This window comes from Pseudomonas sp. GW823-FHT02C02, from assembly GCF_058797635.1.
Window position 1 is genome coordinate 53339 of the sequence record NZ_JBXAJV010000019.1, and the last position, 56043, is coordinate 109381.

Here is a 56043-nt window from a genome sequence, read left to right on the forward strand (position 1 = left end):
GATCTGCTGACCGAGGTTCAACGCCTCGCCCAGGTCCATGCCGTTGATGCCGGCCGAAACCACTGCCGCCACCGCCGCCGCACTGGAAATTCCCAGCGTGGTGTTGTGGGTGACCTGGCAGGCCTGCACGACGGCGCTTATAAAACGTTCAGGCTGGGCGACATCCGTGGCGATACCGACCGGCGTGATGCGCATCGCCGCGCCGTTGGTGGTGCCGTAGCGCCCCGCTTCTTCCGGCGAGTGGCCGGCGAGGATCATTTCGATTGCGCGCTTGGTCGAAGGGCCGAGTAAGTCTTGCGAACCCTTGGCCTGCATTCCGGCCTCCCATTCGATCAGCCGCTGAGCGAGCACGGCCGGTTCGATCCGGCCCTCACCGGCCACCAACAATTGACCGACCAGAATCGCCTGTTCGGTGTCGTCGGTAATCGAGCCCTTGGGCATGTTCGCAGCAATCGGTTGATCAGGACCGGCGTCTTGCAGATCGGTGATCGCACCGAAGCGCGCCGTGATCTCGGCGCGGCTCAGGGATTGCGTCGGCATGCCCAGCGCATCGCCCAGGGCCAGTCCGTAGAACGCGCCGAGCGCACGGTCGAGCGCGGTCATTTCGACTCTCCAAACTGCAGGTGAAGACGAAAATGTACCGGGTCGAGCAAGCTTTCGACCTGTTCCATGAAACGGTTTTGCCGGTCGTAGGTGGTGCGCAAGGCTTTGAGGAAGACGGTGCCGACCGGACGACCGAGCAACGCGGCGTCTTCGGCGTTCAAGGGTTCTGCGCCGATCCATTGATCGCCGCGTTCACCGATGTAGCCGTAGGCGGCCAGGGTGATGGTCAGGGAATTGTCGATGAGGCCGACCCGCGGCAGGCTTTCCAGGCCTCCCGTGGCGGGCATCAATGAGCGTTCGAGAGACACCAGCTTGCCATCGGTGGAGCGACGGCGCCGGTCGAGGGTGATGAATTGGTCGGTGCCGAAGCGCGGCAGCAAATCAGGCCGCGTGACGGCCTCCAGCCGCAGCACTTCGGTATTGATCAGCGCCCCGCTGTCGGCGAGCGCTTGCGCCCAGCCGCTGCGTTGATCGAGCACCACACCGTCGAAGGTGACGATGGAGCCGACGCCGCTTTGGGTCGCGATGTAGTTGCGTCGTTTCAACTCGGCAAGGGCCTCACGCAGCGTGCCGCGGCTGACTTTGAATTCTTGAGCCAATTGATGCTCGCCCGGCAACAGAAAGCCGTCCTCCATGAGGCCGCTTTCAATCCGCCGGATGAGTTCGTCGACCACCCGTTGTTTCTTGTCAAATCGTACCTGTCTAATCATGTACAAAGTGATAACCGAAACGCGATGGTGCGGGCAAGGACTATTTAAGGGAGGTGACGGAAGGAGTAATCACTGTGGCGGGGAGCTTGCTCCCGCTCGAGTGCGCAGCACTCGCAAAATCCTGAATCAAAACAGTGATTTTGGGGCCGCTGCGCAGCCCAGCGGGAGCAAGCTCCCTCGCCACAAAGCGAAGTTAACGTTGTTTGAGACGATCAATCACGACGGCCAACAGCAAGATCGAACCGCGAATCACGTACTGATAGAACGTGTCGATGTTCTTCAGGTTCATCGCATTCTCAATGATCGCCAGAATCAACACCCCGGCAATCACATGCCGGATCATGCCGATCCCGCCGCTCAACGACACCCCGCCCAGCACGCACGCCGAGATCACCGTCAACTCAAACCCTTGGCCAATCATCGGCTGCCCGGAGGTCATCCGCGACGCCAGAATCACCCCGGCCAACGCGCCAATCACACCGTGCACGGCAAAGATGATGATCTTGGTCCGGTCAACGTTCACCCCGGCCAGCAACGCCGCTTCCTGGTTGCCGCCGATGGCCATGGTATTGCGCCCGTAGGTGGTGTAATTCAACAGCCAGCCGAAAAACAGGAAGCACACGATGGTGATCAGGATCGGCACCGGCACGCCAAACAACTGGCCGTTACCAAAGACGAAGAACGACTCCTGCGACACGCCGACCGCTTTGCCATTGGCAAAAATGTAAGCCAGGCCACGAACGATCTGCATGGTCGCCAGGGTGGTGATCAACGCGTTGACCCGCAGCTTGGCGATGACGATGCCGTTGATCAGCCCGACAATCAGCCCCATCACCAGCGCCGCACTCACGCCGAGAAACACACTGTCGGTGTCGCGCATCACCACCGCCGCGACCACGCCGGCACAGGCAATCACCGAGCCCACCGACAAATCGAAATGCCCGGACGCCAGGCAATACAGCATGGTGCAGGCCGCGATGCCCGTTGTCGAAATCGCCAGGCCCAGGCCGCGCATGTTCAGCGGCGACAGGAAGTTGTCGATCAGCAGCGTGCACAGCACGAAGATCCCGACCGCCGCCAGCAGCATCACCCAGTCGTCGAGAAAGCGCCGCAGGTCCAGAGGTTTGCGTGCAGTGGGCAGAGCGTTGTTTTGGATGGTCATAGTCACCTCTCAGTTCGCCACGCCGTCAGCACGTTGGCGCGGCAAAGCCAGTTGCAGCAGGTTGGATTCATTGGCCTCTGCGCGAGACAACTCGCCGCGCATCGCGCCTTCGCAGAGCACCAGGATGCGGTCGGAAATACCCATCACTTCCATCAGGTCGCTGGACACCACGATCACCGCGATGCCGCTGGCAGCCAGGTTATGGATGATCTGGTAGATCTCGGCTTTCGCGCCGATATCGATGCCGCGCGTCGGTTCATCGAGCAACAGGACTTTCATCGGCATCGACAGCCAGCGGCCGAGAATGGCCTTCTGCTGATTGCCGCCGGACAGGTACATGATTTTCTGCTCGGCGCTGGGCGTCTTCACTTTCAGTGCCTTGATCTGCTTGTCGGCGTTGCCCTTTTCCCACAAGCCGCGCAACAGGCAACCGAACGTGGAATGGGCGCCGCGCGCGCTGATGTTGATGTTCTCGGCGACGCTGGCGAGCGGCAGGATGCCCTCCTTCTTGCGATCTTCGGGACACAGCAGAATCCCGGCCGCGATGGCATCACGGGGGGAACGCAGTTTCACCTCATGACCACGAAGCTCCAGGCGTCCGGCGGTGTTGCGCGTCAGCCCGCTGAGTATCCGGAACAGCTCGGTACGCCCCGCGCCCACCAGGCCGAACAGCCCGAGAATCTCGCCCTTGTGCACCTCGAAACTCACCGGTTCACGCAGTCCCGGCCCGAGCAAACCGTCAACCTTGAGCGCCACGGCGCCCCGCTGGCGGCTGCGGTAATCGTAGATATCCTGAATGTCGCGCCCGACCATGCACGTCACCAACTGGTCGTGGGTCAGTTCGCTCATGTCCTCGAACGTGCGCACGTAGCGGCCGTCCTTGAACACCGTCACCGCGTTGCAGATGCGGAACACTTCTTCCATGCGATGGGACACGTAAAGCACCACTTTGCCTTCGTCGCGCAGACGCCCGATGATCGCCATCAAGCGATCGATTTCCCGCGCCGACAGGCTGCTGGTGGGTTCGTCGAAGGCAATCACATGCGCGCCACGGGACAACGCCTTCGCAATCTCCACCAGCTGTCGCTGACCGAGGGACAGGCGCCCGACTTTCTCTTGCGGGTCGATTTCATCGGCCAGGCCTTTGAGGCAGGCCAACGCTTGCTGGCGCAGTGCGCCTCGATTGATCAGGCCGAAACTGGCCGGCAGATGACCGAGGAACAGGTTCTCCGCCACGGTCATTTCCGGGACCAGATGCAGCTCTTGGTGGATCACCGCCACCCGACTGGCGATGCTGTCGGCGGTGGACTTGAAGACCATCGTCTGCTCGCCGATCTGCAGGTCGCCGCTGCTCGGCGTGTAAGCACCGCCGAGGATTTTCAGCAGGGTCGATTTGCCGGCGCCGTTCTCGCCCATCAAGGCATGAACCTGCCCCGGATGAGCGACGAAACTGATGCCATCCAGCGCCTTCACCCCGGGAAACGTCTTGCCGATCCCGTTGAAGCGCAGGCTGCCGCCGACGCTGTGCTCATGTGTCTGTACTTGCGCGTGCATAAAACCACCTCATCACACAGATCAGGCGGCCCCGTCGCCAGGGCCGCCGATGAAATCAACCAGCCCTCAGTTCCACAGGCCGATCTTTTCCAGTTCCTGCTTGAAGTTCTCGCGAGTGATCAGCGTCACGTCGTCCATCGCGGTGTACTTCGGTGGTTCTTTGCCGGTGGTGACCCACTCGAACATCATGCTCGCGGTGTTGTAGCCCTCGATGTGCGGGCTTGGCAGCATCGAACCGAAGAAACCACTGTTGGCTTTCTTCAGCTCGCCGATAGCATCGGTGCCGTTGATGCCGATGCCGATCACGTTGGCTGCGGCAAACCCGGCGCTTTCGGTGGCGCGCACGCCGCCCAGTACGGTGTTGTCGTTCATGCCGCCGATGATCAGGTTTTTCGCCGCGCCCGGCAGTTTCACCAGGGCTGAGTTGGTGGCGTCCATGCTGCCCGGTACGTCGAGGGTTTTCAGCGCCGAGAACAGGATGTGGTCTTTCGGCATTCCGGCATCTTCCAGCGCTTTGACCGAACCGTCGGTGCGCTTCTTGCCGGTGTCGAGTTCATTGAAAGTGTTGATCACCGCATAGGTTTCTTTCCAGTCCCAGCCGCGTTTTTTCGCTTCGGTGGCCATTGCCGCGCCCTGCTTCTGGCCGACTTCGAATGCGGCCATGCCGAGGTAAGGAACGTCTTCCATGAACTTGCCATTGGCATCGACGAAACGGTCATCGACAGCGATGACTTTCATACCATTGAGCTTGGCCTTGGCCATGATGGCCGGACCAAGGGAGACGTCCGGCGGGCAGATCACGAAGCCTTTGGCACCATTGGCTGCAAGGCTATCGATGGCCGAGAGGGTTTTCTCGCCGTCAGGCACGGCGATCTTGATGACAGTGAAGCCCTTGTCTTTCCCGGCCTTTTCGGCGAATGCCCATTCGGTCTGGAACCAGGGCTCTTCCGCCTGCTTGACCAGGAAGCCGATTTTCACTTCCTCGGCCGCCAGCAGCGTGCTGCTCAAGCTGACCGCAGTGACCGCCAAAGCGGCACAGCACAGGGAACGGATCCCACGACGACGATTCATAGCTGACTCCTTGTTATTTTTTTTGAGCGTTATTTTGAAAGCCGGTACTGCAAATAGTCATATCGTATGATGATTGGATTTCAGACGGAACTCCGCGTCTGAAAGCCGTTTTGCTCAGTCGTGATACATGACCGAGCGTCCACCATCGATGGTGATGCATGAAGCATTGATGAACGGTGCTTCATCGCTGGCCAGGAAGACGGCCGTCATGGCCACTTCCATCGGTTGCCCGATACGACGCGGCGGATGCAGGTCGAATGCCCTCTGACGTTCGGCCTGGGGGTCGGCAAAACCGTTCCAGTAATCGACGTTCAATTGGGTTTCGATATAGCCCGGCGCAATCGCATTCACGCGAATGCCCTTTGGCGCGTATTCGATGCCCAGCGCGCGGGTCAGCCCGAGCAAGCCGTGCTTGGCCACCGGGTACGGAAAGCAGCCCGGGATGATGTGGGTGGAATGGGTCGAAGCGATGTTGATGATGCTGCCGATGCCCTGCTCGATCATTTGCGGCAGCACGGCTTTGCAGCCATACCACGCGCCGTCGAGGTCGATGGCGAAGCAGCGATGCCAGTCTTCTTCGGTCATTTCCAGTGGATCGCGGAATACGTTGACCCCAGCGCAGTTGACCAATACGTCGATCCGGCCGTGACGCTCGACGGCCAACCTGGCCATCGCGTGCAGATCTTGCTGCCGGGAGACGTCGGCCTTGATGGCCTGGACATCGAAGCCTTTGTCCCGCCAGTGCGCCGCGACTTTCTCGACTTTTTCGGCCTGAATATCACTGATGATCAGTTTGGCCTGCTGCGACGCGAACGTGGCGACGATGGCCTCGCCGATGCCCTGCGCAGCGCCGGTCAGCAGCACGACCTTGTTTTTCAGGCGCTCGCCTTTGGGCGGTTCGGGCACGGCTGGCAAGGAAAGAGGCTCAGCCATGGATCAAGCCCCCTTTTTTCAGGGACGACAAAAGCCGGGCATCTGTCGATGTCCGGTCAAAAGTCCTTTTGGAAAATCGCTGCATCACTTCACCTGTTTTGTTTTTTTAAGTGTGAGTGCGTGTAACTGATGGCCGACTATAAACCCGACCACCAAATAATCTCAATATATAATTTTACATCCCATATTTTGGGATTTTATCCAGCAAAGCGGGTGCAGGTTTTTCCGGGCACATCGACGCGAATCGACAGCAGCGCGCCGTCCAGCGGGTGGTTGAGCGGACTCGCGGCGCTTGTGACGTAAAGGGTTTTCAAGTCTTCGCCGCCGAACACGCAACTGGTGGGGCGGCTGACCGGCAATTCGATCACGCGGTCGACATAGCCATCCGGGGTTAGCCTGATCAGGCAGCTACCGTCCCAGCGGGCGTTCCAGATGAAACCCTCCGCATCCATCGCCGAGCCATCGGGGCCGCCCCGATCGTGGGGACCGAACCAGACATACGCGGTGTCCAGGTTGCCATCGGTGTGGACGAAATGGCGGTACAAGGTTTTGTCCATGCTGTCGGCGAAAAACAGCGTGGTCTCGTCCTCGCTCCACAGCAACGTGTTGGGAATGCCCAGCCCGCGAAGCAGCGGCGTGACCCGGGCGTCGCGGTCGATGCGAAACAGGCCGCCGGAGCGACGCACAATGGGCAGGTCTTCGCCATTTTCACCGATGTTGTTCTGCATGGTGCCAAGCCAGAGCCGACCCTGTGCATCGCAGCGGGCTTCGTTGGCGCGGTTGCCGGGTTGCGGGTCGGCGACGCAGAGCAAGGTCAGGCGCGGCTCAAGCCCCGGCGAATCAAGGTCCAGCCGATAGACGCCGCTGCTCAACGTCACGAGCGCATCGCCGCTTTCACAGGGGATGAACGCGGACACATGTTCCGGCATTTTCCAGATTTGCACGTTGGCGCCGATCAGCCGCAGGGCTTGCTTGCCGGCGATGTCCACCCAATACAGCGCCTGGGTCGGCACATCCCAGAACGGACCTTCACCGAGTTGTGCACGGTGTCCGGTAACCGCATTCCACGTCATGAAACCTCCTGTTGTTTTTGTATGTGGCGCAAGCCTCTCAGCCGGCTTTTTTGTCGGCCATGACTTTTGGATAAAAGCGTTTGATCGCCAGGTCCGCGTTATCGATCAGGGTCATGCAGGCCCAGACACCCCGCGCGGCATCCCGTGCGGCGATGGCGTCGGCCATGTCTTTGTGAATCGGCAGCGTGCGGCGCAATTCGTCCGGGTCGGCGGCGGACACTTCGAACGACACAGCCAACAACGCGCCAAGGGCCGGGACCATTTGTTCGATGAACTGGTTGTGGCTGGCGGCGAGTATGCACTCGTGGAAGACCTGGTCGGCGCGGTTGTAATCGACGCCGCTGTCCACCGCCCGTTCCAACGCGTTATAGGCCTGCTGGATCGCCTGGACCTGTTCGACCGTCGCGCGCTCACAGGCCCAGCGCACGGCCATCGGTTCGATGGTGCGGCGCAGATCGAGCAAGTCGTCGACGAAGTTTTCCGGCAAGCCGCTGCGCGAAAGCCAACCCACGACTTGCGGGTCGAAGAGGTTCCAGCGTCGCACCGGTAGCACCCGTGTACCGACTTTCGGCCCGACTTCGAGCATGCCTTTGGCGACCAGGGTTTTGATGGCTTCGCGGATGACCGTGCGACTGACACCCAACTGCTCACCCAGGTCGGCTTCGACCTTGATGGTTTCACCCGGCTTGACCTGGCCGGCGGTTATCCAGCAACCCAGCCAATCGACGGTCGACGCATGAAAACTGCTGGACATGGACACCTCGATGCAGGAGCGGCACAAAGCCATTCGCGATGGGTGTCCACGCTAATCATCATACGATTGGGTGTCAATTTGATTTTTTGGATGACTCACACATCCAATGTGGGAGCGAGCCTGCTCGCGATGGCGGCGTAACAGGTCACATCTAGGTTGATGTTATGGCCTCATCGCGAGCAAGCCCGCCCCCACAGTGCTATGCGTTAAGGCTCAAGGCCGATGGGGAAGAATTCACCGCCGCTCCATACACCCAGCCAACGTTGCCCGTCGATCTCACGTGTCACGGCCAACTCCACCAGTTGGTAAAACACATTGCGATGGATCAGGGCTTCGAGGTTGGTGCGTACATGCACGTAGGGTGCTGGCTCTTGCGTGACCGGGTCGATCACCACGCGAATCGGGTGTTCGGTGCCGGCGTCCGTGGTCTCGTCGACGTTGGTGGTGAAGCGCAGAAGCTGGGCTTCGCCCTCGCCTTCCACGTCCACGGCAATCGCCACAAACGGCGCATCATCGACCTTGATGCCCACTTTCTCGACCGGAGTGATCAGAAAATAGTCATCGCCATCGCGGCGAATGATGGTGGAAAACAATTTGACCATCGGCTTGCGCCCGATCGGCGTCCCCAGGTAATACCAGGTGCCGTCGCGGGCGATGCGCATGTCGATGTCGCCACAGAAATCAGGGTTCCACAGGTGGACCGGCGGCAAGCCTTTGGTTTTGGGGATTTGCCCCAACAAGTCGTTGGCTTTTTGCGGGCCACTCATGGCGTTCTCCTTGGATTACTGGTCGCTGAGACCAATCAGGCTGCGCGCGTATTGCTCAAGCGGCGGGCCAATCAGGTCTTGTGGCTTGTTATCGTGGAACGTCAGTAAACCGCCACGACTCTTGATACGTGCAGTATCAATCAAATACTGGGTGCTGGTCTCGATCAACATGATCTGAATCACGCCGCTGTCGATGCCCAGGCGATCCACGTATTCCTGATCGAGCCATTCGTCCGAGTTACCGATTCTGTCATCCGCCTTGGCGAACCGTGTGTAAAGCAGGTAATGGGCACCGGCGGCGCGGGCTTCACCCATGGCCTGGTCGAGACCTTCGGGCGCGCGCGCTCGGCGGACCATCGGGAAATATTCGATAAAGCCGTTGAAGGCTTCTTCAGCGACCACGTTAGGTCGCGGATAAGCACTGCCCGGCGGCGCGAAGGCACCTTGGGCGATGTAGATGAATGAGTCCGGCTGAATGCGCAGGTTATTCACCCGACGACTGTCGCTGTGATCCAGCAGCCCTGCATCGCTCATGTGGTAGCGAGTTCCTTCAGCCATATCGCTGACATTCATGCAGCCACCAAGCGCCAAAACGGCCAGCAGCAAAACCAGGCTACGCATCCTACCCTCCAGAGGCCGGTGACGGAAAACCGGCGAATGGCCATTGGATGCAGCTTCCGCGCCAGCTCAAGGATGTTGTGGCCTTATAGATAGCAATCGCGAGCAGGCTCGGAGCGGCGTTCGTACAATGAGGCCCGATCAGCCGCCAATAATCTTCATGATGGTCGCCCCCCCCGAGAACGCCACTTCCTGCTTGTCCCCCAAGGCTTTCACCAGAAGTCGCTGCAACGCTGGCAATGCCTGATGGCGCGGCTTGTCGAGCAGATCGCCGACATAGTGGCGATTGCTCGACGATAAACAGCCATGCAGCCAGCCGGTGGACGACAGACGCAGGCGTGAACAAGTCCGGCAGAAGGGAACGCTTTCATTGGCGATCACGCCGAAGTGCCCCAGCCCCGGTATTTGGTAACGCACGGCAGTGGCGTCTACGGGTGCATCGGCCTGCAAATACTCGTAACGCTCGCCAATCAGGCTCAGCAACTGCTGAAGGCTGACGAACTGTTGCAGGAAAGCGTTGTTGTCGCTGGCCAGATGACCCATGCGCATCAGCTCGATGAAGCGCAATTCATAGCCACGCTCCAGGCAGTAATCGAGCAGAGGCATCACTTGATCAAGGTTCTGGCCGCGCAGGGGCACCATGTTGACCTTGATTTTAAGGCCGGCGGCCTTGGCCTGATCCATCCCGTCGAGCACCGTCGCCAGGTCGCCGCCACGGGCAATGCTGCGGAACGCGCTGGCATCCAGGGTATCGAGGGAAACGTTGATGCGACGGATGCCGGCGTCTACCAGCAACGGCAGCTTTTTCGCCAGCAGCTGACCATTGGTAGTCAGGCTGATGTCTTCCAGGCCCATCTTGCCGACGGCCGTCATGAAGGCTTCGAGCTTGGGGCTGACCAGCGGCTCGCCACCGGTGATGCGCAAGCGCTCGATGCCCGCCGCTTCGATCAGGTACGCCACGCCGCGCGCCATGGCGTCGGCCGACAATTCGTCCTGTGCAGCCACCAGCCGCTTGCCGTTGGGCACGCAGTAGGTACACGCGTAATTGCAGGCTGAGGTCAGGCTGATCCGCAGATTGCGGAAACGCCTGCCTTGACGGTCAACGATCATGGAGCACTCCGGCGAAAGGAATTTGAACGCGTAAAACTTGACTAACAAATCAAGTTTTAGCAAGTCCCATGCCTGAGTATATTCCTGAGGTACTGCGCCATATAGAGAAATCATGGCGCAATAAGGCAACTGAATGGTTCAGCTACTCGGAGTGTCGGTATCGCGCTTGCGCTTGTTGCCCATACGCACGCCGATATCCATCAGGAACTGGAAGAAACCTTCCTGATCTTCCAGCACATTGCTCCAGAACGGCGAGTGATACAGCGCCACGGCACCGTGCACCAGCGCCCAGGACGCGCAGTAATGGAAGTAAGGCGGCACGTCTTCAAGCTTGCCTTCGCTGATCCGGCCCTTGATCAGCAAGGTCAGGCGTTCGAAGTTCGAGGCGCGGATCTTGTGCAGTTCCTCGACCATCTCCGGCACCTGGTTGCCCTTGACCACCTTCTCTTCCAGCCGATCGAACAAGCGATAGCGTTGCGGATCGCGCATGCGGAATTCGAAGTAGGCCCGGGACAGGGCTTCCTTGTCCTTGTCGACATCAGCCGAATGCAACAGCTCGTTCAGATCACGCTCGTAGTCGAGCATCAGGCGCAGATAGATCTCCGCCTTGGATTTGAAATGCTTGTAGATCGTGCCTTTGCCGATACCGACGGCATCAGCAATCATCTCGACGGTGACACTGTCTTCACCTTGGTCGAGGAACAGCTTGAGCGCGGTATCGAGAATTTCTTGCTCGCGGCGACGAAACTCACGGACCTTACGAGGTTCTTTATGCATAAGAAAAGGTCTGTAGGGGTCAAAATTCGAAGCCGCGTATTATGCCTAACTTGCGCCAAAATGCACGGATCATCCGACCATATCTGTGTTTCTTGATGATTTCACACAGGGTCGCCTGTTGATGAGAACACTTCCGAAGCGCCCGTATTCCAAAATTGTTTAAAAACCGGGACCGGTAAACTGGACTCGGCGCAATACTGATCAATACTTGAACTGTCGGCGGGGCATCTCCCCCAAGTGTCGCGTCGATATAGGTACCAACGGACCGCGTGCCTTTGTTTTACTCCTAATGGTCTTAACCCGGATTCACCCCCCAGAACCCGGGTTTTTTTTGCCTGCGATTCAGCCCTTCACATGCGCCAGCGGAAACAGACGCTTGAAGTTTTCAGTGGTCTGCTCGGCAAATCGCTCGTAAGCCTCACCCCGCAACATTGCCAGAAACTCCGCCACCTCGCGCACGTACTGCGGCAGGTTGGGTTTGCCGCGATAAGGGATCGGAGCCAGGTACGGCGAGTCGGTTTCTACCAGCAATCGATCAGCTGGCACTTTGCTGGCGACGTCACGCAGCGCATCGGCATTGCGAAAAGTGACAATGCCAGACAGGGAAATGTAATAGCCCATGTCCAGCGCAGCCTTGGCCATGTCCCAGTCTTCCGTGAAGCAATGCAACACGCCCGCCTGAGGCAACGCAGCCTCGCGCAGCAAACTCAACGTATCGGCACGGGCGCCACGGGTGTGGATGATCACCGGTTTGCCTGTTTGCTGAGCGGCCTGCAGGTGCAAGCGAAACGATGCCTGCTGCAACTCTGCCGCTTCCGGCTCGTAGTGATAATCCAGGCCGGTTTCACCGATGGCCACGACACGGGGGTGATTGAGCTCACGCAACAACCAATCCAGCGCCGGAGCGGCACCCGGCTGTACATCCAGAGGATGCACGCCCACTGAACAGTCGACGTCGCCATAACGTTCGGCCAGGGCTTTGACATCCGCGGCATTTTCAACGCTGACGCCGATACATAAAAAGTGCCCTACCCCGCGCTGCCGGGCCGCATCAAGCGCGGCATCCAGGGAGCCGTCGTGGGCGGCGAGGTCAAGACGATCGAGGTGACAATGGGAATCTACGAGCATAAAAGGGCTGCAACTTACATCGTATGAGTGGGACGGTCGGACTTCAGGGCTCCGGCCAGATGGGTTTCGATTCGACTGCGCGCGGTGTTGTCGCCGTCGTTGAATTGTACGCCGACCCCGGCAGCCCGATTGCCCTGCGCACCGTTGGGCGTAATCCAGGCAACCTTGCCGGCTACCGGGATCTTATCGATCTCATCCATCAGGTTCAGCAGCATGAACACCTCGTCGCCCAACTTGTAGCTCTTGTTGGTCGGGATAAACAGGCCACCGTTCTTGATGAACGGCATGTAGGCCGCGTAAAGCACGGACTTGTCCTTGATGGTCAGGGACAAAATGCCGTTGCGCGGCCCCGGATTGACGGCTTCATTCATGCTGACCTCCATTGCTGATGATCAGAGTCTAGGCACAGACGATCACTTCTGGGTAGGCAAGGATGCCCATTGCACCAGCAGTGCCTCCAGCAACAAGGCCGGATTGAGGTTAGCTTTGCTCATGACCTTCTGACGCTGGGCGAGAATCCAGTCCTGGATATTCAAGACTTTATCCTGAGCGGTTTTCTGCGCCAGGTATTGAATGACCTTGCGCATGTCCGCCAACCCCAGCCCCTGCTCATCCTGGGTCAATTGATAGCGCAGGATCAGACTCGACCAGTCGCAGAACCAGTCGAACAACAGCAACTGCGGGACGGTTTTCCATTCTTCGGCCAATTGCGTCGGCGATTGCTGCTGCTTGAGCAGCTTCTTCACGCCTTCGACCACCAGAGCTCGCTGTTCGCGCACGCCTTGGGCCTGCAACTTGACCGCCGCCAGCGGGGAGCCGGCCGCCAGGGTCAGCAGTTCGATACGCTCTTCTTCCGAGCTGTCCGGCAGGGCCTTGGCCAGCCAGGCAAGACTCATCGCTTCGCTCGGCAGCGGACAAGCCTGCTGTACGCAGCGGCTCTTGATGGTTGGCAGCAGACGACTGGTCTGGTGGCTGACCAACAGCAAAACGGTGTCGCCGGACGGTTCCTCAAGACTTTTGAGCAAGGCGTTCGCGGCGTTGATGTTCATCGACTCGACCGGCTCGATCAACACCACCTTGCGCCCGCCCATTTGGGCGGTCTGGACCACGAAACTGACCAGATCGCGCACCTGGTCGACCTTGATCGCCTTGTCGGCCTCTTCGGGTTCCAGGATGTAGTTGTCGGGGTGGCTGCCGGCCTTGAGCAGCAGGCAGGACTTGCATTCACCGCAGGCATCCTGCGCGGTCGGACGCTGGCACAGCAAACTGGCCATCAACCGTTCCGCCAGCGCCCGCTTGCCAATCCCGGCCGGGCCATGCAGCAGATAGGCGTGCGCATGTTGCTTGCGACCGGCCAACTGCTGCCAGAGGCTGTCCTGCCACGGATAGGCTTCAGCCACGGGCCAACTCCAGCAGGCGTGGCAGCAAGGCGTCCAGCGACTGCTGAACCTGTGCCAGCGGCTGAGCGGCATCGACCCGCACATAACGCGCCGGGTCAGCTTCAGCGCGCTTGAGGAACGCACTGCGCACGGCATCAAAAAAGGTTCGGCCTTCGAGTTCAAAACGATCCAGGCGACCGCGAGCGCTGGCGCGGGCCAGACCCACTTCCACCGGCAGATCGAAGATCAGCGTCAGATCCGGGCGCAAATCGCCCTGCACAAAGGTTTCGAGGGCCGCGATACGCTCCAGCGACAGACCACGACCGCCGCCCTGATAGGCGTAGGTCGAATCGGTAAAGCGATCACACAAGACCACCGCGCCGCGGGCCAGCGCCGGGCGAATCACCTCGGCCAGATGCTGGGCGCGCGCGGCGAACACCAGCAGCAGCTCGGTGTCAGGGTTCATGACTTCATCAACCGGCGCCAACAGCACCTCGCGGATCCGCTCGGCCAAGGGCGTACCACCCGGCTCGCGGGTCAACACCACCTCGATACCGGCGGCGCGCAGGCGCTCGGCCAGGTATTCGCGGTTGGTGCTCTTGCCGGCGCCTTCCGGGCCTTCCAGGGTAATAAACAAGCCAGTCACGGGCAGTCCTTAATCAGAGTCATTGCGGGCTTTGCGGAGCCGGTGTGTCCGGCTCGGGCACGGGTTCGGGCGCCGGAGCGGGTTCTTGCGGCGCGTCTTGTGGCGCTACTTCTGGCAAAGCTTCGGGATCGGGATTGGGCGAAGCGGCCGGAATCGGCGCTTCGGCACCCGGTGTGTCGGCACTCGGAGTTTCTGGCGCGGAGACCGGTGCCGGACTGGACCGATAATCGGCACGACGCTTGAGCTGGAACTCGCGCACCGCATTATTGTGGGCGTCCAGATCATCGGAGAACACGTGGCTGCCGTCACCGCGAGCCACAAAGTAGAGGCTGTTGCCTGCCACCGGGTTCAACGCGGCATGGATCGCTTCGCGGCCGACCATGGCAATCGGGGTGGGTGGCAGGCCCGAAATCATATAGGTGTTGTACGGCGTGGCCTCCTTGAGGTGGGCGCGGGTCAACTTGCCGCTGTAGCGATCACCCAGGCCGTAGATCACCGTCGGATCGGTCTGCAGCAGCATGCCCATCGCCATGCGTCGCACGAACACGCCTGCAATCTGCCCGCGCTCCTGGGGCACACCGGTTTCCTTTTCAACCAGCGAGGCCATGATCAGCGCCTGATAGGGTTCGGTGTACGGCAAATCAGCAGCGCGCTGCTCCCATTCCCTGGCCAGGACTTCGTCGAGGCGATCGTAGGCTTTTTTCAGCAGATCGACGTCGGTCATGCCCCGCACGAAGCGGTAAGTGTCGGGGAAGAACCGGCCCTCGGGAAAGATCCCGGTATGGCCCAGCTTGGTCATCACTTCGCTATCGCTCAAGCCGTTGAGGGTCTGCTCGAGTTTTTCATCCTTGGCCAATGCCGCCCGGACCTGATGAAAATTCCAGCCTTCGACCAGAGTCAGACTGTACTGAACGATGTCCCCACGTTTCCACAGGTCGATCAGCCCTTCGACGGTCATGCCGGGCTGCATGCGGTATTCGCCCTTGTGCAAGGGTTGTCCGGCCAGATTGAATCGCCAATACACGCGCAACCAGAAAGCGTCCTTGATGACGCCATCGGCTTCGAGTCGATAGAAGGTGCGGGTGGGTGTCGTGCCTTTAGGCACTTCCAGCAGTTCTTCCTGGGTGATGTTCAGCGGCTGATTCAGCGCCGTATGAATCTTCCAGGCGGAGGCGCCCAGACACAGCCCTGCCAGAACCAATCCGGTTTCCAGCAGCAGCAACAATTTACGTCTCACGTATCAAGCATCCAGTAGCGCATGGGCAATGGTTTGGAGTTTACGGGTGAGCGGCCCAACCGGCCAGCTCAGCGCAGCATAGGCGCGCACCGGCCAAACGCCATACACGCTGTTGCAGACAAAGACTTCATCGGCCCATTGCAGCTGATCGAGGCTAATGTCGGTGATTTGCGTGGGGATCCCCAATGACTCGGCTTGAAACAATAATTCGGCACGCATCACACCCGCCACGCCGCAGCGCTTCAAATCGGCTGTGATCAACACGCCATCGCGCACCAGGAAAAGATTACTGAATACGCCTTCGATCACCCGTCCTGTCCTGTCGAGCATCAAGCCTTCGGCATGCTCGGTGTCCTGCCATTCGGAACGGGCTATGACCTGCTCCAGGCGGTTCAGGTGTTTGAGGCCGGCAAGCAGTGGTTGCCTGGACAGTCGCGTCGCACACGGGAACAGGCGAACGCCCTGCTCGCCATGAACGGCAGGATAAGCAGCGGGTGGATTTCCTTGCAGAATACGTCGGGCCTGAGCCGAAGGATCGGGAGCGTAACCACGCAGACTGTCGCCGCGGGTGAGGATGAGCTTGAGCACACCTTGACCCAGTGCGGCGGCATAGGCCAGCAGCTCACTGCGGATCAGCTCGTGATCGGCAGTGATCGCCAGCCGTGAACAGCCATCGGCCAGACGCGACAGATGTCGGTCCAGCAACAAGGGTTGCCCACCACGCACGGCGATGGTCTCGAACAGACCATCACCGTAAGCCAGGCCGCGATCCTTCAGCGACAAAGCGTCAGCCGGCTGACCGTCGACCCAGCTGTCCATCAGTCAGCGAACCGGCGGAACACCAGCGAGCCGTTGGTACCGCCAAATCCGAAGGAGTTGGAGAGCACCACATCGATATCCATATTGCGCGCGGTGTGCGGCACGAAATCGAGATCGCAGCCTTCGTCCGGTTCATCGAGGTTGATGGTCGGTGGCGCTACCTGGCTGTTGATCGCCAGCACACTGAAGATCGCCTCGACTGCGCCTGCTGCACCCAGCAAGTGACCGGTCATGGACTTGGTCGAACTGACGGCCAGTTTGTAGGCGTGATCGCCGAACACCGACTTGATCGCACAGGCTTCGGCGAGGTCGCCGGCCGAGGTCGAGGTGCCGTGGGCGTTGATGTACTGGACCTGATCGCCATTGATTCTGGCATCGCGCAAGGCATTAGTGATGCAACGGGCAGCACCGGCGCCATCGGCGGGAGGCGAAGTCATGTGGTAGGCATCGCCGCTGGTGCCGAAACCGATCAGCTCGGCATAGATGGTCGCGCCGCGCGCCTTGGCGTGCTCCAGCTCTTCGAGAACCAGGGCGCCGGCACCGTCGGACAAAACGAAGCCATCACGGCCCTTGTCCCAAGGACGGCTGGCACGGGTTGGCTCGTCGTTGCGGGTCGACAGCGCACGGGAAGCACCGAAGCCACCCATGCCCAGACCGCAAGCCGCCATCTCGGCGCCGCCGGCAATCATCACGTCGGCTTCGTCGTACATGATGTTGCGCGCAGCCATGCCAATGCAGTGCGTACCGGTGGTACACGCGGTGGCGATGGCGTAGTTAGGTCCCTGTGCACCCAAGTGGATGGACAGAAAACCGGAAATCATATTGATGATCGAGCCAGGCACGAAAAACGGAGAAATCCGTCGTGGCCCGGAATCATGCAGGGTGCGGCTGGTTTCTTCGATATTGGTCAGACCGCCAATACCCGACCCCATGGCCACGCCAATGCGTTCACGGTTGGCGTCGGTGACTTCAAGGCCTGCGTTACGTACAGCCTGAAAACCTGCGGCCAGACCGTACTGAATGAACAGGTCGAGCTTTCGAGCTTCCTTGACCGACAGGTATTCCTCGACATTGAAGCCCTTTACCGAGCCGCCAAAACGGGTGGAATAGGCAGAAAGGTCGGTGTGTTCGATCAGACCAATGCCACTGCGGCCAGCCAGAATGCCCTGCCAACTGCTTGGCACATCCGTGCCCAGTGGCGACAACATACCCATACCGGTGACTACGACGCGTCTACGCGACACAGCACTCTCCTTTTTCAAATGACGACTTTGCATCAGGCCTAAAGAAAAAACCGCACGCCGTGATGGCAGTGCGGTTTTTCCATGACAGCAAGCAACGATTACAAGCTATTAAGCCTGGTGGTTAGTAACGTAATCGATTGCGGCTTGTACAGTAGTGATCTTCTCAGCTTCTTCGTCAGGGATTTCGGTCTCGAATTCCTCTTCCAGAGCCATCACCAGCTCAACGGTGTCAAGGGAGTCGGCACCCAGGTCTTCAACGAAGGAAGCAGTGTTGACCACTTCTTCTTCTTTAACGCCCAGTTGCTCAGCAACGATTTTCTTGACGCGCTCTTCGATGGTGCTCATACCTTGTTTTCACTCCTAATGGACAAATTCAGGCAGCTGGCCAGTGGGTAAGTGTATAGAAAGACTTTTCAGTTTTTCAACTGAAAGCTTCACTCCTCAAACCCGACGACCCTCTGCCTATAAATAGATTGCAGCTTTATAACGGATTTTAGACAGCTCGTATGACATTTTTTTGAAGCAATCCGTCACATTTAACTCATGTACATCCCGCCGTTCACCGGGATTGTAGCCCCAGTAACGTAAGCCGCACCGTCGGATGCAAGAAAAGCGACCACAGACGCGATCTCTTGAGCTTGCCCCAGACGGCCCAGCGGAATCTGCGTCTGCAAGGCTTCACGCTGTGCCTCAGGCAGTTCGCGGGTCATATCGGTGTCGATGAACCCTGGGGCCACCGAGTTTACCGTAATCGAACGCGAACCGACTTCACGCGCCAGTGCACGGCTGAAACCTTCCAGACCGGCCTTGGCGGCTGCGTAGTTTACTTGGCCTGCGTTGCCCATGGCACCCACAACCGAGCCAATACTGATAATTCGTCCCCAACGGGCTTTGGTCATACCGCGCAAAACGCCCTTGGACAGGCGGAACAGACTGTTCAGGTTGGTATCGACGACGTCATGCCATTCGTCATCTTTCATGCGCATCATCAGATTATCGCGGGTGATACCGGCATTGTTGACCAGGATCGCCGGCGCACCGAACTGTGCTGTGATGCTCGCCAACACCGCAGCAACGGATTCGTCGCTGGTGACATTGAGTTCCAGGCCAGTGCCTTGAATACCATTTTCTTTCAGGGTAGCGGCAATACGCTCGGCGCCGGAAGCGGACGTCGCGGTACCGACAACAATAGCGCCCTGACGACCCAGTTCCAGGGCGATGGCCTGGCCGATACCGCGGCTCGCACCGGTGACCAGTGCAACTTTACCTTGCAGACTCATGCAAGTTTCTCCTGATTCAGGCCAGCGCTGCACGGGCGGCAGCGAAAGCGTCTGGGGTATTGAGGTTGGATGTCGACACGCCTTCGGCGCAACGCTTGTTCAGGCCGGCGAGTACTTTGCCAGGGCCGCATTCGACCAGCTGGGTCGCGCCCTTGGCGGCCAGCGCCTGGACCGACTCAACCCAGCGTACAGGCTTGTAGAGCTGCTCAAGCAGATCGCGCTTGAGGGTTTCCAGATCGGCCGGCACATTGGCGCTGACGTTCTGCACCACAGGGATCTGCGGAGCCTGCCAGTCAATGGCAGCGATCGACTCAGCGAAACGCTCGGCTGCCGGACGCATCAATTCGCAATGGGACGGCACGCTGACCGGCAACGGCATGGCACGCTTGGCACCACGAGCCTTGCAGCCTTCGATGGCGCGTTCGACCGCAGCCTTGGCACCGGCGATCACGACCTGGCCCGGGGAGTTGAAGTTGACCGCGCTAACCACTTCGCCTTGCGCCGCTTCGGCACAGGCGGCCAACACGTCAGCATCTTCCAGACCCAGGATTGCGGCCATGCCGCCCTGCCCGGCCGGAACCGCTTCCTGCATCAACTGACCACGGCGCTCCACCAGCTTGACGGCGGCGCCCAGGCTCAGGCTGCCCGCCGCGACCAGTGCGCTGTACTCGCCCAGGCTGTGACCGGCAACGTAAGCCGGACGCGCGCCGCCTTCCGCCAGCCACAGACGCCACAAGGCGATCGAGGCAGTCAGAATGGCCGGCTGGGTTTTATCGGTTTGATTGAGTTGCTCTTCCGGCCCTTGCTGGGTCAGTGCCCACAGGTCGTAACCCAGAGCATCGGAAGCTTCTTTGAATGTTTCGAGGACAACCGGATGTTGTGCGCCCAACTCGGCCAGCATGCCGAGGGACTGCGAACCCTGTCCTGGAAAGACGAATGCGAGGGAAGCAGACATGTAACAAGCCCCTAATGATCTTGTCGTCGGAGAATTTGACGTCCCGCTTGGGGGACGCAAGAAACTGACAGTTGGATGGCCAATTGAACTGAGCGGTCACATTTAAGCATTGTCCGACGAAAACGCCTAAAGCAACAAATCCTCCAGACGACCGTGAATGCGTTCCGGAAGGTTTTCCTGGATCTCGATCAGCGCACGGGAAATGGCACTCTGAAAACCCTGAACCCCGGCCGAACCGTGGCTTTTCACCACAATCCCCTGCAAACCCAGGAAGCTTGCGCCGTTATGTCGCGCAGGCGCCAGATCGGCCTGCAAACGCTTCATCAGGGGTAGCGCCAGCGCGCCGATCATTTTCGAGGCGAGGTTTTTCTTGAACAAGGCTTCGATGCGCCCGGCAATCATGGTCGCCAGGCCTTCGCTGGACTTGAGCAGGATATTGCCGACAAAGCCGTCACACACCACCACGTCCGCCTCGCCCCGGTACAAACCGTCACCTTCGACAAAGCCGATGTAGTTGATGCCGCGAGCACTTTGCAACAAGGTCGCCGCCAGCTTGACCTGCTGATTACCCTTGATGTCTTCGGTGCCGATGTTCAGCAAGGCCACCCGTGGGCGAACAATGCCGAGGGTTTCTGCCGCCACTGAGCCCATCACCGCAAATTGCAATAAATGCTCGGCACTGCAATCAACGTTGGCGCCGAGGTCGAGCAACTGGCAATAACCCTTCTGCGTTGGAATCGCCGCCACCATCGCCGGCCGATCGATGCCGGGCAACGTCTTGAGCACAAACCGCGACAACGCCATCAGCGCACCGGTATTGCCGGCACTGACACAGGCCTGAACCTTGCCATCACGCAACAACTCAAGCGCCACGCGCATCGACGAGTCAGGCTTGCCACGCAAGGCCTGGGCAGGCTTTTCGTCCATGGTGATGACTTCGGACGCCGGAGCAATCGACAGGCGCGAGCGATCCACAGCCGATTGGCCAGAGAGCAATTCTTCAAGAAGAGAGGGTTGACCGACGAGGGTCAGGTGCAGCGAGGGCGTAGCAGACAGACAAGCAAGGCTGGCCTGAACAATGCTGCGGGGACCGAAGTCCCCGCCCATTGCGTCAATCGCGATGACTTGAGCAGACAAGTGATTACTCGTCAGCGCCCTTGTCGATCACTTTACGGCCACGGTATACGCCTTCTGGCGATACGTGGTGACGCAGGTGAATTTCACCGGTGGTTTTTTCTACAGACAGAGTGCTTGCCGTCAGGGCGTCGTGCGAACGACGCATGTCACGGGCAGAGCGGGATTTTTTGTTCTGCTGAACAGCCATAATTGATTAACTCCTAAACGTTTGGGTCACGCTTTAACTGCGCCAATACACTGAACGGGTTGGACCGCGTTACCTCGTCCTCGCTCGGTTCGGGCTCATCGAGACCCGCCGGCTGCTGGCATTCTTCCGGATGATGAGCAGGCACAATGGGCAAGGCGAGCAGAAGCTCCTCCTCGATCAGTGACTGCAGATCCAATGGATCTTCGCCCAGTTCCAGCACGTCATAACCTTTCGGCAACGACTGGGTATTCGCACCCTCCTTCACCACAGCATAACTGCATTCGCTATGGATCGGCAGGGTGACCAGCTCAAGACAACGCTGGCAAACCATTTTGACTTCGGTGTCGATAAAACTGTGGATTACCACAGACTTACGTTCATCTCGTTCAAAAACGAATTTAGCCTGCACCGTACCGACAGTATCGGAAAGCGGGTCGCAGAGTCTCTCCAAATCGGCCAGCAGCAGTTCACCTTGAAGGGTGGTGCCACGGTCAGCCAATTTGCGCGGGTCAACGTGAGGTGGAATCGGGTCATTCAACATAGGCGCAGCATTATAGGGATGCACCCAGCCATGTCAAAGGAAATTCAGCCCTGTCCGTCACTTGGAAGCCTCGGTAGAATTCGCGCCTGTCTTCCGGAGATACGCATGCTGCCTTTATTACTCGCTTCAAGCTCGGTTTATCGCCGGCAATTGCTGGCCCGCTTGCAGCTGCCATTCACCTGCAGCTCACCGGATATCGATGAAAGCCATCGCTCCGGCGAGACGGCCATCGAACTGGTAAAACGCCTTGCCGAAGAAAAAGCCCGGGCACTGGCCGGCAGCCATCCTGCTCATCTGATTATCGGCTCCGACCAGGTTGCCGTCCTCGGCGATCGAATCATCGGCAAACCCCACACCTTCGAGAAGGCCCGCGAACAACTACTGGCATCCAGCGGTGCCAGCGTGACCTTCCTGACGGGCCTGGCGCTGTTCAACAGCCAGACCGGCGACTGCCAGGTCGACTGCGTGCCTTTCACCGTGCACATGCGCACCCTCGACCCGACACGCATCGAGCGCTACCTGCACGCCGAACAGCCCTACGACTGCGCTGGCAGCTTCAAGGCCGAAGGCTTGGGGGTGAGCCTGTTTCAAAGCACCGAAGGCCCTGACGCCACCAGCCTGATCGGCCTGCCGCTGATTCGCCTGATCGACATGCTACTGGCCGAGGGCGTGCAAATTCCCTGAACACAAAAAACCGGCCACTGAGGCCGGTTTTCTGGTGCAACCAAAGAATCAACGCAACGAAGGCCCCTGGAAGCCCATCCATATCGCCAGTTGCTCAGCCACGCTGGCACCGAGCTTTTTCGAGAAACGATCAAATGGCGATTCCTGAACGGTGAAATCCACCAGTTCCTTCTCGCCAATTACATCGCGCGCCACCGAACTGGCACTCCCCAGGCCATCGATCAGACCCAGCGGCAACGCCTGCTCACCGTTCCAGACCAGCCCGGAGAATAACTCTGGATGCTCTTTATCCTTGAGACGGTCGCCACGGCCTTTCTTCACGCTGTTGATGAACTGCTGGTGCGTGGTATCCAGAACGCCCTGCCAGAACTGAGTTTCCTCAGGCTTCTGCGGCTGGAACGGGTCGAGGAACGACTTGTGCTCGCCCGACGTGTAGGTCCGACGCTCGACGCCAAGCTTCTCCATGGTGCCGACGAAACCATAACCGGCCGCCGTCACACCAATGGAACCGACCAGACTCGCCTTGTCGGCGTAAATCTGATCCGCCGCGCTGGCGATGTAGTAAGCACCGGAAGCGCCCAGGTCAGAGATCACCGCGTACACCTTGGTATCCGGGTGCAAGCCGCGCAGACGGACGATCTCGTCATACACATAACCCGACTGCACCGGACTGCCGCCCGGGCTGTTGATGCGCAGGACCACACCCTTGACCTTCTCATCCTCGAAGGCAGCACGCAGACTGCCAACGATGTTGTCGGCGCTGGCCGGCTCCTTGTCGGCGATCACGCCGGTCACATCGATCAACGCCGTGTAGTGGGAACCGCGGGTCGCGCTTTTTTCCATATCCATGAGCGGCGTGAACAGAATCAACGCGCCAAACAGGTACACAAAGGTCAGCAATTTAAAGAAAATACCCCAGCGACGAGACCGGCGCTGCTCCTGGACACTGGCCAGCAGGGTCGTTTCCAGCAGCTTCCAGCTTTTTTCGTCACCGCTCTCTGCGCTCGCCTTGGCGGGCGCTTTCCATTCGTCGGTCATGACATCTACCCCAGCAAAAACCCGTTAAGCCCGCTGACCCAGCCAGGCATGCAATTCTGAAAAACGATCAATGGCCAGTCGCGGCTCGAACAGCTTCAGCGCGTCGATCGATTGCGCGCCATAACTGACTGCCACCGAATCCATACCGGCGTTACGCGCCATCTGCAGGTCGAAGGACGAATCGCCCACCATTAGCGCCTGCTCCGGGCGAACCTCGCAATGCGCGAGAATCTGCTCAAGCATCAGCGGATGGGGCTTGCTGGCGGTTTCGTCGGCGGCGCGGGTGATATCGAAATAATCTTCCCAGCCATGGGCTTTCAGCACCCGATCCAGCCCGCGACGCGCCTTGCCCGTGGCCACAGCCAGATGATAACCCTCGGCGCGAAACGCCTCCATCGACTCAAGCACACCCTCGAACAGCGGTGAAGGCACAGACTCTGCGGCGATGTAGTGATCCGCATAGTGTTGGCGGAACGCAACCAGCTCGGCATCGCCAATATCGGGGTACAACGTGCGAATGGCCTCAGGCAGACCCAGACCGATAATGCCTTTGACGGCAAAATCATCGCGCAGCTGAAACCCGGACCGTTCGGACGCGACATGCATCGCCTCGACAATCCGACCAATGGAGTCAGCAAGCGTGCCGTCCCAATCGAAAATCAGCAGTTTGTAATCAGAGGGGTGCACTCAGGCGCTCCACGGTCTTGGCCCACATTTCATCCACCGGCGCCTGCAATTTCAGCTCGCCACCATCGGGCAGCGGCACAGTCAGCAGGTAGGCGTGCAGAAACAGGCGTTTGCCGCCCAAATCGCGAATTTCCTTGCTGAAACCTTCGTCGCCATACTTGGTGTCGCCAGCGATGCAATGCCCGGCATGCAAGGTATGGACGCGAATCTGGTGGGTCCGGCCGGTAATCGGCCTGGCCTCGATCAGGGTGGCAAAGTCGCCGAAGCGGCGCAGGACCTTGAACACGGTCACAGACTCCTTGCCCTCCTCCTCGTCGACCTCGACCATACGCTCGCCGGAACGCAGATTGCTCTTGCCCAGCGACGCGCGGACCTGCTTGATCGAAGCCGCCCAGTTACCACGGACCAGCGCCATATAGCGCTTGTCGACGCCGTCGCCGCGCAAGGCCGTGTGCAAGTGGCGCAACATGCTGCGTTTCTTGGCGATCATCAACAGGCCGGAGGTATCACGGTCGAGACGGTGAACCAGTTCGAGCTCCTTGCAATCGGGACGCAACTGACGAAAGGCTTCGATCACCCCATAAGTCAGGCCGCTGCCGCCATGAACCGCAATGCCGCAAGGCTTGTTGATCACGATCAGCGCTTTGTCCTCGAACACAATCGAGGCTTCGAGGCGTTGCAGCAGGCCTTGGGCCAGCGGCACCGGCTCGTCGCGTTCAGGCACGCGAACCGGCGGCACGCGCACGATATCGCCCGCCTGCAGCTTGTATTCGGGCTTGATCCGACCTTTGTTCACTCGCACTTCGCCCTTGCGCAAAATGCGGTAAATCAAGGTCTTGGGCACGCCTTTGAGCCGAGCGAGAAGGAAGTTATCAATACGTTGGCCGGCATATTCCGGCGAGACCTCCAGCAGTTGTACGGCTGGGGTCGAAGGGGCAGTAGTCGTCATGCCGCGGATGATAACAATTTTTTATGGAATTGAAGCACTTAATCATTGCTGCTATAGTCGCGAACGCCGCCAAAAGCGGCCTGGACAGCGGACTAACGGTCAAAAACCGGCCCTGACCAACGCAATTCACCAGGACGCGAGGCCGTCCTACGGGGCTTTCGCTACGTAACGGTGGAGTTTGCAGCTGTAACAAGCGCAGGTGACATGAGGCCTGAATCAAGCCGCAAAGCAGAGTTTTCACTCCCCTTGCGAGCCAATATTCATGGCCAGTTCACAAAGTGCAGTCAGCTAAGGACGACCCCGAGCGAACGCTTCGGAAACAACGCCTAAATTAGCCATGATGCGTGACCTCCCCCTTCGGAGCTCACGGTAAATGCCAACCCGCTGCGGATTCTGCGCGCGGCAGCACCCGAATTATCAGGGATACGTGTAGGGTGGAGATGCACAACCGCTGGACTGTGTAGCAATAGGCTTTATCAAGACGCTTCATCTCGTCCACAGCCGCTGGTTGATTCCTCCTCCTGACTGAGTGCTTAAGTAGCCACAGCAAGCAGGACGCGTAAGTCGCGATAACGGCCCAATTGGCCAGACATCGCTGGACACGGGAATGGCCAACCACTCCCGACGCACCTGACACCGACCATGAGAAGTCGTGTGTGCCGAACGCCGTTTCCGGCAGCCCGGAAACCGACGGTACTACATGAAAAGAATGCTGATTAACGCAACTCAACCCGAAGAGTTGCGTGTTGCACTGGTAGATGGCCAACGCCTCTACGACCTGGACATCGAATCCGGTGCACGCGAGCAAAAGAAGGCCAACATCTATAAAGGCCGGATTACTCGCATCGAACCAAGCCTTGAGGCTGCCTTTGTCGATTTCGGCTCTGAGCGCCACGGCTTCCTGCCCCTCAAAGAAATCTCCCGCGAATACTTCAAGAAAGCCCCTGAAGGCCGCGTCAACATCAAGGACGTCCTGAGCGAAGGCCAGGAAGTCATCGTTCAGGTCGAAAAAGAAGAACGTGGCAACAAGGGCGCTGCCCTGACCACCTTCATCAGCCTGGCCGGTCGTTACCTGGTGCTGATGCCGAACAACCCGCGTGCCGGCGGTATCTCCCGTCGCATCGAAGGTGAAGAGCGCAACGAACTGCGTGAAGCCCTGAACGGCCTGGTTGCACCAGCCGACATGGGTCTGATCGTTCGTACTGCCGGCCTGGGCCGCAGCAGCGAAGAAATGCAGTGGGACCTCGACTACCTGCTGCAACTCTGGACCGCCATCAAAGAAGCTTCGCTGGATCGCTCCGCGCCGTTCCTGATCTACCAGGAAAGCAACGTGATCATCCGCGCCATCCGCGATTACCTGCGCCAGGACATCGGCGAAGTGCTGATCGACAGCGTTGAAGCCCAGGACGAAGCCCTGACCTTCATTCGCCAGGTGATGCCGCAGTACGCCAGCAAGATCAAGCTGTACGAAGACAGCGTTCCGCTGTTCAACCGCTTCCAGATCGAAAGCCAGATCGAGACCGCTTTCCAGCGCGTCGTTGAACTGCCTTCCGGCGGCTCCATCGTTATCGATCCGACCGAAGCCCTGGTGTCCATCGACATCAACTCGGCGCGCGCCACCAAAGGCAGCGACATCGAAGAAACCGCCCTGCAGACCAACCTTGAAGCCGCCGAAGAAATCGCCCGTCAGTTGCGCTTGCGCGACATCGGCGGCCTGATCGTCATCGACTTCATCGACATGACCCCTGCCAAGAACCAGCGCGCCGTGGAAGAAAAAGTCCGCGAATGCCTGGAAGCCGACCGCGCTCGCGTGCAAGTCGGTCGCATCTCGCGCTTCGGCCTGCTGGAAATGTCCCGTCAGCGCCTGCGTCCATCCCTGGGCGAAAGCAGCGGCATCGTTTGCCCGCGTTGCAACGGCACCGGCATCATCCGTGACGTTGAATCGCTGTCCCTGGCGATCCTGCGCCTGATCGAAGAAGAAGCCCTGAAAGACCGCACCGCCGAAGTTCGCGCCCAAGTGCCGATTCCGGTCGCAGCCTTCCTGCTCAACGAAAAACGCAACTCGATCACCAAGATCGAACTGCGCACCCGTGCCCGCATCGTCATTCTGCCGAACGATCACCTCGAAACGCCGCACTTCGAAGTTCAGCGTCTGCGTGATGACAGCCCGGAAGCCGCAGTCGGCCAGTCCAGCTACGAAATCGCAGCAGCCGCTGCCGAAGTCGAAGAAGTCCAGCCAGCCGCCGCGACCCGCACCCTGGTTCGTCAGGAAGCCGCAGTCAAGACCGCGCCGGCCCGCGCCAACGCTCCGGTTCCGACCGAAGTCGTCGCAGCCGCACCTGTTGCTGCACCGATCGCCGTGCCAGAGCCAAGCCTGTTCAAAGGCCTGGTGAAGTCGCTGGTCAGCCTGTTTGCTACCAAGGAAGAGCCTGCTGCTCCGGTTGTGGTTGAAAAACCAGCGACCACCGAGCGCCCGGCCCGTAACGAAGAGCGTCGCAACGGTCGTCAGCAGAGCCGCAACCGTAACGGTCGCCGCGATGAAGAGCGCAAGCCTCGTGAGGAACGTGCACCGCGTGAAGAACGCGCACCACGTGAGCCACGCGAAGAGCGTCAACCACGCGAAACCCGGGAAGAAACCCCGGTAGTCGCCCGCGAAGAACGTGCTCCACGTGAAGAGCGCGCACCACGCGCCCCTCGTGAAGAACGTGCACCGCGCGCACCTCGCGAAGACCGCAAGCCACGTGGCGAGCGTGAAGAGCGCGTGCGTGAACTGCGCGAACCTCTGGATGCCACCGCTCCAGCCGCTGCTGCGACCGCTGAAGAGCGTCCAGCTCGCCAGCCACGTGAAGAACGCGCTCCGCGCCCACCGCGTGAAGAACGTCAGCCACGTGCAGAGCAAGCCGCTGCCGCGGTTGCCGAAGAAGAACTGGTAACCAACGAAGAGCAACTGCAGGAAGACGGTCAGGAAGGCGCCGAAGGCGATCGTCCACGCCGCCGCTCCCGTGGCCAGCGTCGTCGCAGCAACCGTCGCGAGCGTCAACGCGATGCCAACGGCAACGTGATCGAAGGTTCGGAAGAATCCGAATCCGCCGAAGGCAGCGAAGCGGGCGAAAGCAACGAAGCGCCAAGCACTTCCGATCTGGCCGCCGGCCTGGCTGTTACCGCAGCCGTTGCCAGCACCGTGATCAGCGCGCCTGCTGAAGCACAAGCCAACGAGCAAGCCGAACGCGCAACGGCCGCCACCCTGGAAACGGCTTCGGTCGAAGCGCCAGTAGTGGAAGCAACGACTCCGGTAGAAGCCACTGCTGCTCCGGAAATCGAAGTGGCACCGGTTCGTGAAGCACAGCCTGAAGTTGAAGCGGCCCCCGAGCCAGTGTTTGCTGCCGAGCCAGCTGCCGAAACCTCCAGCGAAACCGTAACCGAAGCTGTACGCGAAGTTCGTGAAGAACAAACCGCGTTCAACTGGGTTGCCGAGCCGGCTGCGGTTGAAGCGCCTGCTCCGGTTGCTGAAGCTCAGGTTGCTGAAGCCATGGTGTCCGAGCCAGTAGTTGTCGCCGCCGAGCCTGCTCCAGTGGTTGAAGCGCCGGTCGTTGCCGAAGTGGCTGCACCGCAAGTCGAAGCCGCCCCTGTCAGCGCCCTGACGCCAAGCGGCCGTGCACCGAACGATCCACGTGAAGTGCGTCGTCGCAAGCGTGAAGAAGAGCGTCTGCAGAAGGAAGCCGAACTGGCTGCCGCTGCTGCTCCGGTTGAAGCGATTGTCGCTGACGAGCCTGCACCGGTTGTGGCTGAAGTGATCGAAGCGGCACCTGTTGCCGAATCGGTCATCGAAGAAGCACCGCGCTCCGTACAGGAAGCGGTCGAGCAACACGAACAAGCCCTGGAAAAAGAACACGAGCCTAAACCCCTCGTCTGATTCCATCGGCCACTAAAAAGCCCCGCCTGGTGATCCAGGCGGGGCTTTTTTACATCTGAGATAAAGCAAGTAGACCGCGTTATCGTTCTTCGCGGGCAAGACGGTGTGTCAGGAAAATACTAATGCTGCGGGCACATCCACATCCCACAACACCCCGGCATCATCCACCGCCACTTCAACCACCCTGCCCTGCGCAAACAACGGCTTGGCCCCATGATCACCCGATAACGCCATCAACCCCGGCCCAAAACTGCGCCCGAACCCAACCGGGTGTCCGTACTTCCCCGCATGGACCGGCACACTGACGCAATCGTTCGCAATCCCGGCCACCACCCGCTCGATACTCGAAGGCAAGATAAACGGCATATCCCCCAGCACAATCAACCAGCCACTGAGCTCTGGACATGCCGCCACCCCGGCGGCAATGCTATCGCCCATCCCGGCAGGCCCGATCTTCACACTCTCGAAACCGTACGCCTGAGCCATGCGCATCACTTGTGGGCGATCTTCGGTCGTCACCAGCACACGCTTCCCAAGGTTGGCCGGCACACTCAGCAGCACGTGCTCGATCACCGACCGAACCGCGCCATCTCGCCCCGTGCAGTCGGCCAGCAGCTTGTCCTTGTCCGCTCCCGCCACCTCCCTGAAGCGTCTGCCCTGCCCCGCCGCCAGCACGATGACGCCGATGGGTTCACTCATACAACCTCCTGCAACGGCTTCTTCTGCTTCAATTCGACGCCGTTCTTGATCGCCACGATCTCGGCCAGCAGCGACAAGGCGATTTCCGCGGGACTGTGGCTGCCAATATGCAAACCGATCGGGCCGTGCAGCCGCTCGATGGCCTGTGATGACAAGCCTAGCTGAGCCAGATTTTCCCGCCGCTTCAGGCTGTTGACCCGCGAGCCGAGGGCGCCGACATAAAAAGCCCTGGAATCCAGAGCGGTCAGCAACGCCATATCATCCAGGCGCGGATCATGGGTCAGGGCGACAATGGCCGTGCGTTCGTCGGTCTCGATGGTCAGCACCGCTTCATCCGGCATGCCCGAGACGAAACGGCCGTGCTGCTCTTCCCAACCGTAGACAAACTCGCTGCGCGGATCGCAGATCAGCACTTCGAAATCCAGCAGTCGCGCCATTTCGGCGACATACCGGGACAATTGCCCCGCACCGATCAGCAATAACCGCCAACGCGGACCGTAGATGGCGCGCAGGGTGTGGCCGTCAAAGCTCAGCACATCGCTTTTGTTCGCCGCCTGCAAAATCACTTCACCGGTCGCAACATCCAGCGAACGAGCCACTATTTCATGGGCCTCGCAGCGTTCCAGCAACTCGGCGACCCAACCTGGATCGCCGACCCGCTCCTCGGTCAGGCGCAAGGTGCCGCCGCAGGGCAAACCAAACCGTGCGGCCTCCTCACGCGTCACGCCATAGGTGATCAACTGCACCGGCGGCCCGTCAGGTGGAATCCGCCCATCGTGCAGCCGGGCAATCAGATCATCCTCGACACAGCCGCCGGACACCGAGCCGATCACCACGCCATCTTCACGCAACGCCAGCATCGCGCCAGGTGCCCGGGGCGCAGTGCCCCAGGTCTGGACCACGCTGTACAACACCACCCGCCGACCGGCGCGACGCCATTCCAGCACGCTGCGCAGAACGTTCAGGTCTGCGCTGTCCATCAGGCCTGCGCCTTCTGCCAACCTTGCAGCTGGAAGCGAACCGGCAAGTTGCGGATACGCTGGCCAGTGGCAGCGAAGATCGCGTTGCATAGCGCAGGCGCAATCGGCGGTACGCCTGGCTCACCGACTCCGCCCAACGGCACATTGCCCGGAGGCGTCACCAGATGCACCGCCACTTCCTTCGGCGCCAGCGACATGCGCGCCACTTCGTACATGTGGAAGTTGTCCTGCTGCACCTTGCCGTCCTTGAAGCTGATTTCCCCGACCACGGCATTGCCCAGGCCCATGACGCACGCGCCTTCGAACTGAGCGCGAATCCGTTCGGGGTTGATCTGCGGACCACAATCCACCGCGATGTCAGCCTTGTGCACGATCAACGTGCCGTCGTCTTTGACTTCGACTTCGATCACCGCCGCCACATAGCTGACGAAGCTGTAATGCACCGCCAGGCCCAGGCCTCGGCCCTTGGGCAGCTCGCGCCCCCAACCGGCGGCCTTGGCGGCTGTTTCCAGTACCGTGCGCATCCGCCCGGTGTCGATCGGATAACGCTCGGGGGATTCGCCGTAGTTCCACTCTTCACTCAAGGTGCGCGGATCGATCTGACGATCCGGGCCCAGCAGTTTGATCTGGTACTTGAGTGGATCCTGCTTGGCCTTGTGCGCCAGCTCATCGACAAAGCTCTGGATCGCAAACCCGTGGGGAATGTTCGACACCGAGCGATACCAGCCGACCCGGGTATGAATCGCCGCTTCGGGGTTTTCCAGGCGCACGTTGGGGATGGCGTAGGCCATGTTGGTAAAGCCCATGCCCAGCTCGAAAGCCGCCTCGTGGTTCATGCCCGGGGCGAACAGCGCGGTAATGCTCGGGGCCACGGTGCGGTGCAACCAGCCAGAGGGCAGCCCATCCTTGTCCAGGCTGGCCTTCAGGTACTCGGCGGACACGGTGTGGAAGTAGGAGCAGTGGATGTCGTCTTCACGGGTCCATTGCACCCGCACCGCTTTACCGGGGAATTCCTTGGCGAGGATCGCCGCTTCGATGACGAAGTCCGGCTTGGACTTGCGACCGAAACCGCCGCCAAGCAAGGTGACATTGAACGTGACCTTATCGAACGGAATACCAAGGCGTTCGCCAATCCGTTCCCGGGTGACCTGTGGCGCCTGACTCGGGGCCCAGGCCTCGCACACACCGTCTTTGAAGCGGGCGATGGCGACCATCGGTTCCATCGGCGCCTGCGCCAGGTGCGGCAGGTAATACGAGGCTTCGAGGGTGCTGGTGGCGCCTTTCATGGCGTCGTCGATGTTGCCGGTATTGCGCACCACTTTGCCGGGTTTGAGGGACGCGGCTTCCAGTTCTTTGCGGTAGGCGATCGAGTCGTAACTGGCATTGGGGCCGTCATCCCACTCGATCTTCAGCGCTTCGCGGCCCTTGATCGCGGCCCAGGTGTTGCTGGCCACCACGGCCACGCCACCCAATGGCTGGAACTCGGATGGCAGCGGACGGCCTTCGATCTGAACGACCTTGATCACGCCCGGGACTTTCATCGCCGCGCTGGAGTCGACGGATTTGACCGTGCCGCCATAAACCGCCGGACGCGCAATCACGGCGTAGAGCATGCCGTCGAAATGCACATCGGCCCCGTAAATGGCGCGGCCGTTGACGATGTCGGCACCGTCGATCGCCTTGGTGCCTTCTTTGCCGATGTAGCGAAACTCCGACGGTTGCTTGAGCCGCAGGCTGTCACGGGCTGGCACTGCCAGCGCACCCGCAGCGGCGGCCAGAGCGCCGTAGCCCAGTTCACGACCGCTCGGTTGGTGCACCACTTTATGCAGCTGCGCATGGCACTCGCTGACCGGCACTTTCCACTGCTCAGCCGCCGCTTGTTCCAGCATGGTTCGCGCGGCGGCACCGCAACGACGCATCGGCTCGTACCAGTGACGCATGCTGCGCGAACCGTCTGTGTCCTGGTTACCGAAGCGAACCTCGTCACCCGGCGCCTGCTGCACTTTCATCATGGCCCAGTCGGCGTCCAGTTCATCGGCCACTACCATGGTCAGGCTGGTGCGTACGCCCTGGCCCATTTCCGAACGGTTGCAGACCACGGTCACCATGCCGTCAGCGGCAATGCTGATGTAAACCTTGGGATCATCGATCCAGCCATTGGGCATGCCGTCGGCGCCGAATTTTTTCTCTTTTTCTTCGGCGAACGCATCTTGCCAGCCCCAGCTCGCTACCAGAACTAACGCACTGGTCGCACCGACGCCTTTCAGGAAGCCACGGCGGCTGAGGTTGCTCAGCGCAAAATCATTCGGTAACTGGCTCATGCCTTGGCCTCCTTCAGGTGAGTGGATGCCTGGCGGATGGCGGTCTTGATGCGGTTATAGGTGCCGCAACGGCAAATATTGCCGACCATCGCCTCTTCGATCTGTGCGTCGCTGGGGTTCGGGTTGGTCTTGAGCAACGCCGTCGCTGACATGATCTGCCCGCCCTGGCAGAAACCGCACTGAGCCACGGCGCTGTCGAGCCAGGCTTGCTGCACGACTTGCCCGACCGGGTCGACGTGCAGGTTATCGATGGTGGTGACGTTCTGGCCGACCACTGAACCGATCGGCGTGATGCAACTGCGCGCCGGAGCGCCTTCGATATGAATGGTGCAGGCACCACACAGGCCCATGCCGCAGCCAAATTTGGTGCCGTTGTAACCGGCCACGTCGCGGATTGCCCAGAGCAGCGGCATATCCTCGGTGACGTCGAGTTGATGGTCTTGACCATTGAGCTTCAGGGTAATCATGGGCACGCCCGCATATTTCTGGAGGTTATGGGGTCGAGCAATCTGCCGCCGAGACTTGGCGGTTGGCATCATGCAGATCGGCTCAGGCTAAGAGGCTCTCTTACGCGGACGGCAACGTCTGCATCGGGCCTTTGGTGGAGCAAATGCTTGCATCGTTAGGTGGCTAAGTTAACCCAGCATTAACAAAAAAGCCCTGCACAGTTGAAGGTGTGCAGGGCTTTGAGATCAGCCATTAAAGCGTAGCCTCAATACTGATTCGGCTCCATTTCCAGGTCGACGTTGAAACGTTGGGAAATGTCTTTCTGAATCTGCTGCGCCAGGTGCAGCAATTGCAGGCCGGTGGCGCTGCCATAGTTGACCAGCACCAGCGCCTGCAACTTATGCACGCCGGCATCGCCATCGCGAAAGCCTTTCCAGCCGGCCCGCTCGATCAACCAGCCCGCCGCCAGTTTCATCTGCCCATCGGGTTGCGCGTAGGCCACCAGGTCCGGGTATTGGCTTTTCAGCTGCGCGACCAGCGCGGTCGGCACCAGAGGGTTCTTGAAGAAGCTGCCGGCATTGCCGAGTACTGCCGGGTCCGGGAGCTTTTCATTACGAATACTGCAGATCGCCTGGCTGACGTCGGTGGCAGTCGGCTGATCGATGCCTTGCTCGGTCAGGCGCTGGCGAACCGGGCCGTATTCCAGGTGCAGGTGCGCGGCGCGGTTTAGGGTGAAACGCACGCGCAGGATCAACCAACGCCCCGGTTCCTGTTTGAACAGGCTGTCACGGTAGGCGAAGTTGCATTCTTCCAGGGAGAAATCCCGCAGCTCGCCGGTCTGGCGATCCAGCGCGGTCAGGCCGGCGAACACGTCCTTGATCTCGACGCCATAGGCACCGATGTTCTGCATCGGCGCCGCACCCACGGTGCCGGGAATCAGGCTGAGGTTCTCCAGCCCCGACAACCCCTGCGCCAGGGTGTGCTGCACGAACGGATGCCAAGGCTCGCCCGCCTCGGCTTCGATCACGACCTTGCTGCCGTTATCGCTCAGGATCCGAATCCCGCGCGTAGCCATGCGCAGCACCAGCGCCTGGACATCAGCTGTCAGCAGCAAGTTGCTGCCGCCACCGATCACCAGCAATGGCACGTCATGGGCCGACGCATACGCCAGGGCTTCAAGCACATCGGCGTCGCTGTGGGCCTCGGCGAACAACCGGGCCTGAACGTCGACACCAAACGTATTGAACGGCTTGAGCGAAATCCGGGGTTGAACCTGCAAACTCATAACCGTCCCTTCAATTCGATCACCAGTCGATCACTGGCGCGCTCGATCAGGTCCAGCACCTGTTCGAAACCCTGATCGCCGTCGTAGTACGGATCCGGCACTTCATCGAGTTCTGACTCGTAGCGACGCAGGAACAGGTCCAGCTCGGCTTTGCCCTTGGCCGGTTGCAGGGCCTTGAGGTGGCGCAGGTTGCTGTTGTCCATCGCCAGTATCAGGTCGTAGGCGGAAAAATCGGCGCGGGTCACTTGCTGTGCGCGTTGGGCGGACAGGTCGTAACCGCGCAGTCTGGCGGCGGCCTGGCTGCGTTTGTCCGGCGCCTTGCCGACGTGCCAGTCACCGGTGCCGGCGGAGGCGACTTCGATGTGATCGGCCAGCCCCGCCTCGCGCAATTTATGCCGCAGCACGCCTTCGGCCGTCGGGGAGCGACAGATGTTGCCCAGGCACACGAACAGAACGCGCATCAGGCCTCCAGCAGGCGACGGACGCGCTCGAGGTCTTCGACGGTGTCGACGCCAGTGGGCGGTGCGATCAGTGCGTCAGCGACGTGAATCCGCACGCCGTGCCACAGGGCACGCAGCTGTTCCAGGGATTCAGTGTTTTCCAGCCAGCACGGGCCCCAGCTGACGAAGTCATGCAGGAAACCGGCTCGGTAGGCATAAATGCCAATGTGGCGGCGGTACGGCACGCCTTCCGGCAATTGCTCGCGGCTTTTGGCGAACGCGTCGCGGGCCCACGGCAACGTGGCACGACTGAAGGTCAGCGCCAAGCCATTAAGGTCGCTGACAACCTTGACCACGTTGGGATTGAACAGGGTTTCCACGTCTTCGATCGGCTCGGCCAGGGTGGCCATGCGCGCTTCGGCGTGGGCGGCCAGGTTGGCAGCCACCTGATCGATCACACTCGGCGGAATCAACGGTTCGTCACCCTGGACGTTGACCACGATGGCGTCGGCGGCCAGACCGAGTTTCGCGGCGACTTCGGCCAGGCGATCGGTACCGGAATTGTGATCTTCGCGGGTCAGCACCACTTCGGCGCCAAACGCCTTGCACGCCTCGACAATGCGCACGTCGTCAGTGGCGACCACGACACGCTCGGCACTGCTTTTGCTCGCCTGCTCCCAGACGTGCTGGATCATCGGCTTGCCGGCGATCAGCAGCAGCGGTTTGCCCGGCAGACGGGTGGAGGCATAACGCGATGGAATGACAACGGTAAAGGCTGTGGTCATTTATCCAGGCGCTCGTCGGTGGTCAGGGTTCGGGCTTCGGTTTCGAGCATCACGGGGATGCCATCGCGAATCGGGTAAGCCAGGCCGGCGCCCTTGCTGATCAGCTCGGTCTTGTCGGCGCTGAGTTTGAGGGGGCCTTTGGTGACCGGGCAAGCGAGGATGTCGAGCAATTTGGTGTCCATGAGCATTCCCTGGATAAAAACGGAGTTAAGGCAAAAGACGAGCCGGCAACAGGCGCATCAGCTGCGTATCGAACCAGGCCACGAAAGCCGGCGATGGCGCAGCATCGACCGCCAGGTACCACCAATCGGCGGCGGCGAAGGCACGGCACTTCACCGCGTCCTTTTCGGTCATCACCAACGGCAATGACGGTGTGAAATTCAAGGCCTGCACGCTGTATTCGGCGTGGTCGGCAAACGCATGCGGCACTGGCTGCCAGTGTAGCGTTTCGAGGGTCGTGAAGAAACGCTGCGGATTGCCGATCCCGGCCACGGCGTGCAGTGCCTGACCTGCGGGGAAGTAGTCGAGGGGGCGACGCTCACCGCTTTGCAGGTTGACCAGTTCGGTAGGTTGCAGCTGGAAGGCAAAACCGTTTTCGCGATCATTGGCGGCGCCGTTGTACAGCACGGCATCGACGCTCTGAAGGCGTTCGACCGGTTCACGCAAGGGACCGGCCGGCAGGCAGCGTTTGTTGCCCAGGCCGCGGGCGGCGTCGATCAACACCAGTTCCAGGTCCCGGGCCAGCCGGTAATGCTGCATGCCGTCATCGGAGAGGATCAGATCCAGCGGCTCACTCGCCAGCAGCGCTTTGACGGCGCTGCTGCGATCCGGGTCGATCATCAATGGCACGCCCGTGCGCTGGACGATCAACAGCGGTTCGTCGCCGGCAATGTCCGCGCTTTGATCGGCCTCGACGCGCCACGGCAATTGCGGCGGTTTGGCGCCGTAACCCCGGCTGACCACCCCGACCCGCAAACCACTGCGCTGGCAATGCTGGATCATCCACAGAATCAGCGGTGTCTTGCCAGTGCCACCGACGGTGATATTGCCGACCACGATCAGCGGCACGGGCGGCTGATAGATCTCGCCCTCGCCCGCCAGAAAGCGCTTGCGCTTGTTCATGACGATGCGCCGGTACAGCCACTCCAGTGGCTGCAACAGTTTCAGGGCCGGATGACCTTGGTACCACGCGGCGAGCAAGCGATCGGACATGGCCATCAGGGCGCGGGCGGTGCCGCTTCGACCGTGGTCATGCGCAAGTGGCTGAAACCCAGCTTGCCGGCGGCGTCCATGGCGGTGATGACCGACTGATGCTGAGTCTTGCCATCCGCGCTGATGGACAGCGGCAGGTTGGTGTCGCCATTGGATTCTTTCTGCAGCGCCTCCATCAGCGTCGCGAGGTCGTTCTTCGGCAATAGCTGATTGTTCACCGAGAACGCGCCTTCGGCACTGATGGCAACGTCCAGGTGCTTGACCTGCTGGTCTTCGGCAGGCGAACCGCTGACCGCTTCCGGCAGATCGACGCGCAACTGGGTTTCACGGGTAAACGTAGTGGTGACCACGAAAAACAGCAGCAAGATAAACACCACGTCGATCAGCGACGCGAGGTTGATGTCGACCGTTTCCCGCGGTTTGCGGCGGAATTTCACGCTTTGCCCTCGGCCAGGTCCACATCACGGTCGCCCTGAACCACTTCGACCAGTTTGATCGCTTCCTGCTCCATGCCCACCACCAGTTCATCGATCCGGCGTTGCAGGAATCGGTGAAAGAATACTGCCGGGATACCGACCATCAGGCCAGCGGCCGTAGTGATCAGCGCCTTGGAGATACCGCCCGCCAGCACCGCGGCATTGGTGCCCATGCCCGTGCCCATGAACGCGCTGAAAATGTCGATCATGCCCAGCACCGTACCCAACAGGCCCAGCAATGGGGCCATGGCGGCGATGGTGCCCAGCGCATTGATATAGCGTTCGAGTTCATGAACCACCCGTGCGGCGGCCTCTTCGATGCACTCTTTCATGATCTCGCGACCATGTTTGGAGTTGGCAAGGCCCGCCGCCAGGATCTCGCCCAACGGTGAGTTGGCGCGCAGTTCCTTGAGTTTTTCTTTATTGAGCTGTTTGTCCTTGATCCACACCCAGACCTGCCCGAGCAAATGCTCAGGGGTCACACGGCTGGCTCGCAGGGTCCAGAGACGCTCGGCGACGATCGCCATTGCCGCGATGGAACTCAGAATGATCGGCAGCATCATCCAGCCGCCGGATTTGACCAATTCCCACACAGTGACAGCCCCCTCGAAAAAGTGCGCCACTCTAACATAGGGGCCGGATGCACCGAAGACCGTGATGTCGCATCCGGTCGGGCTTTCATAACTGGCGGTTATGGGCCCAACGGTGGCGGATCGCGCCAGAAACGCCGATCCAGACGCATCGTCCACGGCGGCTTGAACCGTCCCAGTTGCAGACGAATGGCGCCGTGGGTGGCGCTGTCGTAGATCGCCATGCCGCGTTTTTGATAGCGCGCCATGACCGTGGGATGCGGGTGGCCAAAGGAATTGCCTTGGCCCCGGGAAATCAGCACTGCCCTGGGTTGCAACGCGGCGAGCAGCGCCATCGAAGAGGAACTGCGACTGCCGTGGTGAGGCGATTGCAGCCAATCGGTCGGCACGGCAAGCGGACTGTCGAGCAATGCCCGCTCGGCTGCCGCATCAATATCACCGGTCAGCAACAATCGCTCGCCACTGGCTTCGATCTGCAAGACACAGGATTTTTGATTGCTGTCGGCGGCGGATGTCCATTGCCAGAGACGGAAGTCCACACCGTCCCAGGTCCATTGCCGGCCGCTTTCACAGCCTTCGGCGCGCAATTCGGCTGGCAGCGCCTCGGGATCACCGCTCAGGACCCGCGCCACCGGCAATCCGTTGGCAACCGCACGTGCACCGCCGGCGTGATCGGCGTCGGCGTGACTGAGCAGCATCAGGTCGATCCCGGACACGCCCAGTTTGCGCAATGACGGCAGCACCACCCGCTCGCCGAGGTCGAAATCGCCAAAACGCGGCCCGGCGTCATACAACAAGGTGTGATGGCGGGTGCGCACCAGGATGGCCAGGCCCTGGCCGACGTCCAGTTGCCAGACTTCGGCGACGCCTTCGGCAAGCAACGGGCGAGGTGGAAAAACCAGTAACAGCAGCAGCGGCCAACCCAACGGGCGCAACGGCACCCCTTTAGGCAGTAATAGAAGAAAGGCCCCCAGCGTACCGAGCGCCCAAATCCACACCGGCACCGCGACCGGCACCCAGGCGGGGAATCGCCCGGCCATCAATGCCAGCCCCTTGAACAACAGGTCGACCAGACCGCCCGCCAGCCACAGCAACCCCTCGCCCACATAAGGGACGGGCAGTAACAACGTCCCGAGCAAGGCTGGCGGCAATACCACCAGACTGACCCAAGGCACCGCCAGCAAATTGGCCACTGGTCCGCTGACGCTGATCGGCAAGCCAAGTATCAATAGCAATGGGCACAGTCCGATCGCGATCAGCCATTGCGCACGGGTCCACGTTTGCCACCAACGCCACGGCCCCAGACGCCCACCGAAGGTGAAGATCAACACCGCCACCGCTGCGAAGGACAACCAGAACCCCGGTTGCAGGCTCGCCAGCGGGTCGAGCAGTAAAACGCCATTGAGCGCCAGCAACAGCGGCCACCAGGCGCCAAGGTGCCGAAACCTTAGCCGCCACAACAACACCAGACCGATCATCACGCAGGCCCGGCGCACCGGCACCTCAAAACCGGCCAGCAACCCGTAACCCAGCGCAGCGGCAAACGCCAGTCCGCAGGCCCATGGCAGCCAGGGCAAACGGCTCGGCCACAGACCATAGCGCGCCAGCCCGGCGATCAGCAGATACACCAGCCCCGCCAGCAACCCGATGTGCTGCCCGGAAATCACCAGCAGATGCACGGTGCCGGTGTCTTGCAGCACTTGCCAGTCCTCGCGACTCAGCCCGCCGCCGTCGCCCAACACCAATGCGATCAGCGCCCCCGTCCGGCCTTGGGCATCGACGACCTGCAATTGCTGCCGAATGCTGTCACGCCAGGCCCATTGGGCGGCGACCAGCCTATGGCCATCCTTGACCGTACCGGTAGCGCCGATGCGTTGTGCCAGCAACCAGGCGTCGTAGTCAAAGGCATGCGGATTGAGCAGCCCGGCAGGACGCTTCAACTTGACCGCCAGCCGCCACCGTTCGCCGCTGTTGACGGGCGGTCCGTCATACCAGGCGAGGCGCAGATGCCGGGGCAGCCGGGTGCTTCGGGACTGACTGTCGGTCAACTCGAAGCGCACCACCCCTTCGGCATTCTGCGGCAGGCCCGTCACCCGACCTTCGACCCAACGAGTCTCGCCATCGAGCTTCAGCGACAGGCGATCATCCAGCGCCCACTGCGCACTCGCGCACGCCCAACTGAAGCCGAACAGAAAAAACGCCAACGGGTGAGTCCGAAACGGCAACAGCATCAAACCCACGACCGGCAGCAACATCCATAACCAGACCGGCGGTAAAACCGGTAAAAAACGCAGGGCCAGCAAACCCAACGCCAGCGCCATCATCCCTGTGCGCATACGCCCGTCCTTGAGAGTCCCACCCTAGGCATAGCTGCCCGACTGCACGCACACGGTTATTAATTGTCACAAAGTCTGAATGGGCGGTTCATAGAATCCAGACATACTTGCCGCCTTAACCGACCGAGAAGCCTTATGCCCCGGCGCTTATTCAAACGTTACATGCCAGACCCGACCAGCATCAGGGAACACAAATCCTTACGCTTTCTCGGCACCCTGCTGCATGACCCGAACCTCTGGCACCTCAATCGTCATTCCGTCGCACGGGCCATGGCGGTGGGCCTGTTCGCGGCCTTCCTGCCCATTCCGTTGCAGATGCTGGTCGCTGCCATTCTGGCGATCGTCGTGCGGGGCAACATGCCCATTGCCGTCAGCCTGGTCTGGCTGACCAACCCGATTACGATGCCAGCGGTGTTCTTCTGCACCTATCAGACGGGAGCGTGGTTAATGGACGTGCCGGCCAGGCATTTGCCGGACGAGCTGACCTGGGAATGGATCAGTGGTGAGCTTTCCACCTTGTGGCAGCCGTTTTTGCTGGGTTCAGTGGTGACGGGACTGGTGCTGGGCGCCCTCGCCTATTGCCTGGTGATGATGTATTGGCGCTGGTGGGTTGGGCGGCAGTGGAAGCGGCGCAAGAGAAACCGGATGCAGTAAATGCAAAACGGCCTCCATTGTTGGAGGCCGTTATTTTATGGCGTCTGGGCTGACGCCTTCGCGGGCAAGCCTCGCTCCTACGGTTCACCATCAGACCTGTAGGAGCGAGGCTTGCCCGCGAAGCAGGCGACGCGGTCTTTCTCAGGTACGCATCCCGCGCCCACTGACCAGCAGCCGCGCACAACCGATGTATAGAACTACGGTCGCCACCAACATGAAAGTAATCGCCACGCTGATCCTGATGTCCGAAACGCCAAGAATGCCGTAACGGAAGGCGTTGACCATGTGCAGCACCGGGTTGGCCAGGGACACGGTCTGCCAGAACGGCGGCAGCAAACTGATCGAGTAGAACACCCCGCCCAGGTATGTCAGGGGTGTCAGCACGAAGGTCGGGATGATCGAAATATCATCGAAGTTACGTGCAAACACGGCGTTGATGAAGCCCAGCAGCGAGAAGATCGTCGCCGTCAGCACCACCACCAGAATGGTCACGCCCAGGTGATGCACCTGCAATTCGGTGAAGAACAGCGACAACAGCGTCACGATCAACCCGACCATCAAGCCCCGCAGCACGCCGCCCAGGGTGTAGCCAATCAGAATCGTATGCGGCGATACCGGCGACACCATCAATTCTTCGATGGAGCGCTGGAACTTGCTGCCGAAGAAACTCGACACCACGTTGCCGTAGGAGTTGGTGATCACCGACATCATGATCAGGCCCGGCACGATGTATTCCATATAGGTGAAGCCACCCATATCACCAATCTGTCGACCGATCAGGTTACCGAAGATCACGAAGTACAGGACCATGGTGATGGCCGGCGGCAGCAGGGTCTGCGGCCAGATCCGGGTAAAGCGCTTCACCTCGCGGTAAACGATGGTGTTGAGGGCAACGAGGTTGGGTTGCAGCTCGGAACTCATACCGCCACCTTCGACAGATTTTTCTCCACCAGAGACACGAACAACTCCTCGAGGCGATTGGTTTTGTTGCGCAGGCTCAGCACTTCGATGTTCTGCTGCGCCAACTGGGTGAACAGCGCGGTGATGCCCATGGCCTTGTCGACCTGGACTTCGAGTGTGTGGCTGTCGAGCAGCTTGGTCGGATAACCGAGCAACTGCGGCGCGACGTTCAGCGTGTTCTTGAGATCAAGCAGAAAGGTTTCCACATGCAGCTGGCCGAGCAGCTGTTTCATGCTGGTGTTCTCGACAATCGTGCCGTGGTCGATGATGCCGATGTTGCGGCACAACTGCTCAGCCTCTTCCAGGTAATGAGTGGTGAGGATGATGGTGATGCCTTTCTGGTTCAGCTCGGTGAGAAAGGTCCACATCGAGCGACGCAGTTCGATGTCCACACCCGCAGTCGGTTCATCGAGGATCAGCAGGCGCGGTTCGTGAACCAGTGCGCGGGCGATCATCAGGCGACGCTTCATGCCACCGGACAGCGAACGCGATGGCACATCGCGTTTGTCCCACAGCCCGAGCTGGGTCAGATACTGCTCGGCGCGTTCCTTGGCGATCTTCGGCGGGATGCCGTAGTAACCGGCCTGGGTCACGACGATGTCGAAGGTTTTTTCGAACTGGTTGAAGTTGAATTCCTGGGGCACCACGCCGATGCAACGCTTGAGCGCCGCCGGCTCCTTGTCCAGGTCGTGACCGAAGATATTCACCGTGCCGCTGGTCTTGTTCACCAGGGTCGAGAGAATGCCGATGGTCGTGGATTTGCCGGCACCGTTAGGGCCGAGCAAGGCGAAAAAGTCACCTTCGGCGACGTCCAGATCGATACCACTCAAGGCCTGGAAACCGTTGCCGTAGGTTTTGGTTAGCTGCCGGATGGACAGAGCGGAACTCATATCGGATTTACGCACCAAGAAGGGAAGAAAGGGATAACTATGGGCGGGCGGCGAGCAATGCAACCGCGGCGCACGAGCGCAATGGTGCTTGTCGCCGCCAAACAAGTACAGTCAAGTGTGTCGATAGTGAGTATTAAGTCAACGCGGTCATAACGGCTTTTTTATACGCCGGACGCTGTTTCAGTCGTGCATACCAGGCTTCAAGATGCGGCTGCGGTGCACGCTCGATCGGCATCTCGAACCAGGCATAAATGAAACTGCCAAGGGGAATGTCGCCCATGCCGATTTCGTCGCCGGACAGATACGGCGCGGCCGCCAACGCCTGGTTCGCCATCGCCAACAGATCATCGCACTCCTTGATTGCGGCGTTGATGGCGGTCCAGTCCTGCTTGTCTTCAGGTGTGCGTAACACGCCCCAGAACACCGTGCGGAACGGGCCGGCAAAACTGGAGGTGGTCCAGTCCATCCACTTGTCGGCAGCGGCGCGAGCCTTCAGATCCGTCGGGTACCAGGCCGTGCCGTTGGCGTGCTGAGCCATCAGGTAGCGCACGATGGCGTTCGATTCCCAGAGCACGAAGCCGTCATCTTCGATCACCGGCACGCGACCGTTGGGATTCATCGCACGATACTGCGGCGTATCGACTACACCGAAGGCGCCACCCGCATCGATGGCTTCATAGGCCAGGCCCAACTCCTCGGCGGCCCACAATGGCTTTCTGACATTCGACGAATTTTTCCGACCCCAGATCTTCAGCATGACCGCCTCTTTATGGATGAATGCGCAGGCAGCATACGCCGGATCAGGCGCGGCTCAAATCACTCTGCATGTCACCCAGCAACGCCGGCAATGTGTCGCTGAACAAATGTGGGTAGCACTTTTCCAGGTGCTCGAAAAAGAACGTCTCAGGCACGTCGGTGAACTGGCCGTGGTCGACCAGGTACTCCATCAACTGCTCGCCGTCGCGGTTGAAGGGATGGAAAACACTGTCGTTGATGCCGTCGAACTCCAGCGGCGCGATATTGAACAGTTCGCAGAGTTGCTGGTTGAAGGCCGGCGTCGCCTTGACCCAGCGCCCGTTCAGAAACAACTCCGTATAGCCGTGCATGGCAAACACGTCGCTCCTGAGCAATTCGAGCAACCGCGGCGTCGACAGGTGATTGCGCACGTCCGCCAGACCGATCCGCGCAGGGATCCCGCAATGTCGCGCGGCACCGGCCAGAAGCGTGGCCTTGGGCACGCAATAACTTTCCCCGGCCGCCAAGGCATAACTGCCGCGCAACGTATCCGGGTCGCGACTGAACGTGTAGGGGTTGTAGCGCACGGCCTCGCGCACCGCGTAATAGAGATTGATCGCCTGCTCAAGCGGATCGCGACTGGCGCCCCGGTGTTTTTCGGCGAACTCCACCACCGAGGGGTGGTCACTATCGATGAAGCGGCCGGGACTCAGATACTCGTGCATGAGAACAATCTCCTGGGGAAGCCACGAGTCTAACGACACCTTCAGCACAGAGATAACGACGTTTCGGCCAAACATGGGCGTATTGCCGCGTAGGAAACGAACGATTTCCCGGGCGTGTTGCCAACCCAACCTACAAAACTCATCGATGGTTTCCCACGAATTCAATCACCTCGCTCCGACCACCCTGTTTTGCGGATGCCGTCTAAGCTCTGAAGGTTGGTTTTGCCCTGGTTCACGGAGGATTAAATATGCTGCTGTTGTGGATACTGGTTCTGGTTGTCGGGATAGCTTATTTAGCCCACCGTCGCATCGCCCCCCTGCCCGCCCTGTGCATCGTCGCTGCCTATATCGTCGCGATGGGGGCCTTCAGTCGCGCGCCAGGCTGGCTGCTGCTGGTTTTCTGGGTGTTGATTGCAGCCGTCGCGGCGCCGTTGTTGCTGCCCGACCTGCGTCGCAAATTCTTCAGCGCGCCGCTGTTCAGCTGGTTCCAGAAAACCCTGCCGCCAATGTCGCAAACCGAGCGCGATGCGATCGACGCCGGGACCGTGTGGTGGGATGGCGAACTGTTCAGCGGTCGTCCGGACTGGAACAAGTTGCTGTCCTATCCAAAAGTGCAGCTCAGTGAAGAGGAACAGGCCTTTATCGACGGCCCGATCGAAGAGCTCTGCGCCATGGTCAGCGACTGGCAGATCGGGCAAGACATGGACCTGCCGCCCGAAGCCTGGACCCACATCAAGGAGAACGGCTTCTTCGCGCTGATCATCCCCAAAGAGTTTGGCGGCAAGGGCTTCTCGGCCTATGCCCACTCCCAGGTGGCGATGAAACTGGCAACCCGCAGTGGCGACCTCGCGTCGACCGTAATGGTCCCTAACTCGCTGGGCCCGGCCGAACTGCTGCTGCATTACGGCACCGACGAACAACGCAACCATTACCTGCCAAGGCTGGCCCGGGGTGACGATATCCCGTGCTTCGCATTGACCGGCCCACTGGCCGGCTCCGACGCTGGCGCCATGCCCGACACCGGGGTCATCTGCAAAGGTGAATGGGAAGGCAAGGAAACCCTCGGCCTGCGCCTCAACTGGGAAAAGCGCTACATCACGCTGGGCCCGGTCGCCACCCTCCTCGGCCTGGCCTTCAAGGCCTATGACCCGGACCATTTGTTGGGTGACAAGGAAGACCTGGGCATCAGCCTGGCGCTGATCCCGACCGACACCGCCGGTGTCGAGATCGGTCGCCGCCATCTGCCGCTGGGTGCCGCCTTCATGAATGGCCCGAACTCCGGCAAGGACGTCTTCGTGCCGCTGGACTTTCTCATCGGCGGCCAGGAAATGCTCGGCAAGGGCTGGATGATGCTGATGAACTGCCTGTCAGTCGGGCGTTCGATTTCCCTGCCGGCGGTCGGCACCGGTGCGGCCAAGTTCACCAGCCTGGTCACCGGTCAGTACGCACAGGTTCGTGAGCAGTTCAACGTTCCACTGTCGGCGTTCGAAGGTATTCAGGAAGCCATGGCACGCATCGGCGGCAACGCCTGGATGATGGACGCCGCCCGAATGCTGACCGCCAACGCGGTGGACCTGGGCGAGAAACCGTCGGTGCTGTCGGCGATTCTCAAGTACCACCTCACCGAACGCGGCCGCGAGTGCATCAGCCACGCCATGGATGTTCACGGCGGCAAGGCGATCATCATGGGGCCGAACAACTACCTCGGTCGCAGCTGGAATGGCGCGCCCATTTTCATCACCGTGGAAGGCGCGAACATCCTCTCGCGCAACCTGATGATCTTTGGTCAGGGTGCCATTCGCTGCCATCCGTTCGTGCTGAAAGAAATGGCTCTCGCCGGCCGTGAAGACAAGGATCAGGCACTCACCGAATTCGATGGCCTGCTGCTCAAGCACATCGGTTTCGCCGTGAGCAACGCTGCCAGCACGCTGGTGTTGAACCTTGGCTTCGGGCACCTGGAACATTCGCCGGGTGACAAGCTCAGTCAGGGTTACTTCCGTGCGCTTAATCGACAGGCGGCTGCGTTTGCCATGCTTGCCGACCTCAGCATGATGTTGCTGGGCGGTGAACTGAAACGTCGCGAACGCCTGTCGGCGCGTCTTGGGGATGTACTCAGCAACATGTACCTCGCCTCCGCCGCGCTCAAGCGTTACCACGACCTCGATTCGCCGGAGCACATGGCGCCGCTGTTCAAGTGGGCCATGGAAGAAAGCCTGGGCCAGTCGGAGCGTGCGCTGGATGAATTGCTCAGCAACTTCCCGAACAAGGTGCTGGGTTGCCTGTTGCGGGTGATCGTGTTCCCGTTCGGCCGTCGCCACAAAGGTCCATCGGACAAACTCGGCGCCGAAGTCGCCGCAGTGATCGGGCGCGCCAAGGGCGATCCAACCCTCGAAGAATTGCTCGGCGGTTGCTACCGCCCGCAATCGGCAGACGACGCGGTCGGCGCCCTGCAACACGCCTGCAACCTGTTGAACGCGGCGCAGCCGTTACAGAAAAAACTGCACGTGGCGCTCAAGAGCGGTCAGGTCAAACCGGCGGCGGGGGAACATGTCATCGATGCAGCGCTGGAGGCTGGAGTGTTGCAAGCGGGTGAGGCGCAGTCCCTGCGTGATGCCGAAGCAGCGCGGCGCAAGGTCATCGACGTCGATGATTTCGACAAAGACGAACTGGCACTGGCCGACGGAAAGGTCCGCTGATCCTGTAAAAACGGGCGCAGGAGCTTTATACTCCTGCGCCCGTTTTGCTCTTGAGGACTTATCTCGTGTCCAACGTCGTTGCCGATCATCTTGTCTTGCTCGACCACTTGCGCAGCATCCTGGTCGCGGTAGGTGAGGCCGAACAGGTTCCCGAAGAAAGCCATGCCTTGTTCCTGGAGCGCTTCGACGAATTGCGTGCGTTGCTGCCGGTCGACCCGATCGAAAGCCAATACCTGGGCCAGGACATTCTGTGCCAGGTGATCACCCGTTACCCGCAAATCGCCCACCTGGTCCCGCGCGACCTGTTGTGGTACTTCGCCGGTGACTGCCTGCATTACATGCCCGATGATGAAATCGATTTGTACCAGGCACTGGAAGAGCGTCGTTTCGAAGCCGAACAGAACGACGAACCTTTCGACTGGAATCAGGAAAAACAGCTGCTGGCAATGTCGAACGACGAGCCGAAGCACTGATCACCGACTGGAATGCAAAGGGCCCGCATGGTTATTCATGCGGGCCTTTTTTATGGCATTGCCGAATACTGTGATGTCTGGCCGGGCCCTTCGCGAACAGGCTCGCACCTTGGTTTTGTGTCACTGCTACTGACCTGTCTAGACAACTCCATCCGTCGAAACAAATGGATATAAAAGTCTGTTTGTCATTTCTCCTGCTGTATCCTGCCCAAGCTTTTTAAAAGCGCGGATCTACCAGATCTATCAACAGACTTTGCGAGGAGCGCGAACCATGCACGAGATCCCTAATCTCCCCTTCCCAAGCCTGCACGAAACTGAGCAGACAACCACGCAACAAGCCGGTGCCCAACAGCCCGAGCCGAAAGAAGCCACTGAACGCCGCCAGGCCGACAGCGAAGACTGAAACACCTGCAATGCCAGACCGTGTGGAAAGCGCTAACATGCGCTTTCCACACCGCCTGAACCCTTGAGCTGCCCACCATGACCGACGACTTCACAGAGACCCAGGCCAGCGTCCTGATCGGCACCGCCGAGAAGATGATCGAGATCTGGAATCGCCTCCCCCCCGAGAAACAAGCCGCGTTGCTCGCCCGTTTCGGCACCGAAGAAAACGCCCTGGCCGCCCTGGTCACGACGCAACTGGTCGCCCCCGCAAAACCCTGATTAACCCCCCGCACGGCAAATAGTTTTACTTTTCCACGCCCCACGGACGCTCGCGCCGCTATCATAAGCTGCCTATCTATCCTGCTTTCCCGTGGACCTTTACCCATGTCTGAAAACCAGCGCCCCCTGGCGGTCACGCTGCAAGTCGTTTCCATCGTTCTCTTTACCTTCATCGGCTACCTGAACATCGGCATTCCCCTCGCCGTATTGCCCGGCTACGTCCACAGCGATCTCGGCTTCGGCGCAGTAATCGCGGGGCTGGTGATCAGCGTGCAATACCTGGCCACCCTGCTCAGCCGCCCTTATGCCGGGAAAATCATCGACAATAAGGGCAGCAAACTCGCGGTGATGTACGGTCTCGCCGGTTGCGGTTTGAGCGGCGTGTTCATGCTGATTTCAGCCTGGACCCAAAGCCTGCCGATGCTGAGCCTGATCAGCCTGCTGATCGGCCGCCTGGTGCTCGGCAGCGCGGAAAGCCTGGTGGGCTCCGGCTCGATTGGTTGGGGCATCGGCCGGGTCGGCGCGGCGAACACCGCCAAAGTCATCTCCTGGAACGGCATAGCGAGTTACGGCGCACTGGCAGTCGGCGCGCCGTTGGGTGTGTTGCTGGTCAGTCAACTGGGCTTGTGGAGCATGGGCGTGAGCATCGTGCTGCTGGCCGTCCTTGGCCTGGCACTGGCCTGGCCAAAAACCGCCGCGCCGATTGTGGTCGGTGAACGGCTGCCGTTCATGCATGTGCTGGGACGGGTGCTGCCCCATGGTTGCGGCCTGGCCCTGGGCTCGATCGGATTCGGCACCATCGCCACCTTCATCACGCTGTATTACGCCACACAGCACTGGGACAACGCGGTGCTGTGCCTGAGCCTGTTCGGCGCCAGTTTCATCGGCGCGCGATTGCTGTTCGGCAACCTGATCAACCGCCTCGGCGGCTTTCGCGTGGCGATTGCCTGCCTGTCGGTGGAAACCCTGGGGCTGCTGCTGCTGTGGCTGGCGCCGGATGCACATTGGGCACTGGCCGGTGCGGCATTGAGCGGTTTCGGCTTCTCGCTGGTGTTCCCGGCGCTGGGCGTGGAAGCGGTCAACCTGGTGCCGGCCTCCAGTCGCGGTGCTGCGGTCGGGGCTTACTCGCTGTTCATCGATTTGTCGCTGGGGATTACCGGGCCGCTGGCCGGTGCGATTGCTGCAGGGTTTGGCTTTGCCTCGATCTTCCTGTTCGCCGCGATTGCTGCATTGAGCGGTTTGGCGCTGAGCGTTTATTTGTACCGGCAGGCACCGAAGCACTTGAGTGAAAAGTACCGCGAAGGGCGCGACGCTCGCTAGAAATCGATCTTGCCGCGCCCGGCCTTGATGCTGCCGCGCTTGGTCTTGGATTCCAGCCGACGCTTCTTCGAACCGAGGGTCGGCTTGGTCGGGCGGCGTTTCTTCTCGACTTTGGTGGCGCTGAGAATCAACTCGACCAGCCGCTCCAGCGCATCGGCGCGATTGGCTTCCTGCGTGCGGTATTGCTGGGCCTTGATAATCAACACGCCATCGCTGGTGATGCGACTGTCACGCAGCGCCAGCAGCCGTTCCTTGTAGAACTCGGGCAAGGACGAGGCCGGAATGTCGAAGCGCAGGTGCATGGCGCTGGAGACCTTATTGACGTTCTGCCCACCGGCGCCTTGCGCGCGGATGGCGGTCAACTCGATCTCGGCATCCGGCAGATGCACATTGTTGGAAATCACCAGCATGGAAAAGCGTCCGTATTCAGAACGCGCAGGATACCGCGAATGAACTGAAAGCATGCGGTCCCTGTAGGAGCGAGGCTTGCCCGCGATAGCAGTGTTGTCAGTCGACATCTTTGTTGCCTGACACGACCCCATCGCGAGCAGGCTCACTCCTACAGGGGGTTGTGTGAGGCCTGAAAACAACAAACCCGGCACATTGGCCGGGTTTGTTGTTTCTGCGAGCTGCGCTTACTTCGCGTTTGCAGCCTGCAACGCATGCTGAGCGCTGCGCTTGTTCTTGATGCCGTAGCACACCCACATGAACGCGACCCAAACCGGAATCGCATACACCGAGATCTGGATGCCCGGGATCAACAGCATTACGCCGAGAATGAACACCACGAACGCCAGGCAGACGTAGTTCCCGTATGGGTACCACAGGGCTTTGAATAGCGGCGTCTGCTTGGTCTTGTCCATGTGCTGGCGGAACTTGAAATGCGAGAAGCTGATCATCGCCCAGTTGATCACCAGGGTGGCAACCACCAGCGACATCAGCAGTTCCAGCGCGTTTTGCGGGATCAGGTAGTTCAGCAACACCGCAATCAACGTCACCGCCGCCGAAGCGAGGATCGAACGCACCGGCACGCCGCGCTTGTCGATTTTCGCCAAGGCTTTCGGCGCATCGCCCTGCTCGGCCATGCCCAGCAGCATCCGGCTGTTGCAGTAAGTGCCGCTGTTGTACACCGACAGCGCCGCCGTCAGGACCACGAAGTTGAGGATGTGTGCGGCGGTGTCGCTGCCAAGCATCGAGAACACTTGCACGAACGGGCTGCCGCTGTAGGAATCACCCGACGCGTTCAGGGTCGCCAACAGGCTGTCCCATGGCGTCAGCGACAGCAGGATGACCAGCGCACCGATGTAGAAAATCAGGATCCGGTAGATCACCTGGTTGATGGCTTTCGGGATCACGGTTTTCGGCTTGTCGGCTTCTGCTGCGGTGAAACCGAGCATTTCCAGGCCGCCGAAGGAGAACATGATGATCGCCATGGCCATCACCAGGCCGCTAACCCCGTTCGGGAAGAAACCGCCGTGGGCCCACAGGTTGGTCACCGAGGCTTGCGGGCCGCCGTGGCCGCTGACCAGCAGGTAGCTGCCGAGCGCGATCATGCCGACAATCGCCACGACCTTGATGATCGCGAACCAGAACTCGGCCTCGCCAAAGACTTTGACGTTGGCCAGGTTGATCAGGTTGATCAGGACGAAGAAGCCGGCGGCCGAGACCCAGGTCGGAATGTGTGGCGCCCAGTAGTGGATGTATTTGCCGACCGCAGTCAGCTCCGACATGCCCACCAGGATGTACAGGATCCAGCAGTTCCAGCCCGACAGGAAGCCGGCGAACCCGCCCCAGTATTTATGGGCGAAGTGGCTGAAGGAACCCGCCACAGGCTCTTCGACAATCATTTCGCCGAGCTGGCGCATGATCATGAAGGCAATGAAGCCGCAGATGGCGTAGCCGAGGATCATCGACGGGCCGGCAGATTTCAGTACACCGGCCGAGCCCAGGAACAGCCCGGTACCGATCGCGCCACCGAGGGCGATCAGTTGAATATGGCGATTTTTCAGGCCGCGTTTCAGCTCGCCTGAATGCGAGTTTTGTCCACTCATGAAAAGGGTCTCACGCAAGGTTTGATGATGTTCGTTAGACGTTGCTGCTCGGTTGCGATTTCAAGCAGCGCCGATCAAACCCCAGCGAAGGCAAAAGGAGTTCAGCGTTTTTACAACGGTCATGCGTCACCTGTTTGTTTTTATCTGTGACGAAATCGAACCCGACACGCTTGTGGCGCGGCGGAGTGAACAAGGCGGATAGCCTTGAGGTTTGCGCAGATGCGCAGGAGGTCACAGTTAAAACGCGGCGCATTGTACACCTGTAACCCCCTGCTGCCAGACACCGCTGGATCAGCGCGTCGTTTGCCGGGATTGCCTGTGTCCGCCCCGAGGGTCTCGGGCGGCTGCAAAAACTGGGTCAGACCTTTGCGGGTCTTCGACGGGGACGACGAACAAATCGCCCTCGGGGGAGAAGTGGAGATGAGTCACGGCGTTCATTGCGCCTCCTTCTTGTTATGCACCTGCACGACAGGCATGGAGCGCATCTCACCCTGCCAGCGCCGTTGAAACAAGCGAGCCAGAGCCTTGCAGGGTGGTTGAGCGACGTGTTTGCGGAAGGATTTCCTTACACACCTTCCGTGGACGTCAATCCAAGGGCTCAGAGGCGATAATCCGTCAGCTTTTCTTTACAAGCCGTAACGCAGACTTTCCAAATCAGATCAATCCGTAGGACGACTGCAAATTGACGTTAGGAAGCTTCCTAAGGAAAAGGTCGAGTTAGTTTTTTGTTTTTAATCGATAAACAGGCCCTGATAAAACAGAATAAAAAGTTCAAATAAATCTAATTTGATTATTTTTTTGCAATTTAAAAAGCTCTGGACTAGGTTTTCAGCGACTTGCCGAGACGCATCGACCGGCAAGTTGGCACGTTATTCAATGACTGAAAAACGCGCCGCTGCACTTACCGAAAAAGTCATCTAGGAGATTCACAATGCAAGCACTTGAAAAAGACTTGGAAACTGAACTGCAACTGGACGATTGGTTTGAAGCACCGACCCATGAAGCCGCCGTTGAAATGATGCAAGCCGATGCGGTTGTTCCGTTCGGCACGGCGATGTGGCCTCTGTAAGGCCCACCCGGCAGGCACGATCCGGCCGGTTGTGCCTGCCACTTTTTCTCGGTTTGTCAGGGAGGACTACATGGATAAGCAACGCGCCATTTCGCATTTCCTTTACTACCTCGAACACCACCCTGCCGTTGCCGGCATCAACCCGGCAAAGGTCTTGCTCGGCCACACCGCTGATTACGAGGCACTGACCGGCGCCATCGCCGAACAGGCCAGTGACAGCCAGCCCTTCCGTTTCAGCACCATGCGCCTGGACATCGAGCCGACAGAAAAGCTGGCCCAGGCGATTGCCGAAAGCGATCTGTACATTTTCTTCTACGACTCTTCCACCCTGCCCAATCCTCGCCCCGACGGCCCGGAGTTTGTCCGTGCGCTGCAAGGTGTAATGGCCGAGAACTGGAAGAAGTCGCTGCTGTTCAAGGATTACGGCGATTACTTCTACGACACTTTCAGCGTCACTCCGCAGCGCATAGCGGGTTTGAACAGCCACTTGATCCAGCGCATGTCTCACGCGACAACGTTGAGTTTCAAAGATGATCACGGCTCGTGGTTTGAAACACCGCTGAACAGCATCAAGAAGTGGACCGACATCAACGGCATCGGCAACTTTGATTTGGCCCCCGGTGAAATTGCCACGCACAGCGAAGCGATCAACGGCCGGGTGAAGTTCATGGGGACCTTCCTCAGCACCATTCCGTTTGCCCGCAAGTACGGGGTGCTGGATTCGCCGCTGGAGTTGTGGATCGAGAACTCGACCATCCACAAGATCGCCACGGAAGTGCCGGGACTGGAACATGATTTCAACAAGTACCTGGAGGCCAATCCGTCGAACCGGCGCATTGAGGAATTGGGAATCGGCACCAATGAAGGCGTGAAGGCGCTGTATGCCCGAAATGCCGGGTTCGAGGAGCGCCATTGCGGGCTGCATCTGGGGTTGGGTGGTGGGGCCAAGGGCAGCCATCATCTGGACCTGATCTTCTCCAGCGGCGTGTTGGCGCTGGATGATGAGCCGGTGTTTGATGGGCGGTTTGTTTTCTAAGCAACATGAACCCTGTGGCGAGGGAGCTTGCTCCCGTTCGACTGCGCAGCAGTCGCAAAACCTGCCGCCACGATTTGCCTGACACACCGGGGTAGAGGGTTTGGGGCCGCTTCGCGACCCAACGGGAGCAAGCTTCCTCGCCACAGGTTTATCTGCATTCTGAAGACCGGCTTTTGCCAGACCAAAAAAAACGCCAACCCGAGGGTTGGCGTTTTTTATTCGGTGCTTACCGATTACTCAGGCTTGCGACGACCAAAGCCCGGACGCTGGCCCGAACCGGCTGGCGCACCACGGCGTTTGCCTGATGGCGCATCCTTGTCGACCAGAACGATGCCTGGGCGCTTCTTCGCCGGTGCCTTGGCCGGGCGCTTGGTGTCGGAAGGACGGTCTGCCACTGGCGTACCGCGACCCGACTCACCACGAGACTCGCCACGACCGGCTGGAGCACCGCGATCACTGCGACCACCACTTGGAGCACCACGGCCTTCGCCACGTTCAGTGCGACCGTTGGCCGGACGCGGCGTGCGTGGACCGCGCTCGCCATCAGCGCGTGGCGCTGCTGGTTTGCGGGCTGGACGCTCGCCTTCGATTTGCGGTTCACGGGAGTCACGCGGCGTAGCAGCGGTCTGGTTGCCGATGGCTGGACGCAACGAACGCACGCGCTCGGTCTTGCCCATTGGACGCGACGATTTACGCTGCATGCGGTCGAGCTTGTCTTTGCTCTTGGCGTTCATTTGCGGCATGGCCACTGGGGTCAGGCCGACTTCAGCACTCAGAATGTCGACTTCGTACTGGCTCATTTCGCGCCAGCGGCCCATCGGCAGGTCGGAGTTGAGGAACACCGGACCGAAACGCACGCGCTTCAGACGGCTGACCACCAGGCCCTGGGATTCCCACAGACGACGAACTTCGCGGTTGCGACCTTCCATCACCACGCAGTGGTACCAATGGTTGAAACCTTCGCCACCAGGTGCTTGCTTGATGTCGGTGAACTTGGCCGGGCCGTCTTCGAGGACGACGCCTGCCTTTAGACGCTCGATCATTTCGTCATCGACTTCACCACGGACACGTACCGCGTATTCACGGTCCATTTCGTAGGACGGGTGCATCAGGCGGTTGGCCAGCTCACCGTCGGTGGTGAACATCAGCAGGCCGGTGGTGTTGATGTCCAGGCGACCGATGTTGATCCAGCGACCTTCTTTCGGGCGCGGCATCTTGTCGAAAACGGTCGGACGGCCTTCCGGATCAAGGCGAGTGCAGATTTCACCGTCGGGCTTGTTGTACATGATCACGCGGCGTACCGACTCGGCGGCTTCTTCGCGCTTGATCACCTTGCCATCAATGGTGATGGCGTCGTGCATGTCGACGCGCTGCCCAAGGGTGGCGTCTTTGCCATTAACCTTGATGCGGCCGTGGCTGATCCAGGCTTCCACGTCACGGCGCGAGCCGACGCCGATACGGGCGAGGACTTTCTGCAGTTTTTCGCCTGCTGGGCCGATTTCCTGGTCGTCTTTCTGGTCGTTGATACTCATCTGGGCACCTCCCGGTGTGGTCTGTTCAGGCGGCCCTGAATTGAGCGTCCTGAAGCGATGTAAAACTGGGTACTTTGGCAAAGGGATCGCCAAAGGGTCGCGAATCATACGCTCATGGAAGCGTTCGCGCATCAGAGACTAGCTGATGAATGGAGACTTACTTGCCTTTCCGCCGACCGGTGGCGCCAAGTTTGATCAACCGCAGCGACGCTTCGGCCAGCACCGTGCGCTTGTCGGACTTGTCGAGTTTCTTCCAGGCCCTGATCTCGCGCTTGCTGCGGCCGCAGCCGAGGCAGATGTCATCGGCGAATTTGCAGACGCTGACGCAGGGGTCTTTGGTTGAGCTCATCAAATTCTCCAGGCAACACAGAACCCCTGTAGGAGCGAGCCTGCTCGCGATGAGGGAGTGTCAATCGACATCGTTTTGCCTGACCCACCGCTATCGCGAACAGGCTCACTCCCTCAGGGGGAATCGGCGTCCGGGTCAGTCGTCGAATTCGCGGCGTTCGGCTTCGATGGCTTCGGCCAGAGCCCGGGCTTCGGCCTCTTCGTCGCTCAATTCGGGTTCGGGTTTGTGCTGTTCGAGGGCAGCCACAGCAGCCAGAAGTTTCTCCCGCGCTTCGGCGACACCCAGCACGTCATCTTCCAACTCTTCTTCCGGTTCTTCTTCGACTGTGGCTTCAGGCTCGACTTGAAGTTCAACTTCGATTTC

The 56043-nt window shown here is 60.0% G+C and carries 59 protein-coding genes (2 of these 59 only partly in view); 10 read left to right on the plus strand and 49 right to left on the minus strand.

The window, feature by feature from the left end:
• The 25 genes from AC1ROI_RS27520 to AC1ROI_RS27640 all read right to left on the minus strand — a co-directional run.
• Positions 1 to 603 carry the 5' portion of an ADP-ribosylglycohydrolase family protein gene (locus AC1ROI_RS27520; protein ID WP_102594681.1) on the minus strand. The gene continues 396 nt to the left of window position 1, outside the view, so the window shows 603 of its 999 coding nt (coding positions 1–603); the start codon lies at positions 601 to 603; its stop codon lies beyond the left edge, outside the window.
• Positions 600 to 1313: a GntR family transcriptional regulator gene (locus tag AC1ROI_RS27525; protein WP_042932288.1), complete on the minus strand. Its 714-nt coding sequence runs from the start codon at positions 1311 to 1313 to the stop codon at positions 600 to 602. Before AC1ROI_RS27525 ends, AC1ROI_RS27520 begins: the two co-directional genes overlap by 4 nt.
• A gap of 193 nt (positions 1314 to 1506) precedes the next feature.
• On the minus strand, positions 1507 to 2475 hold the full coding sequence (araH, locus tag AC1ROI_RS27530) for an L-arabinose ABC transporter permease AraH (protein ID WP_010461824.1): 969 nt from the start codon (positions 2473 to 2475) through the stop codon (positions 1507 to 1509).
• A 9-nt stretch (positions 2476 to 2484) separates the two neighbouring features.
• Positions 2485 to 4029: an L-arabinose ABC transporter ATP-binding protein AraG gene (araG, locus tag AC1ROI_RS27535; protein ID WP_077747990.1), complete on the minus strand. Its 1545-nt coding sequence runs from the start codon at positions 4027 to 4029 to the stop codon at positions 2485 to 2487.
• A 66-nt stretch (positions 4030 to 4095) separates the two neighbouring features.
• On the minus strand, positions 4096 to 5100 hold the full coding sequence (locus AC1ROI_RS27540) for a substrate-binding domain-containing protein (protein WP_010461828.1): 1005 nt from the start codon (positions 5098 to 5100) through the stop codon (positions 4096 to 4098).
• Between the two features lie 114 nt (positions 5101 to 5214).
• On the minus strand, positions 5215 to 6033 hold the full coding sequence (locus AC1ROI_RS27545) for an SDR family oxidoreductase (protein WP_102594682.1): 819 nt from the start codon (positions 6031 to 6033) through the stop codon (positions 5215 to 5217).
• A 197-nt stretch (positions 6034 to 6230) separates the two neighbouring features.
• Positions 6231 to 7106, minus strand: coding sequence for an SMP-30/gluconolactonase/LRE family protein (locus AC1ROI_RS27550; protein ID WP_077747992.1), 876 nt, complete (start codon positions 7104 to 7106; stop codon positions 6231 to 6233).
• A gap of 37 nt (positions 7107 to 7143) precedes the next feature.
• Complete coding sequence (locus AC1ROI_RS27555; protein ID WP_102594304.1) at positions 7144 to 7860, minus strand: FadR/GntR family transcriptional regulator; 717 nt, start codon at positions 7858 to 7860, stop codon at positions 7144 to 7146.
• A gap of 206 nt (positions 7861 to 8066) precedes the next feature.
• Positions 8067 to 8627: a DUF1285 domain-containing protein gene (locus AC1ROI_RS27560; RefSeq protein ID WP_010461838.1), complete on the minus strand. Its 561-nt coding sequence runs from the start codon at positions 8625 to 8627 to the stop codon at positions 8067 to 8069.
• Positions 8628 to 8642: 15 nt separating this feature from the next.
• Entirely contained in the window at positions 8643 to 9248 is a 606-nt protein-coding gene (locus AC1ROI_RS27565) for a DUF4823 domain-containing protein (protein ID WP_010461840.1), read from the minus strand.
• Between the two features lie 138 nt (positions 9249 to 9386).
• Positions 9387 to 10355 carry a GTP 3',8-cyclase MoaA gene (locus tag AC1ROI_RS27570; RefSeq protein WP_010461842.1) on the minus strand — a complete coding sequence of 323 codons (969 nt, stop codon included), beginning with the start codon at positions 10353 to 10355 and terminating at the stop codon, positions 9387 to 9389.
• A gap of 138 nt (positions 10356 to 10493) precedes the next feature.
• On the minus strand, positions 10494 to 11132 hold the full coding sequence (locus AC1ROI_RS27575; protein ID WP_008152317.1) for a TetR/AcrR family transcriptional regulator: 639 nt from the start codon (positions 11130 to 11132) through the stop codon (positions 10494 to 10496).
• Positions 11133 to 11474: 342 nt separating this feature from the next.
• Positions 11475 to 12260, minus strand: coding sequence for a TatD family hydrolase (locus AC1ROI_RS27580; protein ID WP_077747993.1), 786 nt, complete (start codon positions 12258 to 12260; stop codon positions 11475 to 11477).
• A gap of 14 nt (positions 12261 to 12274) precedes the next feature.
• The gene (locus AC1ROI_RS27585) at positions 12275 to 12631 is read right to left on the minus strand and encodes a PilZ domain-containing protein (RefSeq protein WP_010461846.1); all 357 of its coding nucleotides are present in this window, start codon (positions 12629 to 12631) and stop codon (positions 12275 to 12277) included.
• Positions 12632 to 12673: 42 nt separating this feature from the next.
• Positions 12674 to 13660: a DNA polymerase III subunit delta' gene (locus AC1ROI_RS27590; RefSeq protein WP_102594305.1), complete on the minus strand. Its 987-nt coding sequence runs from the start codon at positions 13658 to 13660 to the stop codon at positions 12674 to 12676.
• On the minus strand, positions 13653 to 14285 hold the full coding sequence (gene tmk, locus AC1ROI_RS27595; protein WP_010461848.1) for a dTMP kinase: 633 nt from the start codon (positions 14283 to 14285) through the stop codon (positions 13653 to 13655). Before tmk ends, AC1ROI_RS27590 begins: the two co-directional genes overlap by 8 nt.
• A 19-nt stretch (positions 14286 to 14304) precedes the next feature.
• Positions 14305 to 15522 (minus strand): endolytic transglycosylase MltG, encoded by a 1218-nt coding sequence (gene mltG, locus AC1ROI_RS27600; protein ID WP_042932290.1) that lies wholly within the window; start codon positions 15520 to 15522, stop codon positions 14305 to 14307.
• 3 nt (positions 15523 to 15525) lie between these two features.
• Positions 15526 to 16341 (minus strand): aminodeoxychorismate lyase, encoded by an 816-nt coding sequence (gene pabC / locus AC1ROI_RS27605; protein ID WP_010461852.1) that lies wholly within the window; start codon positions 16339 to 16341, stop codon positions 15526 to 15528.
• Positions 16341 to 17585, minus strand: a complete 1245-nt coding sequence (gene fabF, locus AC1ROI_RS27610; protein ID WP_008152330.1) for a beta-ketoacyl-ACP synthase II — start codon at positions 17583 to 17585, stop codon at positions 16341 to 16343. The genes pabC and fabF overlap by 1 nt, the downstream gene beginning before the upstream one ends.
• A 108-nt stretch (positions 17586 to 17693) precedes the next feature.
• Positions 17694 to 17930: an acyl carrier protein gene (gene acpP / locus AC1ROI_RS27615; protein ID WP_003442511.1), complete on the minus strand. Its 237-nt coding sequence runs from the start codon at positions 17928 to 17930 to the stop codon at positions 17694 to 17696.
• A gap of 191 nt (positions 17931 to 18121) precedes the next feature.
• Positions 18122 to 18865 (minus strand): 3-oxoacyl-ACP reductase FabG, encoded by a 744-nt coding sequence (gene fabG, locus AC1ROI_RS27620; RefSeq protein ID WP_010461854.1) that lies wholly within the window; start codon positions 18863 to 18865, stop codon positions 18122 to 18124.
• Positions 18866 to 18881: 16 nt separating this feature from the next.
• Entirely contained in the window at positions 18882 to 19820 is a 939-nt protein-coding gene (fabD, locus tag AC1ROI_RS27625) for an ACP S-malonyltransferase (RefSeq protein WP_042932292.1), read from the minus strand.
• 126 nt (positions 19821 to 19946) lie between these two features.
• Positions 19947 to 20957, minus strand: a complete 1011-nt coding sequence (plsX, locus tag AC1ROI_RS27630; RefSeq protein ID WP_102594306.1) for a phosphate acyltransferase PlsX — start codon at positions 20955 to 20957, stop codon at positions 19947 to 19949.
• Between the two features lie 4 nt (positions 20958 to 20961).
• Entirely contained in the window at positions 20962 to 21144 is a 183-nt protein-coding gene (rpmF, locus tag AC1ROI_RS27635; protein WP_008152339.1) for a 50S ribosomal protein L32, read from the minus strand.
• Between the two features lie 13 nt (positions 21145 to 21157).
• Positions 21158 to 21685, minus strand: a complete 528-nt coding sequence (locus AC1ROI_RS27640; protein WP_004371317.1) for a YceD family protein — start codon at positions 21683 to 21685, stop codon at positions 21158 to 21160.
• A 105-nt stretch (positions 21686 to 21790) separates the two neighbouring features.
• Here AC1ROI_RS27640 and AC1ROI_RS27645 point away from each other — a divergent pair, with 105 nt between their 5' ends.
• A complete protein-coding gene (locus AC1ROI_RS27645) occupies positions 21791 to 22369 on the plus strand; it encodes a Maf family protein (RefSeq protein WP_102594307.1) in 579 nt (192 codons plus the stop codon).
• A gap of 48 nt (positions 22370 to 22417) precedes the next feature.
• On the opposite strand, the gene sppA is transcribed toward AC1ROI_RS27645, so the two are convergent.
• From sppA to rluC, 3 genes are read right to left on the minus strand one after another with little or no spacing between them, the layout of a single operon-like run.
• Positions 22418 to 23407 carry a signal peptide peptidase SppA gene (gene sppA, locus AC1ROI_RS27650; protein ID WP_102594308.1) on the minus strand — a complete coding sequence of 330 codons (990 nt, stop codon included), beginning with the start codon at positions 23405 to 23407 and terminating at the stop codon, positions 22418 to 22420.
• A 24-nt stretch (positions 23408 to 23431) separates the two neighbouring features.
• The gene (locus AC1ROI_RS27655; RefSeq protein ID WP_102594309.1) at positions 23432 to 24094 is read right to left on the minus strand and encodes an HAD-IA family hydrolase; all 663 of its coding nucleotides are present in this window, start codon (positions 24092 to 24094) and stop codon (positions 23432 to 23434) included.
• Positions 24081 to 25043, minus strand: coding sequence for a 23S rRNA pseudouridine(955/2504/2580) synthase RluC (gene rluC / locus AC1ROI_RS27660; RefSeq protein WP_010461871.1), 963 nt, complete (start codon positions 25041 to 25043; stop codon positions 24081 to 24083). The genes AC1ROI_RS27655 and rluC overlap by 14 nt, the downstream gene beginning before the upstream one ends.
• A gap of 700 nt (positions 25044 to 25743) precedes the next feature.
• On the opposite strand from rluC, the gene rne reads away from it, so the two are divergent.
• A complete protein-coding gene (gene rne, locus AC1ROI_RS27665; RefSeq protein ID WP_102594310.1) occupies positions 25744 to 28956 on the plus strand; it encodes a ribonuclease E in 3213 nt (1070 codons plus the stop codon).
• A 108-nt stretch (positions 28957 to 29064) separates the two neighbouring features.
• Here rne and AC1ROI_RS27670 read toward each other — a convergent pair whose 3' ends face one another.
• From AC1ROI_RS27670 to AC1ROI_RS27725, 12 genes are all read right to left on the minus strand, one after another.
• The gene (locus tag AC1ROI_RS27670; protein ID WP_102594311.1) at positions 29065 to 29655 is read right to left on the minus strand and encodes a nucleotidyltransferase family protein; all 591 of its coding nucleotides are present in this window, start codon (positions 29653 to 29655) and stop codon (positions 29065 to 29067) included.
• Positions 29652 to 30635: an XdhC family protein gene (locus AC1ROI_RS27675; RefSeq protein ID WP_102594312.1), complete on the minus strand. Its 984-nt coding sequence runs from the start codon at positions 30633 to 30635 to the stop codon at positions 29652 to 29654. Before AC1ROI_RS27675 ends, AC1ROI_RS27670 begins: the two co-directional genes overlap by 4 nt.
• A complete protein-coding gene (locus AC1ROI_RS27680; RefSeq protein WP_102594313.1) occupies positions 30635 to 32956 on the minus strand; it encodes a xanthine dehydrogenase family protein molybdopterin-binding subunit in 2322 nt (773 codons plus the stop codon). The genes AC1ROI_RS27675 and AC1ROI_RS27680 overlap by 1 nt, the downstream gene beginning before the upstream one ends.
• Positions 32953 to 33423, minus strand: coding sequence for a (2Fe-2S)-binding protein (locus tag AC1ROI_RS27685; RefSeq protein WP_010461879.1), 471 nt, complete (start codon positions 33421 to 33423; stop codon positions 32953 to 32955). The genes AC1ROI_RS27680 and AC1ROI_RS27685 overlap by 4 nt, the downstream gene beginning before the upstream one ends.
• A 245-nt stretch (positions 33424 to 33668) precedes the next feature.
• On the minus strand, positions 33669 to 34688 hold the full coding sequence (gene murB, locus AC1ROI_RS27690; protein WP_102594314.1) for a UDP-N-acetylmuramate dehydrogenase: 1020 nt from the start codon (positions 34686 to 34688) through the stop codon (positions 33669 to 33671).
• Complete coding sequence (locus AC1ROI_RS27695; protein WP_010461884.1) at positions 34685 to 35149, minus strand: low molecular weight protein-tyrosine-phosphatase; 465 nt, start codon at positions 35147 to 35149, stop codon at positions 34685 to 34687. Before AC1ROI_RS27695 ends, murB begins: the two co-directional genes overlap by 4 nt.
• On the minus strand, positions 35149 to 35913 hold the full coding sequence (kdsB, locus tag AC1ROI_RS27700) for a 3-deoxy-manno-octulosonate cytidylyltransferase (RefSeq protein WP_077748004.1): 765 nt from the start codon (positions 35911 to 35913) through the stop codon (positions 35149 to 35151). The genes AC1ROI_RS27695 and kdsB overlap by 1 nt, the downstream gene beginning before the upstream one ends.
• A complete protein-coding gene (locus AC1ROI_RS27705) occupies positions 35910 to 36095 on the minus strand; it encodes a Trm112 family protein (RefSeq protein ID WP_010461887.1) in 186 nt (61 codons plus the stop codon). The genes kdsB and AC1ROI_RS27705 overlap by 4 nt, the downstream gene beginning before the upstream one ends.
• Before the next feature lie 25 nt (positions 36096 to 36120).
• Complete coding sequence (gene lpxK / locus AC1ROI_RS27710; RefSeq protein WP_010461890.1) at positions 36121 to 37131, minus strand: tetraacyldisaccharide 4'-kinase; 1011 nt, start codon at positions 37129 to 37131, stop codon at positions 36121 to 36123.
• Positions 37131 to 37562 (minus strand): ExbD/TolR family protein, encoded by a 432-nt coding sequence (locus AC1ROI_RS27715; protein WP_010461891.1) that lies wholly within the window; start codon positions 37560 to 37562, stop codon positions 37131 to 37133. The genes lpxK and AC1ROI_RS27715 overlap by 1 nt, the downstream gene beginning before the upstream one ends.
• Positions 37559 to 38194 carry a MotA/TolQ/ExbB proton channel family protein gene (locus tag AC1ROI_RS27720; RefSeq protein WP_010461893.1) on the minus strand — a complete coding sequence of 212 codons (636 nt, stop codon included), beginning with the start codon at positions 38192 to 38194 and terminating at the stop codon, positions 37559 to 37561. The genes AC1ROI_RS27715 and AC1ROI_RS27720 overlap by 4 nt, the downstream gene beginning before the upstream one ends.
• A 98-nt stretch (positions 38195 to 38292) precedes the next feature.
• Positions 38293 to 40527, minus strand: coding sequence for a DNA internalization-related competence protein ComEC/Rec2 (locus tag AC1ROI_RS27725; protein WP_102594315.1), 2235 nt, complete (start codon positions 40525 to 40527; stop codon positions 38293 to 38295).
• A 135-nt stretch (positions 40528 to 40662) separates the two neighbouring features.
• Between AC1ROI_RS27725 and AC1ROI_RS27730 the strand changes: the two genes are divergently transcribed.
• Complete coding sequence (locus AC1ROI_RS27730) at positions 40663 to 41181, plus strand: DUF2062 domain-containing protein (protein WP_010461897.1); 519 nt, start codon at positions 40663 to 40665, stop codon at positions 41179 to 41181.
• A gap of 141 nt (positions 41182 to 41322) precedes the next feature.
• On the opposite strand, the gene AC1ROI_RS27735 is transcribed toward AC1ROI_RS27730, so the two are convergent.
• The 4 genes from AC1ROI_RS27735 to AC1ROI_RS27750 form a co-directional block, all read right to left on the minus strand.
• The gene (locus AC1ROI_RS27735) at positions 41323 to 42102 is read right to left on the minus strand and encodes an ABC transporter permease (protein WP_010461900.1); all 780 of its coding nucleotides are present in this window, start codon (positions 42100 to 42102) and stop codon (positions 41323 to 41325) included.
• The gene (locus AC1ROI_RS27740) at positions 42099 to 43031 is read right to left on the minus strand and encodes an ABC transporter ATP-binding protein (protein WP_010461902.1); all 933 of its coding nucleotides are present in this window, start codon (positions 43029 to 43031) and stop codon (positions 42099 to 42101) included. Before AC1ROI_RS27740 ends, AC1ROI_RS27735 begins: the two co-directional genes overlap by 4 nt.
• 133 nt (positions 43032 to 43164) lie before the next feature.
• Positions 43165 to 43788: a glutathione S-transferase family protein gene (locus tag AC1ROI_RS27745; protein WP_083374758.1), complete on the minus strand. Its 624-nt coding sequence runs from the start codon at positions 43786 to 43788 to the stop codon at positions 43165 to 43167.
• Positions 43789 to 43831: 43 nt separating this feature from the next.
• On the minus strand, positions 43832 to 44491 hold the full coding sequence (locus AC1ROI_RS27750) for a transglutaminase-like domain-containing protein (RefSeq protein ID WP_083374759.1): 660 nt from the start codon (positions 44489 to 44491) through the stop codon (positions 43832 to 43834).
• Between the two features lie 248 nt (positions 44492 to 44739).
• Here AC1ROI_RS27750 and AC1ROI_RS27755 point away from each other — a divergent pair, with 248 nt between their 5' ends.
• The 5 genes from AC1ROI_RS27755 to AC1ROI_RS27775 all read left to right on the plus strand — a co-directional run bounded on the left by AC1ROI_RS27755 (position 44740) and on the right by AC1ROI_RS27775 (position 49643).
• Positions 44740 to 47187 carry an acyl-CoA dehydrogenase gene (locus AC1ROI_RS27755; protein ID WP_102594316.1) on the plus strand — a complete coding sequence of 816 codons (2448 nt, stop codon included), beginning with the start codon at positions 44740 to 44742 and terminating at the stop codon, positions 47185 to 47187.
• Between the two features lie 65 nt (positions 47188 to 47252).
• Positions 47253 to 47660 carry a PA2817 family protein gene (locus AC1ROI_RS27760; RefSeq protein ID WP_010461909.1) on the plus strand — a complete coding sequence of 136 codons (408 nt, stop codon included), beginning with the start codon at positions 47253 to 47255 and terminating at the stop codon, positions 47658 to 47660.
• Between the two features lie 271 nt (positions 47661 to 47931).
• Positions 47932 to 48063 carry a hypothetical protein gene (locus AC1ROI_RS27765; protein WP_010461912.1) on the plus strand — a complete coding sequence of 44 codons (132 nt, stop codon included), beginning with the start codon at positions 47932 to 47934 and terminating at the stop codon, positions 48061 to 48063.
• A gap of 77 nt (positions 48064 to 48140) precedes the next feature.
• Entirely contained in the window at positions 48141 to 48323 is a 183-nt protein-coding gene (locus AC1ROI_RS27770; protein ID WP_102594317.1) for a hypothetical protein, read from the plus strand.
• A 105-nt stretch (positions 48324 to 48428) separates the two neighbouring features.
• Positions 48429 to 49643: an MFS transporter gene (locus AC1ROI_RS27775; protein WP_010461916.1), complete on the plus strand. Its 1215-nt coding sequence runs from the start codon at positions 48429 to 48431 to the stop codon at positions 49641 to 49643.
• On the opposite strand, the gene arfB is transcribed toward AC1ROI_RS27775, so the two are convergent.
• Positions 49640 to 50053, minus strand: coding sequence for an alternative ribosome rescue aminoacyl-tRNA hydrolase ArfB (arfB, locus tag AC1ROI_RS27780; RefSeq protein WP_010461917.1), 414 nt, complete (start codon positions 50051 to 50053; stop codon positions 49640 to 49642). The two genes, AC1ROI_RS27775 and arfB, sit on opposite strands and share 4 nt — an antisense overlap.
• A 225-nt stretch (positions 50054 to 50278) precedes the next feature.
• A complete protein-coding gene (locus AC1ROI_RS27785; RefSeq protein ID WP_083374760.1) occupies positions 50279 to 51694 on the minus strand; it encodes an amino acid permease in 1416 nt (471 codons plus the stop codon).
• Between the two features lie 931 nt (positions 51695 to 52625).
• On the opposite strand from AC1ROI_RS27785, the gene AC1ROI_RS27790 reads away from it, so the two are divergent.
• Together AC1ROI_RS27790 and AC1ROI_RS27795 are read left to right on the plus strand one after the other, a co-directional pair.
• Complete coding sequence (locus AC1ROI_RS27790; RefSeq protein WP_010461921.1) at positions 52626 to 52763, plus strand: hypothetical protein; 138 nt, start codon at positions 52626 to 52628, stop codon at positions 52761 to 52763.
• A 70-nt stretch (positions 52764 to 52833) separates the two neighbouring features.
• Positions 52834 to 53799 carry a M29 family metallopeptidase gene (locus AC1ROI_RS27795; RefSeq protein ID WP_077748013.1) on the plus strand — a complete coding sequence of 322 codons (966 nt, stop codon included), beginning with the start codon at positions 52834 to 52836 and terminating at the stop codon, positions 53797 to 53799.
• 233 nt (positions 53800 to 54032) lie between these two features.
• On the opposite strand, the gene rluB is transcribed toward AC1ROI_RS27795, so the two are convergent.
• The 3 genes from rluB to scpB all read right to left on the minus strand — a co-directional run.
• On the minus strand, positions 54033 to 55331 hold the full coding sequence (gene rluB, locus AC1ROI_RS27800; protein WP_010461925.1) for a 23S rRNA pseudouridine(2605) synthase RluB: 1299 nt from the start codon (positions 55329 to 55331) through the stop codon (positions 54033 to 54035).
• 157 nt (positions 55332 to 55488) lie between these two features.
• A complete protein-coding gene (locus AC1ROI_RS27805; protein ID WP_102594318.1) occupies positions 55489 to 55680 on the minus strand; it encodes a DUF1289 domain-containing protein in 192 nt (63 codons plus the stop codon).
• Between the two features lie 135 nt (positions 55681 to 55815).
• A protein-coding gene (gene scpB / locus AC1ROI_RS27810) for an SMC-Scp complex subunit ScpB (protein WP_077748017.1) crosses the window boundary here: on the minus strand, positions 55816 to 56043 show its 3' end. Its footprint extends 759 nt past the window's final position; 228 of the gene's 987 nt are visible here — the last part of the coding sequence; the start codon falls outside the window, past its right edge; the stop codon is at positions 55816 to 55818.

Excerpts from the sequence above, each read along its gene's own strand:
- AC1ROI_RS27745 (WP_083374758.1), bottom strand. The coding sequence starts at position 43,788 with ATGCTGAAGATCTGGGGTCGGAAAAATTCGTCGAATGTCAGAAAGCCA.
- AC1ROI_RS27640 (WP_004371317.1), bottom strand. The coding sequence starts at position 21,685 with ATGTTGAATGACCCGATTCCACCTCACGTTGACCCGCGCAAATTGGCT.
- acpP (WP_003442511.1), bottom strand. The coding sequence starts at position 17,930 with ATGAGCACCATCGAAGAGCGCGTCAAGAAAATCGTTGCTGAGCAACTG.
- AC1ROI_RS27695 (WP_010461884.1), bottom strand. The coding sequence starts at position 35,149 with ATGCGCGTTCTGTTCGTGTGCCTGGGCAACATCTGTCGCTCCCCGACG.
- pabC (WP_010461852.1), bottom strand. The coding sequence starts at position 16,341 with ATGGACAGCTGGGTCGACGGTCAGCCGGCTGACGCTTTGTCGCTGAAG.
- AC1ROI_RS27725 (WP_102594315.1), bottom strand. The coding sequence starts at position 40,527 with ATGCGCACAGGGATGATGGCGCTGGCGTTGGGTTTGCTGGCCCTGCGT.
- AC1ROI_RS27580 (WP_077747993.1), bottom strand. The coding sequence starts at position 12,260 with ATGCTCGTAGATTCCCATTGTCACCTCGATCGTCTTGACCTCGCCGCC.
- AC1ROI_RS27555 (WP_102594304.1), bottom strand. The coding sequence starts at position 7,860 with ATGTCCAGCAGTTTTCATGCGTCGACCGTCGATTGGCTGGGTTGCTGG.
- AC1ROI_RS27540 (WP_010461828.1), bottom strand. The coding sequence starts at position 5,100 with ATGAATCGTCGTCGTGGGATCCGTTCCCTGTGCTGTGCCGCTTTGGCG.
- AC1ROI_RS27770 (WP_102594317.1), top strand. The coding sequence starts at position 48,141 with ATGACCGACGACTTCACAGAGACCCAGGCCAGCGTCCTGATCGGCACC.
- AC1ROI_RS27585 (WP_010461846.1), bottom strand. The coding sequence starts at position 12,631 with ATGAATGAAGCCGTCAATCCGGGGCCGCGCAACGGCATTTTGTCCCTG.
- AC1ROI_RS27765 (WP_010461912.1), top strand. The coding sequence starts at position 47,932 with ATGCACGAGATCCCTAATCTCCCCTTCCCAAGCCTGCACGAAACTGAG.
- murB (WP_102594314.1), bottom strand. The coding sequence starts at position 34,688 with ATGAGTTTGCAGGTTCAACCCCGGATTTCGCTCAAGCCGTTCAATACG.
- AC1ROI_RS27670 (WP_102594311.1), bottom strand. The coding sequence starts at position 29,655 with ATGAGTGAACCCATCGGCGTCATCGTGCTGGCGGCGGGGCAGGGCAGA.
- kdsB (WP_077748004.1), bottom strand. The coding sequence starts at position 35,913 with ATGACCACAGCCTTTACCGTTGTCATTCCATCGCGTTATGCCTCCACC.
- rpmF (WP_008152339.1), bottom strand. The coding sequence starts at position 21,144 with ATGGCTGTTCAGCAGAACAAAAAATCCCGCTCTGCCCGTGACATGCGT.
- AC1ROI_RS27545 (WP_102594682.1), bottom strand. The coding sequence starts at position 6,033 with ATGGCTGAGCCTCTTTCCTTGCCAGCCGTGCCCGAACCGCCCAAAGGC.
- AC1ROI_RS27755 (WP_102594316.1), top strand. The coding sequence starts at position 44,740 with ATGCTGCTGTTGTGGATACTGGTTCTGGTTGTCGGGATAGCTTATTTA.
- AC1ROI_RS27525 (WP_042932288.1), bottom strand. The coding sequence starts at position 1,313 with ATGATTAGACAGGTACGATTTGACAAGAAACAACGGGTGGTCGACGAA.
- araG (WP_077747990.1), bottom strand. The coding sequence starts at position 4,029 with ATGCACGCGCAAGTACAGACACATGAGCACAGCGTCGGCGGCAGCCTG.
- rluB (WP_010461925.1), bottom strand. The coding sequence starts at position 55,331 with ATGAGTATCAACGACCAGAAAGACGACCAGGAAATCGGCCCAGCAGGC.
- AC1ROI_RS27730 (WP_010461897.1), top strand. The coding sequence starts at position 40,663 with ATGCCCCGGCGCTTATTCAAACGTTACATGCCAGACCCGACCAGCATC.
- AC1ROI_RS27740 (WP_010461902.1), bottom strand. The coding sequence starts at position 43,031 with ATGAGTTCCGCTCTGTCCATCCGGCAGCTAACCAAAACCTACGGCAAC.
- AC1ROI_RS27680 (WP_102594313.1), bottom strand. The coding sequence starts at position 32,956 with ATGAGCCAGTTACCGAATGATTTTGCGCTGAGCAACCTCAGCCGCCGT.
- AC1ROI_RS27575 (WP_008152317.1), bottom strand. The coding sequence starts at position 11,132 with ATGCATAAAGAACCTCGTAAGGTCCGTGAGTTTCGTCGCCGCGAGCAA.
- lpxK (WP_010461890.1), bottom strand. The coding sequence starts at position 37,131 with ATGGCCATGTCCGATCGCTTGCTCGCCGCGTGGTACCAAGGTCATCCG.
- fabG (WP_010461854.1), bottom strand. The coding sequence starts at position 18,865 with ATGAGTCTGCAAGGTAAAGTTGCACTGGTCACCGGTGCGAGCCGCGGT.
- AC1ROI_RS27645 (WP_102594307.1), top strand. The coding sequence starts at position 21,791 with ATGCTGCCTTTATTACTCGCTTCAAGCTCGGTTTATCGCCGGCAATTG.
- AC1ROI_RS27550 (WP_077747992.1), bottom strand. The coding sequence starts at position 7,106 with ATGACGTGGAATGCGGTTACCGGACACCGTGCACAACTCGGTGAAGGT.
- AC1ROI_RS27805 (WP_102594318.1), bottom strand. The coding sequence starts at position 55,680 with ATGAGCTCAACCAAAGACCCCTGCGTCAGCGTCTGCAAATTCGCCGAT.
- AC1ROI_RS27685 (WP_010461879.1), bottom strand. The coding sequence starts at position 33,423 with ATGATTACCCTGAAGCTCAATGGTCAAGACCATCAACTCGACGTCACC.
- AC1ROI_RS27790 (WP_010461921.1), top strand. The coding sequence starts at position 52,626 with ATGCAAGCACTTGAAAAAGACTTGGAAACTGAACTGCAACTGGACGAT.
- sppA (WP_102594308.1), bottom strand. The coding sequence starts at position 23,407 with ATGACCGACGAATGGAAAGCGCCCGCCAAGGCGAGCGCAGAGAGCGGT.
- rne (WP_102594310.1), top strand. The coding sequence starts at position 25,744 with ATGAAAAGAATGCTGATTAACGCAACTCAACCCGAAGAGTTGCGTGTT.
- rluC (WP_010461871.1), bottom strand. The coding sequence starts at position 25,043 with ATGACGACTACTGCCCCTTCGACCCCAGCCGTACAACTGCTGGAGGTC.
- AC1ROI_RS27560 (WP_010461838.1), bottom strand. The coding sequence starts at position 8,627 with ATGAGTGGCCCGCAAAAAGCCAACGACTTGTTGGGGCAAATCCCCAAA.
- arfB (WP_010461917.1), bottom strand. The coding sequence starts at position 50,053 with ATGCTGGTGATTTCCAACAATGTGCATCTGCCGGATGCCGAGATCGAG.
- AC1ROI_RS27795 (WP_077748013.1), top strand. The coding sequence starts at position 52,834 with ATGGATAAGCAACGCGCCATTTCGCATTTCCTTTACTACCTCGAACAC.
- AC1ROI_RS27570 (WP_010461842.1), bottom strand. The coding sequence starts at position 10,355 with ATGATCGTTGACCGTCAAGGCAGGCGTTTCCGCAATCTGCGGATCAGC.
- AC1ROI_RS27675 (WP_102594312.1), bottom strand. The coding sequence starts at position 30,635 with ATGGACAGCGCAGACCTGAACGTTCTGCGCAGCGTGCTGGAATGGCGT.
- AC1ROI_RS27565 (WP_010461840.1), bottom strand. The coding sequence starts at position 9,248 with ATGCGTAGCCTGGTTTTGCTGCTGGCCGTTTTGGCGCTTGGTGGCTGC.
- AC1ROI_RS27785 (WP_083374760.1), bottom strand. The coding sequence starts at position 51,694 with ATGAGTGGACAAAACTCGCATTCAGGCGAGCTGAAACGCGGCCTGAAA.
- AC1ROI_RS27705 (WP_010461887.1), bottom strand. The coding sequence starts at position 36,095 with ATGGACACCAAATTGCTCGACATCCTCGCTTGCCCGGTCACCAAAGGC.
- AC1ROI_RS27750 (WP_083374759.1), bottom strand. The coding sequence starts at position 44,491 with ATGCACGAGTATCTGAGTCCCGGCCGCTTCATCGATAGTGACCACCCC.
- araH (WP_010461824.1), bottom strand. The coding sequence starts at position 2,475 with ATGACCATCCAAAACAACGCTCTGCCCACTGCACGCAAACCTCTGGAC.
- AC1ROI_RS27735 (WP_010461900.1), bottom strand. The coding sequence starts at position 42,102 with ATGAGTTCCGAGCTGCAACCCAACCTCGTTGCCCTCAACACCATCGTT.
- AC1ROI_RS27775 (WP_010461916.1), top strand. The coding sequence starts at position 48,429 with ATGTCTGAAAACCAGCGCCCCCTGGCGGTCACGCTGCAAGTCGTTTCC.
- fabD (WP_042932292.1), bottom strand. The coding sequence starts at position 19,820 with ATGTCTGCTTCCCTCGCATTCGTCTTTCCAGGACAGGGTTCGCAGTCC.